Source organism: Pseudomonas sp. NFIX10 (genome assembly GCF_900111955.1).
GTDB classification, from domain to species: Bacteria; Pseudomonadota; Gammaproteobacteria; order Pseudomonadales; family Pseudomonadaceae; genus Aquipseudomonas; species Aquipseudomonas fluorescens_AA.
This window is the reverse complement of record NZ_FOKH01000016.1, coordinates 1-55,874: the sequence shown is the minus strand read 5'-3', so window position 1 is coordinate 55,874 and position 55,874 is coordinate 1. Positions and strand designations below refer to the sequence as shown.

The following is a 55,874-nucleotide window of genomic DNA, read 5'->3' as shown; positions in this document are numbered from 1 at the left end:
GCGCCAATCGGCAGGCCGGCAGCCACTCGCCCCAGCACCGGCACGTCCAGCAGTTCAGGCCGTGGCGGCTGGTTCAACAGCCGGATGCCCCGGGCCTGGTGCGGATTGACTTCGATGAAACCGGCCTCGGTCAACGCCAGCACATGCTTGCGCGCCACGCTACGGGAGGCGAAACCGAACGCCTCGCTGATTTCAGCGAGGCTGGGGGGCTGACCCTGAGCGGCGATGCGTTCGCGGATGAAGGTCAGGATGGCGGTGCGGCGGGGGGTGAGAGTCGTCATGGAGTACATTTGTACTCTTTCGGGATTTTTCTGACAAGCGCCGCCAGTCAGTTCACAGCTTGCCTGTACAAGTCAGTGTGGCGAGGGAGCTTGCTCCCGCTCGGCTGCGCAGCAGCCGTGACACTTACCTCCTATTTACACAATGCACTGTGTTGAATGATTTAGGGCTGCTGCGCAGCCCAGCGGGAGCAAGCTCCCTCGCCACAGGTTTCATCACTTATCCTTAAGTGTGTCAGTGCTCAAGCCCCGCCAGGTAGGCCCACGGGTAAATCCCCCGCTCATGCCCGTCACTGAAAACCAATTGCACCCCGTAGCCCTGTGGGTTGACTGCCACCACCCGGATCCGCGGATCGACCTGGACGGTCAGCCCTTGCAGGCGCAACGCCCGGCACCGCGAGCATGGGCAGTGGCGGCGCAGGGTGACGTGGTCCAGGCGTTGCTCGCGGCCGCCGGGCCAGTTCAGGCGCAATTGACCCTTGCCTTGGGAATTGCCGATCGCCCCCGGGCTCATTGCAGTTGACCCAAGGCAATGCGTACGGCTTTGCGCACTTCGGGGTCACCATCGTCCTGGGCCGCCTGCAACGCCGGGATTGCGCCTGGTTCGTTCAACTCGCCCAAGGCCAGGGCCGCTTCCTTGCGCAAGTTGCTGATGCGATGGCCCAGGGTTTCGATCAAGGCCGACAACGCCGGGGCGTAACGCAAGCGACCGAGGCTGCGAGTGGCCCGCAAGCGCACTTGCCAATAATCGTCACCCAAGGCCTCGACCAGGGCCGGACCGGCATCGGCGTGACCGACCTTGCCCAAGGTGGTGGCGGCTTCTTCGCGCACCGCCCAGGCCGGATCCCGAAGGGCCTGGCGCAGCGCCGGCAAGACCTGCGCATCCGAAGCCAGGCCAAGGGCGCCAGTGGCCGCGCGGCGCACCTCAGTATCCGGATCATCACTGGCCAACCGGGCCAGGGCCGGCAAGGCGTCGAGGTGCTTGAGCCAGCCCAGCACGCCAACCGCCTCGCGGCGCACGCTGGCATCGCCGTCAGCCAGGGCAACGATGGCCGCCGGTGCCGCCTCGAGCAGGCGTAATTCGCGCAAGGCCCTGAATGCCGCGACGCGCACACCGGCCTCGTCATGTGCCGTCCAAGGCAGGATCACCCTCCCCGCCGCCTCGCTCTTGAGCAGGCTCAGGCTCTGGGCGGCAGCGGCCTGCACACTCGGCGACGGATCGGTCAGGGCCTCGCACAAGGCGCCCACCACCGGCGCATCCTCCCAGGCTTCAAGCAAGCGCGCGGCTTCGGCTCGCACGTCGGCACTGGGATCCTCGGCCAGACGGTCCACCAGCCACAGCAGGCCTTCTGGCTCCTCAAGGTCGGCCAGTTCGATCAGGGCGATGCGGCGCACGCCCGGGTCCTGGTCAGTCAAGCGCGGTTGCAGGGCGAGGATGTCGTCGTTGTCGGTGTTTTCGAATAGAGAGGTCATAGGGCAAATCGCGGCAAGGAGGTTTCAGGGGGAAGCCCCAGGGGATTGAGGCGCGGCAACTGTCGGCCGTCTTCATGGCGCAGCAGTTCGAGGCAGTGACGCTTCAAGCGGGAGAATTCAGGGCGGGTGACCAGTTCGGTCGTGCGTGGCCGTGGGAAGTCCAGGCGCAGGTCCTCGATGATCCGCCCCGGACGCGGGCTCATCACCAGCAAGCGATCGGCCAGGAACAGCGCCTCGTCGATGTCGTGAGTGACGAACACCACGGTGGTGCGAATGCGGGTCCAGATGTCCAGCAGCAGCTCCTGCATATTCAACCGGGTCAGGGCATCGAGCGCGCCGAAGGGTTCATCCATCAGCAGCAGCCGTGGACGGTTGACCAGCACCCGAGCGATCTCCACCCGTTGCTGCATGCCTCCGGAGAGTTGATCCGGCCAATGCCCGGCGAAGCCCTCCAGGCCCACCAGCGCAAGGATCTCGTCGGCGGCCCGGTGTCGTTCGGCCTTGCCCAGGCCGCGCATTTTCAGGCCGAAAGCGACGTTGTCGCGCACGCTGCGCCAGGGAAACAGTGTGTGCTGCTGAAACACCATGCCGCGTTGAGGCGACGGACCGGAAACGCTCGAGCCGTCGACATTCAAGCTGCCGGAGCGCGGTTGCAGATGCCCGGCCAAGGCCCCGAGCAAGGTGGACTTGCCGCAGCCGGACGGCCCGAGGACACAGACGAACTGACCCGCTTCGATCTGGCAATCGAGCCCCTGGACCGCTTCAAAGGCCTGGGCTCCCTGGCCAAGGACAATGGACAGCTGACGGATATCGATCCGTCCTTCGGGTGTGTGCATCATGCTCATCAGGCTTTTCCTCGTGGTCGATGCCAAGGCGTGAACAGCCCGCCCAGGCGTTTGATCAGCAGGCTGCTGCCCATGCCCAGCACACCGATCAGCAACATGCCGACGACGATGTCGGCGTAGTTCTGCACGGTGTAGGAGGCCCAGGTGTAGTAGCCGATGCCGTACTGGCCGGCGATCATTTCCGCCGTCACCAGGCAGAACCAGGACGTGCCCATGCCGATGGCCAGGCCGGTGATGATGCTCGGCGCGGCGCCCGGCAGAATCACCTCCAACAGGATCGCCCGGCGTCCGGCCCCGAGGCTTTTCGCCGAGGCGATCAAACGCCGGTCCACGCCTTCGACGCCGTGTACGGTGTTGAGCAGGATCGGGAACAGCGCGCCGGTGAAGGTGATGAACACCATCGACAGTTCCGACGAGGGAAACATCAGGATCGCCAGGGGAATCCAGGCCACCGCCGGGATCGGCCGCAGCACTTCCAGGGGCGGCAGCAACAGGTCTTCGGCCCATTTCGAACGACCGATGGCCAGGCCCAGCGCCACGCCGATCAACAACGCCGCGCCATAACCGGCAAAGACCCGGCCCAGACTGCTGCCCAGGTGCCGGGCGAGATTGCCCGACTCTCCCAGGCCCAGCGCCGCCAGGATCACCGCCAGCGGGGTCGGGACGTTGGCGAAAGTCACCAGGCCGAGGTTCCAGTGGCCGGTTGCGGCGAGTTGCCAGAACAACAGGCAGAGCAACAGTGAAGCGGCTCGCAGGAGCCAGCGTTTGGATAATAGGGACACGAATTGATCCTCTGATGTGTACCCCTGTGGGAGCGAGCTTGCTCGCGATAGCGTCAGACCAGTTGAATGGAGGTGGCTGACACGCCGCTATCGCGAGCAAGCTCGCTCCCACAGGTCGTTGGCCGAAATCAGCGGGCGGCAACGGCCTGGCTGGTGGCCTCGCTGAAGTCGAAGACTTTTCCGCCCTGGGCGGTAGCAAATTGCTGGGCCTGCCCCTTGAGCAGGAACGCACTGAGCTGGCCCTTGGCATCACTGGCGAACCACGCCTGTTCGGCCAGCAGCTTGATTCCGCTGTCGCTGGCCTGGGTATAGACGGCGCGGATGCCCTTGCCTTCCTGCTTGAGACTCGCCAGCGCGGCGAAGGCCGATTGGGCCGAGGCGTAATGGCGCACTTTCGGCTCGCCGCGTACCCAGATCTCGGCCACGTGGCGGGCGTCGGCTATTGCCTGGCCGGTCGACGCATCGCTGCTGCCCAGCGGGGTCTGGGCGTAGTTAGCCAGTTGCGCGTTGTAGTCCAGGTTCGACGCCTTGAAGGCGGCGCGGATGTACTGGTCATCGATGAAGGTATTGAGGTCCAGGCCACGATCAGCCTTTTTCAGCAGCTTGAGGGTGTCGATGGCGGTGCCGACGGCCTGGCGGTATTCCGGTTTCCAGGTCAGGTCGCGGGTCTGCACGCCCAGCGGCCCGTGGAACAGGTAATTGACCTCGGCATCCACCCCAGTGACCTTGGCGATCAGCTCGCTGTACTTCTCCGGCTCGGCGGCCAGCAGTTGATTGGCCTCGATGGTGGCGCGCAGGTAGGCGACGACGATTTCCGGGTATTGCTTGGCATAGGCCTGGTCCACCAGCACGCCGTGGAACGTCGGTGTGTTGGCCTGGGCACCGTCGTAGATCTTGCGGGCGAAACCTCGGCTGGGGAACAGTTCGGCGAACGGCACGAAGTCGGCGTGGGCGTCGATCTTGCCGGCTTGCAGCGCCGAGCCGGCGACTTCCGGCGGCTGGGCAATGATGCTCACATCCTTGAGCGGGTCCCAGCCCTGGGCGGCGACAGCACGCAGCAACATGCCATGGGCAGTAGACGCGAACGGTACGGAAATGGTCTTGCCCTTGAGCTCGGCCAGGGACTGCACGCCCGACGCACTGGGCACCACGATGCCGTTGCCGCTGCCTTGGGTGCTGCCCGACAGCACGCTGATGAACAGGCTGTGCTTGCCGGCGGTTTCGAACGCCACGCCGTTGAATGCGCCGGGGAAATCGGCCATGGCGCCGAAGTCGAGTTTGCCGGCGACCATCTCGTTGGTCAGCGGCGCGCCGCTGGTGAAGTTCTTCCACTGGATATCGTATTGGGCGTCCTTGTAGGCGCCGTCATGGGGCAGGTATTTGTCCAGCAGGCCCAGCTCCCGGATCAACAACCCGCCGGCGGCGCAGTTGATGGTGGTGTCCTGGGTGCCGATGGCGATACGGATGGTTTCTGCCTGGGCAGGCAGGGTCAATGAAGCCAGTACCAGACCGGCGAGTGCTGCGCGCAATAGCATGGGTGTGTCCCCTCGAATCATTTATTGGATGTCGTCTCCGCCACGATCAGGGCGCGGTGGGAAACGAGGGGTGTTCAAATTGGGCGTCCGGGGGTGGCCGGATGGCTTTTTGGGTGTCAGGACTGGCCTCATCGCGGGCAAGCCCGGCTCCCACAGGTTTATCGGTGTACATAAGATCTGCGACTGGCTTCGACCCACTGTGGGAGCGAGCTTGCTCGCGATGGCGTCCTGTCGGTCAACGCAACAGATACGGAATCTCCACTTTCACCGCCCCCGTCGGGCAGTCCTTTTCACAGGGCATGCAGTACCAGCATTCGTCGAACGCCATGTAGGCCTTCTGGGTCGCCGGGTTGATCGCCAGCAAATCCATGGGGCACACATCGACGCAAACCGTGCAGCCCTTGTGAGCGATGCATTTGTCCTCGTCCACGGTGACGGGGGCATTGGAGCGGAAAAAGATTTCCTGGGGTTGATAGGCCATGGGCGTTCTCTCTGGGTGGACGGTTCACGCCGCGTCGGCACCGACCCGCAGCCGGTCGTAGGCCTGCAGTTCGTCGGCATCGAGGGCGATGACGTAGGGTTCGACGGCTTTCTTGAATGAAGTCATCGCGCCGTCATCGCCCTTCTTCAAATGGCAATGGCAGAACCAGTCGCTGTCGTTGCGTTGTGGATGATCGACCCGATAGTGGTACAGGCCCCAACGGCTTTCGGCGCGAAACAGCGAGGCACGGGCGGCCATTTCGGCGCAGTCGCGGATAACGCTGACTTCCATGGCGCGCATCAGCTCGTGAGGGTTGTGGGCCTTGAGCTGGTCCAGGTCGCGCTGGATATCGCTGAAGCGTTGCAGGCCGATCTGCATTTTCTTGGTGACTTTCGGCGGTTGCAGGTAATCGTTGACGAAGCGGCGCAGCTTGTATTCCACCTGGGCCGGCGGCAGGCCGTGCTCGCGGTCCAGCGGCGCGTAGACACGTGCCCTCTCCCGTTCGATCTGCCCGGCATCCAGCGCCGAGAAATCCTTCCCGGCCACGAAATCCGCGGCGTTGTTGCCGGCAAACCAGCCATAGGTGAACGCACCGAGCATGTAGTTGTGCGGCACTGCCGCCATGTCGCCGGCCGAGTACAGGCCCTTGACCGAGGTCTCGGCCCGCTCGTTGACCCACACGCCCGACGCCGAATGGCCGCTGCAAAAACCGATCTCGGAGATGTGCATTTCCACCATCTGCGTGCGGTAGTCGGTGCCGCGGTTGGCATGGAACTGACCGCGACTCGGCCGTTCGTTGCTGTGCAGGATCTCTTCGATGTTCTGGATGGTTTCCTCGGCCAGGTGATCGAGCTTGAGGAACACCGGGCCATTGCCACCTTCGAGTTCCTGGTGGAACTCCCACATCATCTGCCCGCTCCAGTAGTCGCACTCGATGAAGCGCTCGCCCTTGTTGTTCGCGGTATAACCGCCCAGGGGGCCAGTGACATAGGCGCACGCCGGACCGTTGTAATCCTTGATCAGCGGGTTGATCTGGAAGCATTCCAGGTTCGCCAGTTCGGCACCGGCGTGGTAGGCCATGGCATAGCCGTCGCCGGCATTGGTCGGGTTCTCATACGTGCCCATCAGGTAGCCGGAGGCCGGCAACCCCAGGCGCCCCGCCGCGCCGCAGCAGAGGATCACGGCCTTGGCCTTGATCACATGAAAGTCGGCGGTGCGGCAATCGAAGCCCATCACACCGTTCACCGCGCCCGCTTCGTCGGTCAGCAACCGGGTGCAGACCAGCCGATTGGTGATGCTCACTCGCGCCCGTTTCAGTTGGCGATAAAGCACCTTCTTGATGTCGTGCCCTTCCGGCATCGGCAGCACATAAGCGCCCATGTGATGGACTTTTTTCACCGCGTAGTCGCCGGTTTCATCCTTCTCGAACTTCACGCCCCAGCGGTCCAGTTGCTCGATCGTTTCGAAGCTGTGGGTGGCATAGGCGTACACCGCCGCCTGGTTGACGATGCCGTCGTTGGCGATGGTGATTTCCTTGGTGTACTGCTCGGGCGTGGAATGGCCGGGGATGATCGCGTTGTTCAAGCCGTCCATGCCCATGCTGATGGCACCGCTGCGCTTGACGTTGGCCTTGTCCACCAGCAGTACGCGCAAGTCACGGTTGCGTTCCTTGGCCTTGATCGCCGCCATGGGCCCGGCGGTGCCTCCGCCGATGACGACAATGTCGTATTCCTGTTCCAGGGTGCTTCTAGTCATGGAGCTGCGTCCCTTTGTGCCGGTCGATCCGCAAGCGATACTGGAAGGCGTCGCCGCGGTAATAGAGGTGTTCGAAGTCCAGGGGCTGGCCGCTGGCGTCATGGGTCAGGCGCTCGATGCGCATGATGGGCGAGCCTGGTTCGACCTCCAGCGCCTGGGTCAGGTCGCTGTCGGCCAGCACCGCATCAATGGCCAGGTCGGCATGGCCCAAGGTCAAGGCGCAGTCGTTTTCCAGGATCAGGAAAATATCGCGGGTGACCAGGTCGGCCTTTTCCAGGCGTTCACCCAGGGCCTTGGGCAAGTAGGTGATCTCCAGGGAAACCGGCTCGCGGTTGATCAAGCGCACCCGTTTGATCTGCGCCACTGTGTCCCCTTCCGTCAACTTCAGGCGCTCGGCCACCTGTTTGTCGGCCGCGATGAACTTGAAACTGAGCAAGCGGTTGATCACCTCGAAGCCGCGTCCGGTCAAGGACTCGGCCAGGCCTTGGAGAGTGCTGACGTTCTGAAAGGTCTTGGGCTTGGCGACGAACGTGCCCTTGCCATGGATCTTGAAAATCAGCCCTTCCTTTTGCAGGTCGCCCAAGGCCTGGCGCACGGTGATGCGGCTGACGCGAAACAACGCGCCGAGCTCGCTTTCCGAGGGCATCTGCCCGCCCTGGGGGTATTCGCCATCGAGAATGCGTGCGCGCAACACGTCTCGCAGTTGCGTGTGCAGCGGTACGCTGCTGAGGGAAAGAACGTTGTCGGCCATGGCCCCTATCACTTGTCATAACGAGTTGTGACAAGATCTTAGGGAAACCCGCCAAGACTTGAGAAATACCGTTTGGACATAACCTTAGAGCTAGGCGCCTTCGTTGCGAAACGCGCTCGGGCTCATGCCGGTCCAGCGCCGGAACGCCCGGCGGAAACTGCGCACATCGCTGTAGCCGACTTCTTCGGTGATGCGCTCGATGGACAATTCGGGGTTGGCCAGCAGGTTCAGGGTGCGGCTGCGGCGCACTTGTTCGAGCAAGGTCTCGAAGGTCAGGCTGTGTTCGGTCAGGCGCCGACGCAGGGTGCGGCTGCTCATGTTGAGATCGCTGGCGATTTTCTCGATGTGACTGCCACGGCTCAGGTCCCGGGCAATGGCCCGTTCCACGGTCTGGATCAGGTCGATCTTCTGGTGGACCTCGCAGGCCTCCTGCTCCAGCAAGGCCAATGCCTGGCGCAGGGCCAGCGGGTGATGATTGGGCAGGCGCATATCCAGCCAGTGCACATCGATCAACATGCGATTGTGCCGGCAACCGAAGCGCACATCCGGCCCCAATATCCGCTGATATTCCTGGGCATAGGACGGCGCGGCGTGCATGAATTCCACGGCCAGGGGCTTGAAATCGGGACTGGCCAGCGCCCGGCCATAGACCATCAGGCTGGCGAAGAACTCTTCCACGGCAAACACCTGGATCTCGGCAAAAGGCAGTCGACAAGTGGCCTCGACCATGATTCGGTCAGGGGCTTCTTCGACACGGGTCACCGCGATGCCGCCGGTGGTGTGCTGGTAACGAACCCCCAGGGCGAAGGCATCGCGCAGGGTTTCGCACAACGACAAGACGTGGCCCAGCAGGCCGAGGGTGCCAAGCACGTTGCGGTCACCCACCCACAACCCCAGGCCCTGGTCGGGCAACAGCTTGAGCGAACGTTGAATCATGATCACGGCCTGGCGGTAGGAAATGCGCTGGGCCGGATCTTGCAGGTCATCGAGGTCGAACCCCAGGCCGCGACACAGGCTGGCGGCATCGAAGCCCTTGTCCGCCACCACCTCGGCCAGGGTTTGCAGCAGGAATGGCGAGACCAGCGCCAATTCATAGGTGGGGTCGATGACTTTCATCTGCATGGGGCGGATTCCGGAGCACGTTAGGTGGCGTTTTTGTAACCGGTTATTTCATAAAGTTAGCATGAGCCACTGGATAGAGGGGCCTGAAAATCTGGCCGCTCAAGTCCCCTGTATGGCCGCCAATACCCTGCCCTGTCGGCGGCGAACGGCTTACTTGTATGACTCGGCCCTCCGGTGCGTTTCCAACAATAATAATGAGCCCCTCCCATGAACCCGATCCGCACGACATTCGCCTTGCAACTGTCCCTCGGCCTGGCCTGCGGCGGTGCCCTGCCCGCCCTGGCTACCGAATCGGGGGTGGACAACATCGGCCCAGGCACCGACGGTTTTTTTGTGTTGCCACTGGAGGTCGACAGCCTTCCGGACCACATGGTCGCGTTCAACCTCTACTACAACCATTACAAGGCTCGGAAATTCAACATCAGTTCTTTGGGCGGCGAACTGCCGGATGTCGAAATCGAATCCACGGCAGTGGTCCCGCGCATCGATTACCTGAGCCCGTTGCGGGTGGCCGGTGGGCGCGCGGGGATCTACATCGCCCAGCCCTGGATCAAGCAGGAAGTTTCGGTGTTCGGCCTGCATGACACCCGCGAGGGCATGGGCGACACGACCATTTCGCCCATCGTGCTCTGGGACATGGGCAAAAACCTGACCCTGGCCGCGGCGGTGGAAATCACCGTACCGACCGGCGAATACAGCACCGATCGGCTGGCCAACACCAGCAACAATTTCTACACCTACAAGCCGCTGTTTTCCTTCACCTGGTTGCCCACGGAAGACACCGAGGTGTCGATGAAAAGCACCTACAGCTTCAACCGCAAGAACAAGGACACCGACTACCGTTCGGGGCAGATTTTCCACTTCGATTATTCCGTCAGCTACCGCGTGACCGACAACCTGAGGCTGGGGCTCAACGGCTACTACCTCAAGCAGACCACTGACGACAAACAGTACGGCCGCACTGTGCAATTCGCCGGGCAAGACGTGGACGATGGCGTACGCGGCCAGGTCTTTGCCATTGGCCCGGCGCTGCACCTGACCTTCCTCAAGTACGCCAGCGCCGAGATCCGCTGGGCCAAGGAGTTCGACGTGGAGAATCGCCCGGAAGGGGAAATGCTCTGGGCCAAGATTAGTATTCCGTTTGCGTTCTGATCGAGTCGCGGCTTCGCGAGCAGGCTCGCTTCCACAGAAGATGCGCAGGGGAATACAGATCCTTATGAACACCCCAAAACAAATGTGGGAGCGAGCTTGCTCGCGATAGCAATGGCTCAGTTTGCATGAATGTCGACTGATGCACCGCCATCGCGAGCAAGCTCGCTTCCACAGGTGCTTGGCTTCAGCTCAAACCCAGAATCGATGAAAGATGCCCCTTGAGGAACTTGCCGCCAGGGTCCAGTGCCTGGCGCACCTGGGTGAATTCAGTCCAACGCGGGTACAGCGTCTGGAGGGCCTTGGCGTTCAGGGATTTGGGGTCAGGGCAGCAGCAGGGCCTGCTCGCGCTCGCACAACTGCACCACATAATCCCACAACACCCGCAGGCGTACGGACTTGTGCAGTTCGCGACGGGTACTGATCCAATAGCTGCGGCGGATGGTTTCGTCCGGCAGCAACGGCACCAGCGTCGGGTCAGCGCTGGCCATGTAGCACGGCAACACGGCGATCCCCAGGCCCGAGCGCGCGGCCTGTTGCTGGGCGATGACGCTGGTGCTGTGGAACACCACCCGGGGGTTGCGGCAAAAGCTGTTGAGGAACATCAGTTCCTGGCTGAACAAAAGGTCATCGACATAACCGATCCAGGCGTGGCGAGCCAGGTCCTCGCGGCTGCGCAACGCTGGCGAGCGATCCAGGTAGGCCTGGCTGGCATACAGCGCCAGGCTGTAGTCAGTGAGTTTGCGGGTCACCAGCAGGTCGGACGCCGGGCGTTCGAGGTGGATGCTGATTTCCGCCTCACGGTTGAGGATGCTGACAAAGCGCGGCACCGCCACCAGCTCCACCTCCAGCCCCGGATAGCGCTGGAACAACCCGTCCATGCGACTGGCGAGGAACATGATGCCCAGCCCTTCGGTCACCCCCAGGCGAATCTTGCCCAGGGGTGCACTGGACTGGGTGATGTCCTCCTGGGCCAGCAATGCCACGTTTTCCATGGCTTCGGCGTGCTTGAGCAACGTCTCGCCGGCCGGGGTCAGTTCATAGCCCTGGGCATGCTGGACGAACAATGCGGTACCCAGGCTTTTCTCGATGGCCTCGATATGCCGGGCCACCGTGGCGTGGGTGGTGTTCAGGCGCCGTGCAGCCGTCAATAAACGCCCGCTGCGTTGCAGTTCCAGGAAATAGCGCAGGTCATTCCAGTCGAACATGAAGCGATCCTTGAGCACGCCTGAAGGCATGACTGTTTATAAACGCACAGCCACTGCGCAAAAACTAACATTCTTTTGACGAAAACTAACAACTAGGATGGGTCCCACAACAACAAGAATGAGGTCGCGAATGCAACCTGTCGTCGATGAATACGATTACGTGATCGTGGGCGCCGGCCCTGCCGGGTGCTTGCTGGCCAATCGGCTTTCGGCCAACCCGCAGCACCGGGTGCTGCTGCTCGAAGCCGGTGGACGCGACAACTACCCATGGATTCACATCCCGGTCGGCTACCTGTTCTGCATCGGCAACCCACGCACCGACTGGTGCTTCAAGACCGAAGCACAACCGGGCCTGCAAGGGCGGGCCCTGAGCTACCCGCGCGGCAAGGTCCTGGGCGGTTGCTCCTCCATCAACGGCATGATCTACATGCGCGGCCAGGCGGCGGACTACGATGGCTGGGCTGCCGAGGGCAATCCCGGCTGGGCCTGGGAAGACGTGCTGCCGCTGTTCCGCCAGAGCGAAAACCACTTTGCCGGCGCGTCCGCATTTCACGGCGCCGGCGGCGAATGGCGGGTCGAACGCCAGCGCCTGTCATGGCCGATTCTCGATGCCTTCCGCAGTGCCGCCGAACAGAGCGGCATCCCCAATGTCGACGATTTCAACAGCGGCGACAATGAAGGTTGTGGCTACTTCCAGGTCAACCAGAAAGCCGGGGTGCGCTGGAACGCGGCCAAGGCGTTTCTCAAGCCGGTTCGCCAGCGCGGCAACCTCACGGTGTTGACCGACGTCGAGGTCGACCGCGTGTTGCTGCGTGACGATCGCGCCCACGCCGTCAGCGCCCGCTGGCAAGGCAAAGGCATGACCTTCAAGGCCCGCAAGGAAATCGTCCTGTGCGCCGGGGCCGTGGGTTCGCCGGGGATCCTGCAACGTTCCGGGATCGGCCCGCGCAGCCTGCTGCAACGCCTGGGCATCGGCGTGACCCATGAGCTGCCCGGTGTCGGCGGCAACTTGCAGGACCACCTGCAACTGCGGCTGATCTACCAGTTGGAAAACGCCCGCACCCTGAACCAGATCGCCGGCACCCTGTGGGGCAAGATGGGCATGGGCCTGCGCTACCTGTACGACCGCAGCGGCCCGCTGTCCATGGCCCCGAGCCAACTCGGCGCGTTCGCCCGCTCGGGCCCGGAACAGACCTCGGCCAACCTCGAATACCACGTGCAGCCGCTGTCCCTGGAACGCTTCGGCGAACCGCTGCACAGCTTCCCGGCGTTCACCGCGTCGGTCTGCGACCTGCGCCCGCAAAGCCGTGGCCGGGTGGACATTCGTTCGGCCGACCCGCACGAAGCGCCGCTGATCCAGCCCAACTACCTGAGCCACCCCGAGGACTTGCGGGTCGCCGCCGACGCCATCCGCCTGACCCGCCGTATCGTCGCGGCCCCGGCCCTGAGCGCGTTCAAACCGGTGGAATACCTGCCGGGCCCCAGCCTGCAAACCGAAGAGCAACTGCACCAGGCCGCCGCCCGGATCGGCACGACGATTTTCCACCCGGTCGGCACGTGCCGCATGGGCCAGGATCGCGACGCGGTGGTGGATGCGCAACTGCGCGTCCACGGCATCAAGGGCCTGCGCATTGCCGATGCCTCGATCATGCCGCGCATCACCTCGGGCAACACCTGCTCGCCGACGCTGATGATTGCCGAGAAGGCGGCGCAGATGATGCTCAACCCCGCGACGAGGAACACCACCATCGAAAAAACACCTGCTACGGTCTGAAGAACAACTCAGTCTCCTGTGGGAGCGGGCTTGCTCGCGAATGCGATGTGTCAGTCGCCATAATCGTTGACGGTCAGATCGCATTCGCGAGCAAGCCCGCTCCCACAGTAAATAAAGTGTGTCGACTCAAGGAACGCATCAAATCAGGAGACGCCACCCCGGCGTCGCAGTGGAACAACAAAAACAATCACTGTGAGGGATACCGCTATGTCCGAGCATGTTCAGCCCCTGGAAGCCACGCGCAACGCCGGCACCAGCCAGGAAACCCAGAAAGTCATCTTCGCCTCGTCCCTGGGGACGGTGTTCGAGTGGTACGATTTTTTCCTCTATGGTGCCCTCGCGGCGGTGATCAGCAAGCAGTTCTTCGCCGGGGTCAACGACACCACCGCGTTCATCTTCGCCCTGATGGCCTTCGCCGCCGGCTTCATCGTGCGGCCGTTCGGGGCACTGGTGTTCGGTCGGTTGGGGGACATGATCGGGCGCAAGTACACGTTCCTGGCCACCATCATCCTCATGGGCCTGGCGACGTTCTGCGTCGGCCTGCTGCCCAACTACGCCAGCATCGGCATCGCCGCGCCGATCATCCTGGTGGTGTTGCGCATGCTCCAGGGCCTGGCCCTGGGCGGTGAGTACGGCGGCGCCGCCACCTACGTCGCCGAGCATGCGCCGATGGGCAAGCGCGGTTTCCATACCAGTTGGATTCAGTCCACCGCCACGTTGGGGCTGTTGCTCTCGCTGCTGGTGGTGCTGGGCTGCCGCTACTTCACCGGCGATCAGTTCGAAGTCTGGGGCTGGCGTATTCCGTTCCTGCTGTCGATCCTGCTGCTGGGCATCTCCACCTGGATTCGCCTGAGCCTGCACGAGTCGCCGGCCTTCCTGAAAATGAAAGAAGAAGGCAAGTGCTGCAAGGCGCCGATCCGCGAATCCTTCGGCAAATGGGAAAACCTGAAGGTGGTGCTGATCGCCCTGTTCAGCATCAATGCCGGCCAAGCGGTGACCTTCTACGCCGCGCAGTTCTACGTGCTGTTTTTCCTCACCCAGTTCCTGAAGATGGACCCGGCCCTGGCCAACAGCCTGCTGATTGTCAGCGTGGTGATTGGCGCGCCGTTCTTCATCTTTTTCGGCTGGCTATCGGACAAGGTCGGGCGCAAACCGGTGCTGATGATCGGCCTGCTGCTGGCGACTGCCCTCTACTTTCCGATCTTCAAGACACTGGCCCACTACGCCAACCCGGCCATCGACCAGGCCAGCCGCCAGGCGCCGATCACCGTGGTCGCCGACCCGGCCACCTGTACCTTCCAGTTCGACCCGGTGGGCAAGGCGCGTTTCGACAGCCCGTGCGACAAGGTCAAGACCTTCCTGGTCAAGCAAGGCCTGCCCTACAGCAGCGTCGCGGCCCCGGCCGGCAGCGCGGTACAGGTCAGCGTCGGTGACGTGAAACTTGAAGGTTACGACGAAGCCGCCCTGCGCGGCGCGGTGACCTTGGCCGGCTACCCGCAGCAGGCCGATGCCCAGCAGATCAACCGGCCGATGATCGTGGCCTTGATCGTCGCGCTGATCATCATCTCGGCGATGTGCTACGGACCGCTGGCGGCGCTGATGGTCGAATTGTTCCCGACCCGGATCCGCTACACCTCCATGTCCCTGCCCTATCACATCGGCAACGGCTGGTTCGGCGGCTTCCTGCCCACCGTGTCGTTTGCCCTGGTGGTCTACACCGGGGATATTTTCTACGGGCTGTGGTACCCGGTGGTGATCACCGGGGTCAGCCTGGTGGTGGGCATGATCTGCCTGCGGGAAACCCGCAACGTGGACCTGGATACCAACTGAGGGCAAAAACCGTGGCGAGGGCATGGGCGCCCTCGCCACCGGCTCAGAAGCGCCCCTTCAGGGTCATGGTGAAGTTGCGCGGCTCACCGTAATAGTTGCCGAAGCTCTCGGTGCCGATGGTGGTGTAGTAGCGCTTGTCGAACAGGTTGTTGCCATTGAGGGCCACCGTCCAGGTGTCATCGATGCGGTAGCCAACGCGACCGTTCCACACGGCATAACCGGCCTGGGTAATCTTCTCGCCCGTCGCCGGCGATACGCGGAAATTGTCGCTTTGGGCATTGACTCCGGCGCCGACACTGAACCGTTCCAACGCCCCGCCGAGGGCATAATCGCCCCACAGGCGCAGCACATGGCGCGGCACGTAGCTGTTGAACGAGCCGCCGTTGAGGCTGGTATCAATGTCGTCGAGGGTCTTGGTCTGGGTGTAGGTGTAGCCGGCCAGCAGTTGCAGGCGCTCGATGACTTCACCGCTGATCTCGGCTTCGAAGCCTTGGGCGCGCACCTTGCCAGCGTTCTCGTAGCAGTACCCGTCCGAAGACGCACAACTGGAGTTGTAGTCAGTCTGGGCCTGGTCTTTCTGCAGCGTGCGGAACAGGTTGAAGGCGCTGTTCAGGCGTCCCTCGAACCACTCGCCCTTGATCCCCAGCTCATAACTCTCGCCCACCAGAGGCTTGAGTGCCGAGCCGCTTTCGGAGCGGTAGTTGCCCTGGGGCGTGAAGATATCCGAATAGCTGGCATAGGCCGTCAGGTGCTCATTGAGGTCCAGCAACACGGCGGCAAATGGCGTGACTTGCCCCGTCTCCGTGCTCTTGGCGTGTTCCGAGCCGCCGGTGAGGAACACCGAGTCGGTCTTGGAGCTGTACCAGCTCACCCGGCTGCCCACCACGAACGTCAAGGGCTCCGCCAGCTTCAGGCGCAGGGTCGAATACATCCCTTGCTGCTCGGTAACGGTCTTGACCGGACCGCCACGCGTCGAGTTTTCGATGAAGTAACTGTCGTCCGGTTCGGGGATATGGCGATCCGGATCGAATACGTTCTGCTTCTGTGGCAGCAACGCGACGGAGAAGAAGTCGTCCTTGTCCGAACGACTGGCGTTGAAACCGACGATCAACTCATGTTGCTGCCCCAGGGCGTCGAACTTGCCGTCCAGGTAGGCGTCGAGGCCGTAATCGACCTGGTCATAGTCATACATGCTGCCCAGCATGTTGGTGGTCGAGGTGCCTGGCGCCACCGAGCCCGATGCAAACGCGTATTTGATGTCCTGGGTATTTTTCGTATAGACACCGGCCACCTTCACGGCCCAGTCGTCATTGAGCTGGTGCTTGAGATCGCCGAACACCGTGGTCCGCTGGCTGCGCCAGGTATTCCATGAGGGGTCCAGGCAAGTGGAACGGCTGAGCTTCAGATCGCTGCCGTCCCGGTAGCGCGGCAGCCCGCCCCAGCACGGGCTTGCATCGACGTCCTCATAGGCAACGCCCAGGCCGAGCGTCGTGTCGGGCGACAGGTCGAAGTCCAGGGCGCCGTAGTAGATCTGGTCCTTGCGCCGGGCATCATCGTAGAAATAGTGCCGGCTCTGCTCGGCGATCACCGCCCTGCCCCGCACGGTGCCGGCGTCATTCAACGGGCCACCGGTATCGACCTGCACACGGTAATTGTCCCAGGTCCCCCCGGACAGGCTGAGCTCGGTCTGCGCCGTGGCCTGGCCGCGCTTACGAACGAAGTTGACGCCGCCGGACGTGCCGCCCGCCCCCTTCATCATCCCGGCGGCGCCGCGCAGCACTTCGACACGGTCGTAATAGGCCATGTCACTGCTGAAACTGTCGGCCTGGACATAACTGTTGCCCATGTCCAGCGGAACGCCGTCGTATTGATATTGGCCAGACATGCGGAACCCGCGGGAATAGAAATACTTGCCGCCCATGGTCGAGTCGTAGACGGTAATGCCAGGGGTCTTTTCCATGACTTGTTCGATGGTATTGAGGTTCTGGTCATCGAGCATCTTGCGAGTAATGACCGTCACCGATTGCGGTGTTTCACGCAGGGAGTGCTCGCCCTTGCCGATCGTGACCGCCCCCGTCGTGTAGGAGTTGCTCTGCTCGGTGATCGCCCCGAGCCGCTGAGCCTCGATGGTGGTTGCGTCCAGTTCCAGTGCCGAACCGCTGACGGGTACCCGGCGCAGCACGTAGGTGCCGTTGGCCTGCAGGGCGGCCTGCAGGCCGCTCCCAGCCAGAATACGGGCGAACCCGTCGCCCACGCCGAAAGAACCGCTCAGGCCGGGCGATTGCAAGCCCTCGAGCTGCCGGGCATCAAACGAAAGGGCGACACCAGCGGCACTGGAGAAACGGGTCAGTACATCCACCAGGCGACCGGCGCCGATATCGTAGGCCTGCACCGCGCGCTGCTGCGCCGCAGCCGCTGGAACCGGGCTGGCATTCACGACTGTGGCGCTGACGGTCGTGACCGCCAGCAAGCCGATTTTCACTGCAAACACCAGACGGCCTGGCGCGCTCACCCAAGTCATATTTCCCCTCCCCAAAACGGTCGATAAAAACTCACTGAGGAAGAGCCGAACGGTGGGGACAAAAAGTGCAGGGGCTGATTTTTTATTGCGTAGCATTACCGCCGATCGCCAGCGGAGACCTGGACCCAGAATCGGCTGTAGCGGGTCACTCGCAACGAAAAGCCGCTTTCCAGCGCGGCCAGGGCGAGATCGGTGTTATCGACAGGAAACACACCGGAAACCTTCAAGTCGCCAATCGCCGGATCCCAACGCAGCACACCGGGTCGATAGCGCGACAGTTCATCCAGTAGCGCCGCCAGGGGACGGTCAATGGCGATGATGCTTCCCTTCTGCCAGGCACCGACCGACACATCGTTGCCGCGCAGCGTCCCCAATGACCGCTCGTTGAAATCCAGGCGCTGGCCGGCTTCGACCCGCATCCTCGATCCACTAGCCAACAGGCTCACTTCGACCGCTTTCTCAAGCACCGCCACTTCGCCGCCCCGCGCCTGGCTACGGACGATAAACCGCGTGCCCAACGCCAGCACCTCGGCCGGCCCCGTGACCACCTTGAACGGACGTCGCAAGGGATCGACCGCCGTCGTCACGAGCACCTCGCCCCGCAACAGCTCCAGGCGCCGCTGCTGCCCATCGAAACGAACATTGATCGAGGTGTCGGTGTTGAGCAGGACCGTACTGCCGTCGGCCAGCTGGAACGCGCGACGCTCGCCCACCGCGGTGCGGTAATCACAAAACAGGTTCTGGGTTGCCTGGCTGCGCCAACCCAGCCAGCCCAGGCCGCCGGCGGACGTCAGCAGCAAGGCGCTGCGCAACACCTGGCGCCGGGATCGCCGGTGGGTGTCGCTCAGGGTCGGTGCCGCCAGGGCGCCCGGCACACTCGCCATCTGCTCGGCCACCGCCGCCATGCGCTGCCAGGCCTGGCTGTGCAACGGATCGGCGGACAGCCAGGCGCGCCAATCGGCCCGGTCCGCGTCGGTCGCGATACCGGAATGCAGCCGGGCGTACCACCGCGCCGCCACGCGGATGGCTTGCAACTCGTCGGGGGCCAGGTTCATGAAAGCTGCAATTGAATTTGCATCAGGCAGCAATGTTCCATGGCCTTGGCCATGTGGTTGTTGACGGTGCGGACGCTGACACCCAGGCGCTCGGCAATTTGCGGGTACGTCAGGCCATCGAACTGCGACAGGATGAACGCCTGTCTTACGCGCGGCCCAAGCCCCAGGAGCAGACGGTCGATCTCCATCAGGGCCTGGAGCAGGATCGCCTGCTCTTCCAGCGAGGGGTGCTGCTCTTGCGGCATGGCGGCCAAGGCTTCGAGGTAGGATTGTTCCAACGAGCGCCGGCGAAACAGGTCGATCAACAGCCCTTTGGCGATCATCGACAGGTACGGTCGCGGCTCGCGGATGTCCAGCGCGGTGCGCGCTTTGATGACTCGCACAAACGTATCCTGGGTCAGGTCGGCGGCATCGAACGCGTTGCCCAAGCGCTTGCGCAACCAGCCCTGGAGCCAATTGTGATGATCACTGTACAGAACGTCGACAGCACTGCGTAGGGACAGATCGTTGGCGGGCATGGCTATGGAATAATTCGCGACTGATAATGACTCGCATTGTCATGGAGCCCATCGCCGCTTGCAACCCAAACGTGCCTGACCGCCGCCATCCACCGGGATCACTCAATGCATGGGGTGATTTTTCACCGTGCTCTCCACCAGATCCAGCATCTGGCCCAGAGCCCAAGGCTTGGCGATGAACGACGCGTGGTGCTTGATCCCGGCGCTTTCCGGCGTTTCGAAGCCGGACATGATCAGCAGCGGGATCTGCGGCCAGCGGTCTCCGGTCAGATTGGCCAGGTCAGCACCGTCGATCTTGCCGGGCATGGTGATGTCGGTGAGCAACAGATCGACGAAATGGGCGCTCTGTTCGAGGAACTCCAAGGCATCGTCAGCGCTTTTCTGAGGCTCCACGACAAATCCTTCTTCCTCGAGGATTTCACAGAGAAACTCCAGGATAGTTGGATCATCTTCCACCACGAGAATCAAACGTGTAGTCGCCTGGCCGTTGCCATTTGGCATCGAATTCATGAAAGTGACTCTCCTTGACCTCATAAACCTACTTTGCGGGTTTCAACCGCCTTGAAGTTATGAGCAATACCCCTGCGAGAAATTCATTCTGCGTGCCGACAGGCCGCCGAATGTCACGCCAGACACCCCTTGGCAACGCAGCGCAACGCTTTTATCTGTATATCCATACAGATAAAACTTGCCCTTGCGCGCATCCATGACCATGCTACAGCCCCATGAAATCTGCTCAGGAAAAGGGCGCTATGCAGCTGTACCTGTGTGAAAAGCCATCCCAGGCCAAGGACATCGCCGCGGTGCTCGGTGCAACGCGCCGTGGCGACGGCTGCTGGCTGGGTCCTGGCGTCACGGTCACCTGGTGCATCGGCCATCTGCTGGAAACCGCCCCACCCGACGCCTACGACGCGCGCTACAAGCGCTGGGTCCTGGCCGACCTGCCCATCGTGCCCGCGCAATGGAAGATGACCGTCAAGCCGAAAACCGCCAGCCAGTACAAGGCGGTCAAGCGCCTGTTGGGGGAAGCGAAGGAGCTGGTGATCGCCACCGACGCCGACCGCGAAGGCGAAATGATCGCCCGGGAGCTGGTGGAACATTGCCGGTATCGCGGACCGATCCGGCGGCTATGGCTGTCCGCCCTGGACGAAGCGTCGATTCGCAAGGCCCTGGCCGCCCTCAAGCCGGGCGTCGAAACCGTCAACCTGTATCACTCGGCCCTGGGCCGCTCCCGGGCCGACTGGCTGATCGGCATGAACATGAGTCGCCTGTTCACCCTGCTGGGGCGCCAGTCCGGCTACCAGGGCGTGTTGCCGGTAGGCCGCGTGCAGACACCGACGCTGCGACTGGTGGTGGACCGCGACCGCAGCATCGCCAACTTCGTGCCGGTCGCCTATTGGGCCATCGACGTGCAGCTCAGCCATGAAGGCACGGCGTTCACCGCCCAGTGGCGTGCCGACCCGAATGCCTGCGACGACCAGGAACGCTGCCTGAACCAGGCCCTGGCCCGAGACGCGGCCCAGGCCATGAGCAACGCCACCACCGCCCGGACACTGAAGGTGCGTACCGAGCGCCTGCGCGAAGCGGCACCGTTGCCCTTCGACCTGGGCACCCTGCAAGAAGTCTGCTCGAAGAAACTCGGCCTCGGTGCCCAGGAAACCCTGGACATTGCCCAGTCGCTCTACGAGACCTACAAGCTCATCACCTACCCCCGCAGCGATTGCGGTTTCCTGCCCTTGAGCCAGCACAGCGAAGCACCGGCCATCCTGGCCGCCCTCGCCCAGGCCGACCCGAGCCTCGCGCCGCTGCGCGAGCATTTGCAGCCGCAGCGCAAATCCCGGGCCTGGAACGACGCCAAGGTCAGTGCCCACCACGGCATCATTCCCACCGCCGCCGCCAGGAACCTCGACAAACTCGCCGGCAAGCAGCGTGCGGTCTATACGTTGATTCGCGCGCGCTACCTGGCGCAGTTCCTGCCCAACCATGAATACGACCGCACCCAGGCCGACTTCGACTGTGCCGGCCAGGCATTGCGTGCCGTGGGCAAGCAGATCGTCGAACCCGGCTGGAAACGCGCCCTGCCCGAAGCGCTGGCGCCGGCAAAGGGCCGTGAAGCGTCGGCACCGCAAACCTTGCCGGCACTGGCCGAAGGTCGCGATTGCACGGTGGACGAGGTGACCCCCAAGGACCTATGGACCCAGCCGCCCAAGCCCTTCACTGAAGGCGACCTGATCAAGGCGATGAAAAACGTCGCCAAACTGGTGGAAGATCCATTGCTCAAACAGAAGCTCAAGGACACCACCGGCATCGGCACCGAAGCGACCCGAGCCTCGATCATCCAGGGGCTACTCGACCGTGGTTACCTGGTGAAAAACGGCAAGGCCCTGTCCGCCACACCCGCGGCCTTCAGCCTCATCGACGCCGTGCCCCGGGCCATCGCCGACCCGGGCACCACCGCCATCTGGGAGCAGGCCCTGGACATGGTGCAAAGCGGAGAAATGAGCCTGGAAGAATTCGTGACCCGGCAAGCCGCCTGGATGAGCAAGCACGTCGCCCGCTGCCAGGGCATGAGCCTGACCATCAGCGGCCCGGCCAGCCCCGCCGGGCGAGGCGCGACCCCGTGGAAGAACAAGCGCAAGCCGGCCAAGCGCAAGGCAGCCGGTGCACCGCGCAAGGCGAGCAAAGCCAAGGCAACCTGAGCCTATTGATCGTTCCCACGCTCTGCGTGGGAATGCATCTCGTGACGCTCTGCGTCACCTTCCAGAACGGAACGCGGAGCGTCCCTGGTGGCGTTCCCACGCAGAGCGTGGGAACGATCAACCTGAACAAGTGACACCTCCCTCACCACAATGACTCGGCTCAAGCCCAATTTTCATACCCAAACCATTTTGTCAGACAATATGTAGTGAGCAAAAATAATCACTACAAAACCGTTGACGCCTCCGATTTGCCCTTGCATGATGCAGACGTCTCCCCGATCGGGAGTACAGGCAACTGTTTGAGCAAGCTCGTCTGACCGCCGAGCTGTTTTTTGGATAAGGGACTGCCCACAAGGCAGATTGAAGGTGCTGACCTGGCATGACCGTCCGGTAACAAGGACGAGAAACGTCGGCGAAGATCCTCATGACGCGCGTGGTCGACCCTCGAAAGTTGACACTGCCTGATGATTCTTCGCTGTTTCTCTTCGTTGTAGCGCATTTGCGTAGCAGCCCTTCGATAACACTACACAATCAACGCTGGACTCCTTCGAAGTTCGACGGACGAACGCTGACGGCCTGGTTTCGGTAGCAGGCAGGCACTTACCGAGAAGCGAAGTTTTTGCGAACCACCAGACAGATCAACCAAATGGTCAAGGGGCTTACACATGAATCTGAACAATCAACCATCTATTGATGAACTGGCTCGCATGTTCGCCGCACACAAAGACACACTCGACAGCCATATCCTGTGGATCAGCAAGACTGGCCAGGTCCATATGGACTGCCTGTCGCCCTACACCCAAGAAGACGAGTTCGAAAAGAACACGCAAGAACTGTGTGCCCGGCTGAAGATGTACCGCCGTGGCCAGGGCTACGTCGGCAAGAAGGCCGCGGCTGACAAGGACTTCATGGGCCGCGTGCTGCAAACGCTGACCCAGGCCTGGCAGTCGATGCAGAATACTTCCGAGGTCCGGGTCATCGACCGCCTCTGCTGATATCCCCTAACGAAAAGGCCCGCTCCTGGATCAGGAGCGGGCCTTTTTTATGCGGCAGGAAACTAGAACACCGACCAGCCGATCCGCTGGCTCATCAACTCCAGTGCCGCCATGCCGGCCAGGGAGTTGCCGGCGGCGTTGAGTTCCGGCGACCAGACGCAGACGGTGAACCGCCCCGGCACCACGGCGACAATCCCGCCACCGACACCGCTCTTGCCCGGCAGGCCGACGCGATAAGCGAAGTTGCCGGCCTCATCGTACAGGCCGCTGGTGGCCATGATGGAATTGACCTGCTGGGTCTGCCGGGCGCTGAGGATCTGTTCGCCGCTGTGTTTGCAGAACCCGTCGTTGGCCAGGAAGCAGAATGCTCGCGCCAGGTCGATGCAGCTCATCCGCAAGGCACAATGGCTGAAATAACTGCGCAGCACCGCTTCCACGTCGTTATGGAAGTTGCCGAACGATTGCATCAGGTACGCCATCGCTGCGTTGCGGGCGCGGTGCTGGTATTCCGACTCGGCGACCTTGCCGTCCACCATCACCTGCGGGTTACCCGACAGGCGGCGCACAAAATCGCGCATCGACAGCGCCGGCGCGGCGAAACGCGACTGGTTGATATCGCAAATCACCAACGCGCCGGCATTGATGAACGGATTGCGCGGCCGGCCACGCTCGAATTCCAGTTGTACCAGGGAATTGAAGGGCTGACCGGATGGCTCATGGCCCAGGCGTTCCCAGATCGCTTCGCCGGAATGCCCGATGGCCTGCACCAGGCTGAACACCTTGGAAATACTCTGCACCGAAAACGCTGTTTCGGCGTCGCCGGCACAGTACAACTCGCCATCATTGCCATACACGGCAATACCCAACTGGTTTGGCACCACGGTGCCCAAGGCAGGAATGTAATCGGCGACCTTGCCCTGACCGATCAGGGGGCGAACCGCATCGAGGATCTCGTTCAACAGTGCTTGCATATGCGCGGGGTCCAGTCATTCCCCGTTCGAGTGCGGGGATACAGACGCTAGACGCTGGTGGGCGGGGTCAGAGCACACTGATTATCAAGCTTCAGGCATACAACCCATGCAAGCGTCTTCATCGAGCGGTCTATAGTTCAAAGGATCAATCGGCAGGAGTAGACGATGCGTCAGATCATGCAAAAAGAACCCTGGTGGGCCTCGCCGCCCCAGCCCGGGCAGGATGAAAGTGAACTGGAATGGGGCTGGCTGGTGATCTACAGCGAAGGCGAGCCGCGCTTCGAGTTCATCAAGGAACGCCCATCGGACGAGCAGATCCGCCATCGCAAGGGGTGTCGCGTCACCCTCGGCTCAGAATGAAGTGGCCCGTCACGGCTTGATGTCCGGCAGTGCCACCGCTCGATTGGCCAGGTCCGCCTCCACCAGGTTGCCTTCTATTTCCTCGTCCAGATAGTACACCGGTGCCATCACCCCGCTGAGGGGATGCTTGAGTGACTTGAACCACGCTTCGTCGAACGCAGCGCTCAGGCTTTTGCGGATCTGCGCCTCCATTTCCGGCCGCTCGCCCTCGTGGATGATCGCGCGGATGCCCGCCACGCCCACTGAGATCAACGCCCCCGCCGCCTTCCCGGCCACGGCCGCCGCCGCACCGGTTGCCCCACGCGTGGCGAACTGGGCCTCGATTTTTTCGCTGGTGCGTTGCGCCACCGTGGCGATCACCGCCTCCGAGGGTCCGGCCCCTGTGGTTGCAGCCTTGTTCACGTGATCGATCAGGGCCGCATAGGCCGGCAGGGTGTTCAACGGTTCGGTGTGGACCATCTCGTACAACGAAGCGTCACGCGCCGCTGGCGGGCCGAGGCGAATGGCCGGGATGCCATGCAGGCGTCGGTTCATCAGTTCGTTCGGGATGCGATGCCGCAGAGCGATGACCTGGACCTGCTGATCGAGTTGGCGCAGGTAGTAGCCTATGGCGTTGGCCCTGATCGCCTCGGGATCGACTTCCACCGCCACCGGTTCCAGCACCTGCTCGCGATATTGTTCCTGCAGGTAAACCGCCAGGCGCCTGGCCGAGGAATCCGTCTTGCCCTCGGCGCTGGCGGCGTACCAACTGACCTTCACCGCCAGCCACTCCTGGGTCCAATAGCTGCTGAACCAGGGGATGAATTCAACCTCGGTACGCTCATAGACCAACGTGCGCCAATGCTCCATCGACCCACGGGCGTAGAGTGCTGCCTGTTCGACGGCGCTTTTCGAGGCTGCGATGAGCTGCTGGTCCACCTGTCGCCAAGTGTCCTGGGAAATCGCCACCGGGGTGGCCTGTTGACCGCGCTGAGGCGTGGCGCACCCCGCCAGAACGAGCACAACGGCCAACATCAGCGAACGCAGCACGATCGCGCCACCCCGGATTCATGTCATCCACGGGATTGAGTATAGGTGGCGAGCAGCGAAACCTGCGTGCCTGCGGGGAGAACGCAGACAATGGAGCCATGAGATACCGGCATCGGGGCTTTGGCTACTGTCAGAGTCGACAGGCGCTTGGCGCAGGCATTGTCGATCCTGCGCCAGCCCCCCGATAGGTCGTCAAGAGTCCATCGTCGCGGCCTGGTTACCGCCTTGCTCAGCGATCTTGGAAAGTTTCTCGTCGGTGGCTTTTTCTTCCTTGAGCGTTGCCAGCAACAACCCGACCACTTCATCGCCCAGGTTCAAGTGCTTGGCCATGGCAATCAGAGTCCCGTAACTGGCGATCTCGTAATGCTCGACTTTTTGCGCCGCACCGATCAACCCGGCATCGAGCACTGCCCCCTTCTCGATTTCCTCGAGCAGTTCCTTGGACTCTTCCACCAAACCTTCCATGGCCACGCACTTCATGCGCTTGAGCTTGATGCCGGCCACTTCGATGAGGGTGTCGATACGCTCGATCTGACCCTGGGTTTCTTCAAGGTGATCGTTGAAGGCTTGCGCCAGCAAAGGGTTGGTCGCGGCCCTGGCCATGCGGGGCAATGCGCGGGTGATCTGCTTCTCGGCGCTGTAGATATCGGACAGTTCGTGAATGAACAGGTCGGTCACTGTTTTCCTGGCCATTTCAATCATCCTCCGGTCAAGAAAAGGCACCGCACTGGGCGGGCCTCAAAGGGTAGATGAGGTGAAGCCGGCCTACGCCGCTTCACCTGTCATCAACACTGACTCGAGGAAAATTTCAGATGTTCAAGAAATTTTTCGAAGCGTGGACGAAGGGTATCGAGACAGTCGAGCGGCGTTCAACCGAGCGCCGTGTCGAGAAACATCATCACCGCAAACCCCATCATCAGGCCCAGCGTCGCCGGCGTTTCATGGCCGTTGCGGTGGGTCTCGGGAATCACTTCGTGGGACACCACGAAGATCATCGCCCCCGCCGCCAACCCGAGGCTGATGGGGTACGCGACGGCGACACCCGACGACATACCCAGGCCAATCACCGATCCCAACGGTTCCATCAGCCCGGAGCCCACCGCAATCAGCGCAGCACGCAAGGTGCTGATGCCCGTCACCCGCAGCGCCATGGCAATGGCCAGGCCTTCGGGGATGTCCTGGATGGCAATTGCGGTGGTCAGGGGCAAGCCGACCTTGAAATCGCCGTCGGCAAAACTGACGCCGATGGCCATGCCTTCCGGCAGGTTGTGCAAGGTGATGGCGAGCACGAACAGCCACACACGGTTAATGCGCTCGACCTCAGGACCGCGCCGCCCACTCAACTCGTGTTCGTGGGGCACGAAACGGTCGAGGCCGATCATCAGGGCCACACCCAAGCCCAGGCCGACCACTACGACAAACGCGGCCAGCAACTGATTGCCACAAATCACCTGCGCGGCTTCGATGCCCGGCAGGATCAGCGAGAAAGAGCTGGCGGCGAGCATCATACCGGCGGCGAAACCCAGCATGATGTCCTGGGTGCGTGACGAGATATCCCGCAGCACCACCGCCATCAATGCGCCCAAGGCCGTGGCGGCGAAACCGGACGTTCCGCCCAGGACCGCGTAGCCCAGATTGTGCCGATCAGCACCGACCAAGGCGTTGTAGCCGCTGTAGAGCAACAACGCGGTGATCACTGCCAGCCCAAGCCAGAAACTCACCCCGAGCAGCAGGTTGTTTTGCACAGGACCCAGCCAGGTACGCCAGGGGGATCGGATCCGGGAAGTGGGCTGGTCCATCGTAGGTCCTTAATGCTCTGCGGGCATGGCTAGTCTGATCGTTGCATGGCGGGAACAATCTGACGGAAAGTTCAGGCGAGGGAGTTACCCCCCTCGCCGTTGTTTACAGTTTGTCACCTTGCATCCCCGAACCCAAGTCGGCACCCGTAGTGGGGTTGCTTTCCGGGTTGGACATCGTCCGTGCCTTCATGTCCATCAGCAGCGCTTCGTCTTTTTCACTGAGCTGGACGCTGGCCAGGCCATCGCCGCCATCCACCGCCGGCGCTGGATTTTCGACGAACGCCCAATCGTCGCCCTGATTCCATGGGCCGCGCACAGTAGGTTCGCCCTGGGACATATTGAAGTACACGTTGGTGAACTCCGGCATGCCCGGCAATTTGCCTTGGGGGAAATTGGGCTGGATCGAGTGCAGGGCTTTTTCGAACGACAGCTGGTGGGCGATTTCGCGGGTCATCAAAAAGCCCAGCGCTTCCTTCACACCGGGATCGTCAGTGACATTCATCAAGCGCTCATAGACGATTTTCGCCCGCGCCTCGGCCGCGATATTGGAACGCATGTCCGCTGTCGGCTCGCCGATGGTGTCCACATAGGCGGCGGTCCAGGGCACACCGGCGGAGTTGGTCAATGGCGAGCCGGCGCCATACAGGAGGCTGGTGATGTGGGAATCATTGCCGGCACCGTTGATGTCCCGGTACAACTGGCCCTCCTTTTCCACGCCCTCGGCCATCTTGCCCTTGGCACCTTTGTTCAGCATCACGATGATCGAACCGATGACTTCCAGATGGCTGAGTTCCTCGGTGGCAATGTCCATCAGCAAATCCTTACGGCCTGGATCGTCCTCGGACAAGGCCTGGGTGAAGTAGCGCGACGCCGCCGCCAGCTCACCCTGGGCACCACCGAACTGTTCAAGCAGCAAGTTGGCGAGCCCGGGATTGGGTTCGGCGACACGCACGGTGTATTGCAGTCTTTTATTATGTAAAAACATGATCAAAGCCCTCGATCAGACATAAACCATGGAGACACTGCCAGCAATAACAGGGCCCACAAGGCATCAGAAAAAGTTAAGGGAACGTGATTTATTTTTTATTCGATAAATGAGACGAACGGTAATGACAAAGACAATACCGAACATCTCATCTCGAATAAAAAGGGAAAGATTGTAAAGCCAGGCGAAACTTTATATCCGCATTCAATTATTGCCGCCCATGGGGCCCCATGCCATGGGCACGGGGCCTGTCTGGTCAGCGGGCATTACGAGTCACGACCGCCGCCACGGCTGTTTTCGCCGCCCTTCCTACCGGCTTCGGAGGCCTTTTCCCGGTCATTGGCAAAATTGCCGCCCGAAGCCTGGCCACCTTTGCGGCCCGCTTCCGAGGCGCGCTCAGGATCGTTGGCGAAATTACCGCCCGATGCCTGCCCGCCTTTGCGGCCGGCCTCTGCAGCGCGTCCAGGGTCGTTGGCAAAGTTGCCGCCCGATGCCTGTCCGCCCTTACGCCCAGCCTCGGATGCGCGCCCAGGGTCGTTGGCAAAATTGCCGCCGGACGCCTGTCCGCCTTTTTTCCCGGCTTCCGATGCCTTCTCACGATCGTTAGCGAAATTGCCAGGATTGTTATTTCCTGTATTAGCCATTTCATTCACCTCGTTAGTTAGTGTTTAACGAGCCTCGCTGGCCCGTATTTACTATGAGAATTGGACTTCGCCAAGGTTTGAAAGAAATTCAGCGAGCGGCGACGAACGGTCAGAACCAGACAATTCAAATCCATTCAACGCCTGAACATTACAACTCGCTATCAATTAAGCGGCGAGCCATAAATTATCTTAAACACCTTAGCAATTACTTATTACATTCAATTGAAAGCAGTGCGTGTCTTTCCACGCTGTCCGCCAAAGGTCGGGCGGCGCCGGCACCCCATTGCACCGGTCTCGTCACCCTGGCCTCGCGCCGTTCCAGGAAGCCAAAACTCGCGGGCTGCCGGTGTTTTCCTGCACCACCGCACTGACCGGCTTGCGGCGTCCGGATGCCCTGTCGCCGGCACCCGGATAAGAGATCGATCAAGGTGAAATCGGATCACTGGCCGGAAACGTTTCCTCCAGCGCATCATCCAGCTGCTTACTGGTGACGCCCCGCTCACCCACCTTGCCACTGCGTTCGCAATGGCAGTCTGGCGCCGGACACGGCTCCCCGTTGGGGTGTTGTTCGGCGCAGGCTTGGCTGCAGTAAGCTTCACCGTCGTGATTGAAAACCCGTTGCGGATCTACCTCGCACTGACAATCGGGGCAACCGCACTTTAATTCGCTCATGCTCTTTCTCCCGAGATAAGGGGTCGAAGACGCCGTCAGGAAGAGCCGACCATCAGCTGAACCTCGAGATTCGCCGCCGCAACGCCGTGGTTGGCCACATACACATCGGCAGTCCAGCCTTTGGTCAGGTTGTGATAGGACTGCGTGCCCAAGGCCGTGCCGCTGTTCCACTCGAGGATGTCGCCAATATCGATGTCGTTGGCCGAACCCAGCTCGAGCACGGTATGGCCGTCCTCCTGCGCCACATACACCCCTACCATTGCGCTCTGTCGATTGATGGCCCGTACTTCACCCTTGGTCTGCTTCATACGTTTCCTCTCTCGGCAGCTTCAAGGAGCGACCGGCACGCTCGCCTGTCGCTCTTCCACACTTGGCCGTACTCAGCGCTTGGCTTCGGTGTGCGGATTGGCCGAACGCTCCAGAAACGCCTGGGTGATTTCCGGCAAGTGCTCGCGCAACCACTCGGCCATGGCGATTTCCTGGGGCAGGATCTGTTCGCACGCCCGTTGCGTTTCCACATCCCCGGCGACTTTCGCCGCCTCGATCAATACGGTGTACGAGGCGATTTCAAGGTTCTCGAACACATAGCCGCTCATGGCCCCCTTGACCACTTCATCGCTCATCGTCATGCCGCCCACCGCCTGACCAAAGGCCATGAGCTTGCCGGCCAGGTCCTTGAGCGTCGACGTACTGCCGCCCAGCCGCTGGATGCATTGTTCGACCAATTTTTGTTGTCCAAGGGTCTCCTGCAAATGCTCCTCGATGCGGGCCTTGAGCACCGGATAATGTTCCAGGCGTTCGGCCTGGGCCTTGAGCATTTTTTCCGCTTGCTGCTCCATGGCATGGGCATCGTTGAGCCAGTCCAGCAGGTTCTCTTTAGGCGTTGCCATTTCCTTCTCCTTAGCCGTGGTCGCCACTGCAACGCAGCGCGACGGTTCTGAAGTACCGCACATAAAAGTGGATAGCGCGGCACTGGGGAAAGTTTGAACAAACCAACCCCCAGGGCGACGAAAGGCGTCGGCTCGATCCAAGTGCTAACCTCAACGGCTCAAGACCAGCGCAGACACCTCCCATGCCCGAAGATCTTCACCAGGCACCCATCGATCAGTTACTGGCGTACACCGCCGGACGCCGCTTCCTGGTGCTCACCGGCGCCGGCATCAGTACCCCGTCGGGCATCCCCGATTACCGCGACAGCGACGGAGTCCGTCGGGGTCGACAACCGATGATGTACCAGGAGTTCCTCGCCCAGCCCGAGGCACGACGGCGCTATTGGGCAAGGGCGATGCTGGGCTGGCCCCGGGTCAGGCAGGCCAGGCCGAACGTGGCTCACGAAGCCTTGGCCGAGTTGCAGGCGCAGCAACGCATCACCGGCCTGATTACCCAGAATGTCGACACCCTGCATGACCAGGCCGGCAGCCAGGACGTCATCGAACTGCACGGCAGCCTGCATCGCGTGCGGTGCCTGGATTGCGGCCAGCTCAGCGAGCGACAGCAGATTCAACGGTTGATGGAAGCCGAAAACCCTTACCTGGCGGGTGTCGATGCGGTGCAGGCCCCCGATGGCGACACCCTGCTCGACCCCGCGTTCGAGGCGCGCTTCCAAGTGCCCCATTGCCCCCATTGCGGCGGCGAGCGGTTGAAACCCGACGTGGTGTTTTTCGGCGAGAACGTCGCCCCCCTCACCGCGGCCCGCGCCATGCAAGCCGTCGAGCAAGCGGACGGCCTGCTGGTGGTGGGTTCGTCGCTGATGGCGTATTCGGCGTTTCGCCTGTGCCGGGCCATCAAGGACCAGGGCAAGCCGCTGCTGGCAATCAACCGCGGCAAGACCCGGGCCGATGAGCTGCTGGACCTCAAGCTTGAAGAGCCGTGTGAGCAATTACTGCCATTGCTGGCACAACACCTGCTCTAACCACACCCCCCACCCCCTGTGGGAGCGAGCTTGCTCGCGATGGCGGTGAGTCAGTCAATATCATTACTGGCTGATCCGGCGCCATCGCGAGCAAGCTCGCTCCCACAGGGTCAGTGTTGGCCTGCGGTCAACGTGCCCAACTCCTGATCCCTGAGCGTATCGAACAGCGCCTGCGCCGCCGCCGACAATTCATGCCCCGGCTTGGTCAGCACGCCGATGGCTCGCTCGATCACCGGATCGCTCAAGGTGATGCAGCGGGCCCCCAGCTCATGCATCTGCCCGACGCACAGCGCCGGCACGGCACTGACCCCCAGCCCACTGGCGACCATCCGTCCGACGGTCGCCAACTGGTGGCTCTCGAACTCCACAGGCAGTTTCATGCCCCGGGCTCGCAGATGCTCTTCCAGCATCACCCGTACGGTGGAAGGTCGTTGCAGCGTGATGAACGGCTGCTCCAGAAGGGTTTCCCAGTGGATTTCGTCGCGCTGGGCAAAGGCTGAATCCAACGGCACCACCGCGACGAAGCGATCGAGGTACAAGGGCGTGAACGCCAGGGACGAACCCTGCGTCGGCTCGAACGCCACGCCCAGTTCGACATGACGATCACGAACCATTTCCAGCACCTGTTCGTTGATCACATCGTTGACCGTGACGTTGACATTCGGATAGCGGGCGCGGAAGGTCTTGAGGATCGGCGGTAGCAGGTTGCCGGCAAACGAAGGCATCGCCGCCAGCGTCACGCGACCGCGCTGCAAGGTGAAGCGCTGGCGCATCTCGTCCTCGGCGTTGTCCCAGTCGGCCACCAGCCGTCGAGCCAGTGGCAGCAAGGATTCACCTTCGGGGGTCAACGCCACGTTACGGGTATTACGGCTGAACAAACGACCGCCGAGGCCTTCTTCCAGGGCCTTGATGGTCAGGCTCAAGGCCGATTGGGACAGGTGCAGCCGCTCGCAGGCCACGGCGAAGCTCAGGCTCTGGGCCACCGCGAGGAAGGCACGGATTTGCTTGAGGGTCATGGTCGCTGTGCTCCGAGGGCAATTGTTGAGTTTTATCAATCAATCCAATCTAAAAATCAACTTAACAAATATATGACTTGGCGCAACACTGCATCTCATTGCGACCCCATCAAGAATAAAAGAGGTGTCTATGGCAGGTTTCGACAAACGCGTGAGCTCTTATGAACAAGCGCTGGAAGGCTTGAAGGACGGCATGACCGTCATCGCCGGCGGCTTCGGCCTGTGCGGTATTCCGGAAAACCTGATCGCCGAGATCAAGCGCAAGGGCATCCGCGACCTCACCGTGGTGTCCAACAACTGCGGCGTCGACGGTTTCGGCCTCGGCGTGCTGTTGGAAGACCGGCAGATCCGCAAGGTGATCGCCTCCTACGTAGGCGAGAACGCCCTGTTCGAGCAGCAACTGCTGAGCGGCGAAATCGAAGTCGTGCTCACCCCCCAAGGCACCCTCGCCGAAAAAATGCGCGCCGGCGGTGCCGGCATCCCAGCGTTCTTCACCGCCACGGGCGTCGGCACGCCGGTGGCCGAAGGCAAGGAAGTGCGTGAATTCCATGGCCGCCAGTACCTGATGGAAGAGTCCATCACCGGCGACTTCGCCATCGTCAAAGGCTGGAAGGCCGACCATTTCGGCAATGTGATCTATCGCCATACCGCCCAGAACTTCAACCCGCTGGCCGCCACGGCGGGCAAGATCACCGTGGTGGAAGTCGAAGAAATCGTCGAACCCGGCGAGCTGGACCCGACGCAGATCCACACCCCTGGCATCTACGTCGACCGGGTCATTTGCGGCACGTTCGAAAAACGCATCGAACAGCGCACCGTGCGTAAGTGATCCCCAGCCCCCGGCCCGAATGAAGGAATAAGAACATGGCACTTTCCCGCGAACAAATGGCTCAACGCGTCGCCCGCGAAATGCAGGACGGCTACTACGTGAACCTGGGCATCGGTATCCCGACCCTGGTCGCCAACTACATTCCCGAAGGCATGGAAGTCATGCTGCAGTCGGAAAACGGCCTGCTCGGCATGGGCGCGTTTCCCACCGAAGCCGAAGTCGATGCCGACATGATCAACGCCGGCAAACAGACGGTTACCGCGCGCATCGGCGCCTCGATCTTCTCTTCCGCCGAATCGTTTGCCATGATCCGCGGCGGCCACATCGACCTGACCGTGCTCGGCGCATTCGAGGTGGATGTCGAAGGCAACATTGCCTCGTGGATGATCCCCGGCAAGCTGGTCAAGGGCATGGGCGGCGCGATGGACCTGGTGGCCGGCGCCGAGAACATCATCGTCACCATGACCCACGCGTCCAAGGACGGTGAGTCGAAACTGCTGCCGCGCTGCAGCCTGCCGCTGACCGGCGCCGGTTGCATCAAGCGCGTGCTGACCGACCTGGCCTACCTGGAAATCCAGGACGGCGCCTTCATCCTGAAAGAACGCGCACCAGGCGTCAGCGTCGAGGAAATCGTCGCCAAGACCGCCGGCAAGTTGATCGTGCCGGACCACGTGCCTGAAATGCAGTTCGCTGCCCAGTGAGGAGAGATTCGATGCAAGAAGTCGTGATTGTCGCCGCTACCCGTACCGCCATCGGCAGCTTCCAGGGTTCGCTGGCTGCCATTCCCGCGCCGGAACTCGGTGCCGCGGTGATTCGTCGTCTGCTGGAGCAGACCGGTTTGTCCGGCGAACAGGTCGATGAAGTGATTCTCGGCCAGGTGCTGACCGCAGGTTCCGGGCAAAACCCGGCGCGCCAGGCGTCGATCCTCGCCGGCCTGCCCCATGCGGTGCCAGCGCTGACCCTGAACAAGGTCTGCGGTTCGGGCCTCAAGGCGTTGCACCTGGGCGCCCAGGCGATCCGCTGTGGCGACGCCGAGGTCATCATCGCCGGCGGCATGGAAAACATGAGCCTGGCGCCCTACGTCCTGCCGGCCGCCCGCACCGGCCTGCGCATGGGTCACGCGAAGATGATCGACAGCATGATCACCGACGGCCTGTGGGATGCCTTCAACGATTACCACATGGGCATCACCGCCGAGAACCTGGTGGACAAGTACGGCATCAGCCGCGAGGAGCAGGACGCCTTCGCCGCCGCTTCCCAGCAGAAGGCCGTCGCCGCCATCGAGGGCGGTCGGTTTGCCGATGAGATCACGCCGATCCTCATTCCCCAGCGCAAAGGCGATCCCGTGGCGTTCGCCACGGATGAACAACCGCGCGCCGGTACCACCGCCGAATCCCTGGGCAAGCTCAAGCCTGCCTTCAAGAAGGACGGCAGCGTCACCGCGGGCAATGCGTCCTCGCTCAACGATGGTGCCGCCGCCGTGATCCTGATGAGCTCGGAAAAAGCCAAGGCCTTGGGCCTGCCGGTGCTGGCGAAAATCACTGCCTACGCCAATGCCGGCGTCGACCCGGCCATCATGGGCATTGGCCCGGTCTCGGCCACCCGTCGCTGCCTGGACAAGGCCGGCTGGTCGCTGGAGCAACTGGACCTGATCGAAGCCAACGAAGCCTTCGCCGCCCAGTCGCTGGCCGTGGCCCGGGAACTGAAATGGGACATAGACAAGGTCAACGTCAATGGCGGCGCCATCGCCCTGGGTCACCCGATCGGTGCGTCGGGTTGCCGGGTCCTGGTGTCGCTGCTGCATGAAATGATCAAGCGCGACGCCAAGAAAGGCCTCGCGACCCTGTGCATCGGCGGCGGCCAAGGCGTGGCCCTGGCGCTGGAACGGGCATAACCGACACGGGTTCAACGGTGGCGGCACGGACCCACGACTATTCGTGCAGCCACTGGCACCACCACCGGCGCGACCTCGGTTGCGCCGTTTTTTTGCCTGCCGGTTTATGTGGATGTCTTGCCGGCCTCATCGCGAGCAAGCTCGCTCCCACAGGGGAACTGTGGTGTATGCAGCATTCATGGACACCGCCAAATCCTGTGGGAGCAGCGCCCACAATGGATTTTGGGTGTACGCAATATCTACGTTCACTACAAAACCCTGTGGGAGCCGAGCTTGCTCGCGATGGCGGCGGGTCTGCCTGCTGCGGTGAGCCCAGGCCCCAAAAAAAACGGCACCTTTCGGTGCCGTTCGTTTTCACATCCGGGGCTTTACTTGCGTGCCGCCTCCCATGATTTCAGCAGCTCGGTGTAGCTCACGGTTTCGCCCTTAGGCTTCTCGTTCGCCAGTTTCGGCTTCGGTGCGCCCGGTTGGTCGAACCAGTATTGCGCATCGCGCTCAGGGTTCATCTTAGGTGCGCAGGTGGCTTGGGCCTTGGAGCGTTCCAGGCGGGTCATGATCGCATCCTGGTCCTTGGCCAACCCGTCGAGGGCCTGCTGCGGCGTTTTCTCGCCGCTGGCAGCTTCGGCGATGTGGCTCCACCACAATTGCGCCAGGCGTGGGTAGTCCGGCACGTTGGTCCCGGTCGGGGTCCATTGCACACGGGCCGGGCTGCGGTAGAACTCCACCAGGCCACCGAGTTTCGGCGCCAGGTCGGTCATCGCCTGGGAGTTGATGTCCGATTCACGAATCGGCGTCAGGCCCACGATGGTTTTCTTCAGCGACACCGTCTTGGACGTCACGAACTGCGCATAGAGCCAGGCCGCGAGTTTCTGTTTCTCAGGCGTGGACTTCATGAACGTCCAGGAACCCACGTCCTGGTACCCCAGCTTCATGCCCTGTTCCCAGTAAGGTCCGCGCGGCGAAGGTGCCATGCGCCATTTCGGCGTGCCATCGGCGTTCACCACCGGCAGGCCCGGTTTGGTCATGTCGGCAGTGAAGGCGGTGTACCAGAAGATCTGCTGGGCGATGTTGCCTTGGGACGGCACCGGTCCGGATTCGGAGAAGGTCATGCCCGCCGCTTCCGGCGGCGCATATTTCTTCAACCAGTCCACGTACTTGGTAGTGGCGAACACGGCTGCGGGACCGTTGGTGTCGCCGCCACGGGTCACGCTGGAACCGACCGGATGGCAGTCTTCGACGCGAATGCCCCATTCGTCCACCGGCAAGCCGTTGGGCAGGCCCTTGTCGCCGCCACCGGCCATGGAGAACCAGGCATCGGTGAAGCGCCAGCCCAGGGACGGGTCTTTCTTGCCGTAGTCCATGTGCCCGTAGACGCGCTTGCCGTCGATTTCCTTGACGTCTTCGGAGAAGAACTTGGCGATGTCTTCATAGGCCGACCAGTTCACCGGGACACCCAGCTCGTAGCCGTACTTTTCCTTGAACTTGGCCTTCAAGTCCGCACGCTCGAACCAGTCGGCGCGGAACCAGTACAGGTTGGCGAACTGCTGGTCGGGCAGTTGATAGATCTTGCCATCCGGCGCAGTGGTGAAGGAGATGCCGATGAAGTCCTTGATGTCCAGGGTTGGCGAAGTGTAAGCCTTGCCTTCGTTGGCCATCAGGTCGGTGATCGATTCGGTCTTACCGTAGCGAAAGTGCGTACCGATCAGGTCCGAATCGTTGACCCAGCCATCATAGATGTTCTTGTCCGACTGCATCACCGTCTGCATCTTCTCCACCACATCGCCTTCTTGCAGCAGGTCGTGGGTCAACTGGATCCCGGTGATTTCGGTGAAGGCCTTGGCCAGTACCTTGGACTCGTATTCGTGAGTGGTGAGGGTTTCCGACACCACGTTGATCTTCATACCGCGAAACGGCTCGGATGCCTTGATGAACCATTTGAGTTCTTCAAACTGCTGGGCGTCCGTCAAGGTCGACGGTTTGAATTCACTGCCGATCCATTTTTTAGCGGCGTCTTCATAGGCGTCGGCCCAGGCCGCAGCACTCAGCCCACTGAGTGCCAGCATGGCTGCCAATGAAACGCTATGTCGCAGCTTATTGTTTTTATTGAACATAGAGACCTCCTGTTTGGGTTTAAGAGCCTGATCGGCGAACCTTCGCGACTAGCCCCACCGCATCACTGCCAACAGCCACACCCAAGACAACGCGAACGCTATCCAGATGCTCCAGTCGGTGGCGCCGATCACCAGCAGGTGCAGGTAGGCGCTACCGAGAAGACCGATAAACAACCGATCGCCACGGGTGGTGGCAATCGGCAGGAAACCACGCCGAGGGATGCTCGGCGAACGCAATTCCCAGGTCGTCATGCCCACCAGAAACAAGGCGATAACCCCGAAAAATACCGCCGTGGGGACGGTCCAGTTCATCCATTCCATCATCGACTCCTCAGACCCGGCCCAGGGCGAAGCCCTTGGCCACGTGGTTGCGAACGAACCAGATCACCAGCATGCCCGGCAGGATGGTCAACACCCCCGCCGCCGCCAGCACGCCCCAGTCGATACCGGATGCCGACACGGTGCGGGTCATGACCGCCGCAATCGGCTTGGCATTCACCGAGGTGAGCGTGCGCGCCAGCAACAGTTCGACCCAGGAAAACATGAAGCAGAAAAATGCCGTGACACCGATGCCGGAGCCAATCAACGGAATGAAGATCTTGACGAAGAACTTGGGGAAACTGTAGCCGTCAATGTAGGCGGTCTCGTCAATTTCTTTCGGCACCCCGGACATGAAGCCTTCGAGGATCCACACCGCCAACGGCACGTTGAACAGGCAATGAGCCAGGGCCACGGCGATGTGGGTGTCGAACAACCCGATGGACGAATACAGCTGGAAGAACGGCAACAGGAACACCGCCGGCGGGGCCATGCGGTTGGTCAACAGCCAGAAAAACAGGTGCTTGTCCCCCAGGAACCGATAGCGGGAAAACGCATAGGCCGCCGGCAGCGCCACGCCCAAGGAAATCACCGTGTTCAGGCTTACGTAGTACAGCGAGTTCAAGTACCCGGTGTACCAACTCGGGTCCGTGAAGATCACCTTGTAGTTGTGAAAGGTAAAGTCCGCCGGCCACAGCGTCAGGCTGCCGAGAATTTCAGTGTTGCTCTTGAACGACATGTTCAGCAGCCAGTAGATGGGCACCAGCAGGAACAGGATGTAGATCAACAGCGGTATCAGCTTTTTCTTGCTCATTGTGCGGGCCTCAACGGTTGGCGTCGGAGTGCGTCATGGCGGTGTAGAACAGCCAGGACACCAACAGAATGATCAGGAAATACACCAGGGAAAACGCCGCCGCCGGGCCCAGGTCGAACTGGCCGATGGCCATTTGCGTCAGGGTCTGGCTGAGAAACGTGGTGGCGTTGCCCGGCCCGCCGCCGGTGAGTACGAACGGCTCGGTGTAGATCATGAAGCTGTCCATGAAACGCAGCATCACGGCGATCAGCAGCACGCTCTTCATCTTCGGCAACTGGATGTGACGGAACACTGCCCAGTTCGACGCCCGGTCGATCCGCGCGGCCTGGTAGTACACGTCGGGAATCGCTCGCAGCCCCGAATAGCACAGCAGCGCCACCAACGAAGTCCAGTGCCAGACATCCATCACCAAAACGGTGACCCAGGCGTCCATGGTGTTGGCCGCATAGTTGTAGTTGATGCCCAGGCCGTTAAGGGTCGAGCCCAGCAAACCGATGTCGGCGCGGCCGAAAATCTGCCAGATGGTGCCCACCACGTTCCACGGGATCAGCAGCGGAATCGCCAGGATGATCAGCACCAGGGACGACCATTTGCCCTTGGTCGGCATGGTCAGGGCGATGGCGATGCCGAGGGGAATTTCAATCAGCAGCACGCACGCCGAGTAGATGAACTGGCGCAACAGCGAGTCATGCAGCCGCGGATCGAGCAACACCTGCTTGTACCAGTCGGCGCCGACGAAGTAACGGCTGGATTGGTCGAAGATGTCCTGCACCGAATAGTTGACCACGGTCATCATCGGAATCACGGCGCTGAAGGCCACCAGCAGGAATACCGGCAATACCAGCCACCAGGCCTTGTTGTTCTGCACCTTGTTCATGGCTGCACCTCGCTCAATGGTTCCAGCAGGTATTCATCGGCATAGACCATCAGCCATTGGACCGGAAAACTGATGTACGCCGTGCCTTCCGGCACCGGCTTGTCTTCGGCCAGGCGGACCTTCAGCGGTGCGCCATCGAGGTTGAGGGTCAGGATCTTGTAGGTGCCCAGGTCTTCGACGTGCACCACATCAGCCCGCATCGCGTCGTCGTAGGGGCCATCCCAGACATGCACGAACTCGGGTCGGATACCGACCTTCAGGCTTTTGCCTTCGGCTTCGGCGACACGACGTTGCAAGGTTTCCGATAGCGGCAAGTGGGTCGAGGCGAAACCGACACCGCCGGGCTGCGCCGTGACCTCGATCAGGTTCATCCCCGGGCTGCCGATGAAGTAGCCGACAAAGGTGTGGCTCGGACGCTCGAACAAGTCCCGGGGCGTGCCGAACTGCACGATCTGGCCGCCGTACATCACCGCGATCTTGTCGGCGAACGTCGAAGCTTCCAACTGGTCGTGGGTGACGTAGACCATGGTGATGTTGAACTGCTCATGGATCTGCTTGAGCTTGCGCCGCAGTTTCCATTTCAGGTGCGGGTCGATCACCGTCAGTGGCTCGTCGAACAGGATCGCCGACACATCGTCGCGCACCAGCCCGCGGCCCATGGAGACTTTCTGCTTCTCATCGGCGGTGAGGTTGCGGGCCTTTTTGTCCAGCAGGTTCTGCAGGTCCAGGACCTCGGCGATTTCCTGCACCTTGGTGTGGATCCGCGCTTCGGCCATGCCCTGGTTGCGCAACGGAAACGCCAGGTTGTCGAACACCGTCATGGTGTCGTACACCACCGGGAACTGGAACACCTGGGCGATGTTGCGGTGCTCCGGGGTCAGGTCGTTGACGACTTTGCTGTCGAACATCACCTGCCCTTCGGAAGGGCTGAGCAAGCCGGAAATGATGTTGAGCAAGGTGGACTTGCCGCAGCCCGAAGGTCCGAGCAGCGCATAGGCGCCGCCCTGCTCCCAGATGTGGTTCATCTCGCGGATCGCGTAATCCTCGGGGCCCACCGGAGTGCTGGTGTAGCTGTGGGCGAGGTTCTGCAAACGAATTTCAGCCATCAGGCAACCCTCGCGATACGCTGCCCTGGGGCTTGGACCAGCTTGCCCTGGGCGTCGAAAACAAACAGTTTATGGGTCGGAATGTAGATGCGAATCGGCGCATCCACGTCGTACTCATGTACCCCTGGCAAGTGCAGCACCAGCAGGAAATGTTCGTTGCGCACGTGCAGGAACGTCTCCGAGCCGCTGATCTCGGCCACTTCGACGGTCACCGCCAGTTCGAGGTCGTCGTCGTTGCTCGGCACCAGGGAAATATGGCTGGGGCGCACGCCGAAACGGAACTCGCCCTCGCCCACCGGGCGCAGGTCGACGTTCAGCGGGAAGTGCACGAAATTGGCGAAGCTGACTTCATTGCCGGCGATACGACCCGGCATGAGGTTGATCGGCGGTTCGGAAAACAACTCGGCGGCCAGCACGGTTTGTGGCTGGTGATAGACAGAAGACGACTTGCCACTCTGAATCACCCGGCCCTCATGCAGGATCGTGGTGGTGCCGCCCAGGGCCAGCGCTTCGTTAGGTTCGGTGGTGGCGTAGACAGCGATGGTGTGGCGGGCCTGGAACAGCTCGCGCATTTCCTGGCGCAGCTCTTCACGCAGCTTGTAGTCCAGGTTCACCAGGGGCTCGTCGAACAGGATCAGTTCGGCGTCCTTGACCAGCGCCCGGGCCATGGCCGTGCGCTGCTGCTGGCCGCCGGACAGCTCCAATGGATGACGTTTGAGGAATTTCTCGATCCGCAGCATCCTGGCGGTTTCCAGCACCTTGCTCTGGATGACTTCGTCGGACACACCGGCCTGGCGCAACGGCGAGGCGATGTTTTCGAAAACGGTCATGGTCGGGTAGTTGATGAACTGCTGGTAAACCATCGACACGTTGCGCAGCCGCACCGGGCGGTGGGTGACGTCGACGCCGTTCATCAGGATGCGGCCGCTGTCGGGCTTGTCCAGACCGGCCATCAGCCGCATGAGGCTGGTCTTGCCGGACAGCGTGCGGCCCAACAGGACGTTGAAGGATCCGGGTTCGAAACTCAGATTGGCATCGTCGATCCAGGTCTGGCCTTCGACGGTGCGACAGATGTGCTCAAGCTTTAATGACATGGCTCGGCCTTTTTATTATTTGGAGTCAAGCGACCCGAGTTGCAAAGCGAAAGCCGTGCCAGAAATCACAAGCCATTGACCTGGCTTATTTTTTTAAAAAAACCTGAGCACAACACGTTCGCAGATGAACACAAGTGAACAGCCACGACTGAACAACTGAACAATTCAAGGGTTGACAATGAACAATTTTGAACAACACTGAATGAACGTTTTCGGTTAGCCTGGCCATGCCCTTTGTGGGAGCGAGCTTGCTCGCGATAGCGGTGTGTCAGTCACATCAATGCTGCTGATCCACCGCTATCGCGAGCAAGCTCGCTCCCACAATGGCCTGTGTTATTACGTGCTATTCAGGCTTGCCCCAGCACAAGGAGTCTGTGCGAGACTTGCCACAACAATAAAAACAGCACCTGCGAGAGTGCCCCATGGCCGCACCTGCACCAGCCTTGTCCCACGAGGCCATCATCCAGGCCTCCTGGTCCCGTTGCCGCGCCTTTGGCCTGAATCACCAGAGCGTGCCGACCTTCGATCAGTTGCCCGCCCAAGGCATCGCCCAGTTGCTGGAGAGCCAGCATTCGCTGGTGCAGACCACCCATCAGGAAGTCTTGCCGTATTACGAGAACATCCTGAGCAACTCCAATTGCCTGATCATGCTGGCCGACAACCAGGGCCAGGTGTTGACCTCCTGGGGCACCCAGCGCTTCATCGAGCCGAAACTGGCCCATGGCTTCAGCGCCGGGGCGAGCTGGATGGAGCGTTGCACCGGCACCAACGCCATCGGCACCGCGCTGGCCTGCGAACAGGCAGTGCACATCGAGCACGATGAACACTTCCTCAAGGCCAACCGCTTCATGACCGGCTCCGCCGCGCCGATCTTCGACGCCGAGCGCAAGGTCATCGCCGTGCTGGACGTCTCCAGCGACAGCTACCTGCCGCCATCCCACACCCTGGGCATGGTCAAGATGATGAGCCAGACCGTGGAGAACCGGCTGATCCTCAACCTGTTTCGCGGTGAACACTTCCAGCTGACCTTCAACACCGGCTTGAACAACCTCGACAGCCAATGGGCCGGGCTGCTGATCTTCGACGAGAGCGGTCAGGTGCTTTCCGCCAACCGCCGGGCCGACAACCTGCTGGGCCTGAGCCTGTCACGGGTGAGCATTGAAAGCCTGTTCAAGGTTTCGCTGCTGGAACTGCTGAACCAACCCGACGGCCTGCCGTTCGCCCTGCAAGCGTCTGGCAGCAATCGATTCCAGTGCTTGCTCAGGCGCCCGAGCCAAGTGTCGATCAGAGCACGGGTGTTCACCGAGGCGACGCCTGCGCCAGCCCCCGCTAGCAACGCCATCAGCCTCAATACCCTGCACTTCGGTGACAGCCGTGTGGAAAAAGCCGTGCGCCAGGCCGAGCGCTTGCTGGAGAAGGATATTCCGCTGCTGATCCATGGCGAGACCGGCGTCGGCAAGGAAGTGTTCGTCAAAGCCCTGCATCAGGCCAGCTCGCGCTGCAAACAGCCGTTCATTGCCGTCAACTGCGCGGCGATCCCCGCCGAGCTGGTGGAATCTGAATTGTTCGGTTACGAAAAAGGCGCGTTCACCGGCGCCAACCAGAAAGGCAGCATCGGCCTGATCCGCAAGGCCGACCGCGGTACGCTGTTCCTCGACGAAATCGGCGACATGCCCCTGCCGACCCAGGCCCGACTGTTGCGGGTCTTGCAGGAGCGTTGCGTGCAGCCGGTGGGCAGCGCCGAGTTGTTCCCGGTAGACATCCGTATCATCTCCGCCACCAACCGCTCGCTGCGCGAACAGGTGCAACTGGGCCGGTTTCGCGAAGACTTGTACTACCGCATCGGCGGCCTGACCCTGGAACTGCCGCCCCTGCGCGAACGCAGCGACAAGCAGGCGCTGTTCAAACGCCTCTGGGAACACCACCGCGAACCGACCCAATGGGCCGGCCTGAGCCGTGAGGTCCTGGACCTGTTCGAACGCCATCCCTGGCCGGGCAACCTGCGACAGGTCAGCAGCGTGCTGCAAGTGGCCCTGGCGATGGCCGAGGAACAGCCGATCCGGCCGGAGCACCTGCCCGACGACTTTTTTGTCGACTTGGAAATGGAGCCGGTGGAAACACCGGAGCCGCTGAGGGTGGACCTCAACGATGCCGAAGACCTGAACCGCCAATTGCAGGCCGTGGGCGGAAACATTTCACACCTGGCGCGACGGTTGGGCGTCAGCCGCAATACCCTGTACAAGCGCCTGCGACAACTTGAAAGCTGATACACCCCCTGTCCCACAAGGGCTTTGTGGTGAATGCCAGTTGCGTGAACACCCGCGACAACTGTGGGAGCGAGCTTGCTCGCGATGGCGTCCGTTCAGCCAATGATGAAGTGACTGACACGACGCCATCGCGAGCAAGCTCGCTCCCACAGGAGGTTCAGTTGGAACACCGGGTCAGTCGAACGCGCCATTGAGCACTTCGTAGATGATACCGCTGGCGATCGCCACCAGGATCAGGTCCGTGCCGGCCTGCTGCCATTCATAACCGTCATAGTGCGGCAACCGCCCCAGCAGCCGGCCATCAAGCTTCTTGGCGATGCCGGGGGGCAACGGCTTGCCTCGGGCCAGGTTTTTCTGGATACCGGGCGGCAGTGCCGGGCCGGGGCTCCAATAATCGCGATAGCCGCCAATCACACCCAGAATGCCGCCACGGTCAATGCTCGGGCCGTTGTGCCAATCTCCGCCGCCACCGCCTTGGTTACCCTTGCCGCCTTGGTTGCCCTTGTTGCCGGGATTGCCCTGCCCCCCCTTGTTGCCCTGCCCACCTTTACCTCCTTGCCCGTGGCCCTGGCCTTGATCGAATTGGGCGTTGCCCTTGCCGTTACCCGGGTCCGCCACGACAACCTCGGAAGCCGCCACCAGGGCGAGGCAGGTTAAAGCTGCAATCAACGAGCGTGATGTGAACATGGTAATGCTCTCAAGAAAGGGGATATCCCCCTGTCAATGTAGACGATCGGCACGGTCATCGTTCGTGCAGCCGCAACCGTGGATACAAGCCCCCTACAACCGAGGCAACATTCCGTTTTTATCAGTACGCGGGCCTACTGGGTTTCAAGAATATTCTTACTTAGGTTGAAAACTGATACTTAGGCAATTTCCCACACTTTCTGCGGACATCTAATATTGTCACGACACCGTGACAAAAACCTTGCGCCAGCTCGGCCCGGCAAGCTTGACAGTCAAACTTCTCAATGGAACTATCAGGCCGACTTCAAGCTACAGCTTCATCATGGATGGCAATAAAAACAACAAGGAGATCACGCTTATGCCGCCTCTCGGCGCCCCACTGCCTATTGCCTCTGAATACTCTTCTCGACCCTGCACTGGCGTGTATTTCTTCTCGCCGATAAGTATCGCCGTCCTGGTGAATCTTCGATTCAATTGAAACGACAGGCAGTTAATGCAAAGGGATCGCTGATGCCTCTTTTTCATCATTTCTTCGAAAACAATGCCCGTCTTACGCCTGGTAAATCAGCACTGGTCATCGACGGTGTCCACACTCGGTATGACACCCTGGAAAAGCGCGCCACATCGATCGCCGCTTTGCTGATCAAGTGCGGCGTCAAGCGTGGCGACCGCGTGGCCCTGTACTCGCGGATCAGCGCAGACTTGATCGCGGCTTTTCTGGGCGTATTGAAGATCGGCGCAATCACTGCCGCGACACACCCCACCTACAGCCGCAGCAAACTGCTCTACCAACTGGAGCACACCGATGCCCGGGTATTGCTCACTGATCGCTACGAGGATCCAGGGGTGCTGGCCTCGGCGGCGAAGCTGGAGACGATCCTTGTGTTCGGTGCGCCCCAGGACCTCCCGGCAGACGCCCCCAGCCTTGCAAAAGCCCTGGAAGCACTGACGCCGGAGGACCTGGAAAAACCGCTTCCCGCTATCGACGAACGCCTGCCGACCTCGATCTTCTACACCTCCGGATCCACCTTCAACCCCAAGGGTGTGGTGGTCAACCACCCCATCATGATCGCGGCCGCGACCAGCGTCATCGATTACCTGGGCAATACCGCCAGCGATGTCATCCTCAGTTACTCGACCCTGGCTTCCGACTATGGCGTCTATAACATCATGATGCCGTTGTTCTTTGGCGGCACGGCCGTGATCGAAAGCCAACCCGCGAACTGTGCCGACGACGTGCTCGAAGTGATCAGGCGAGAACAGGTGACCGGCCTGCATGTCTTCCCACCGGTGTTTTTCCTGCTGGCCAGCATGGGCAAGCATTGGCAACGGCAATTACCCTCGCTTCGTTATATATCCAGCAGTGGCCAACCGCTTTATCCACGGCACATTCAACAAATAAGACAGGCACTGCCCAACGTCGATATCTTTTCCAACTACGGTCTTACCGAATGCAAGCGAGTCAGTTATCTGCCACCAACCGATATCGCACAGTACCCCGGCTCGGTAGGCAAGCCGCTTAAAGGCGTGCAGGCCGTGATCGTCGACGAACATGACGAGCCGATTATAGAACCGGACGTGGTCGGCGAACTTCTGGTGAGCAGCGATTATTTGATGCTGGAATATTGGAAGATGCCTGAAGAGACAGCCAGGGCATTCAAATACAACTGTTTCGGCCGGGACAGGTATTACCGTACCGGCGACTTCTTCCGGAGGGATGCGCACGGTTATCTGTATTACGTCTGCCGGAAAGACGACCTGTTCGCGCGCAATCTGTGGAAAGTGAACCCACGGGAAATCGAACAATGCCTGGCGTCCCACTCTTCGGTCGCACAGGTCGTGGTGGTCCCCGTCGCCGACGAGTCCGCCGGGTTCGTCCCCAAGGCCTGCGTCGTGTTGGAAGCCGATTGCCAGGACACAACGGAGCAGGCGCTGCTGGAACACTGCCAGGCGTTACTGGACTGGCACATGGTACCGACCCAGTGCGTATTCATGGATACGTTGCCAAAAACCGACTCGGGAAAGGTCACCGCCAAAGGACTGATCTGATATCAGGGAGCGATAAAAAATGGACACCACCCCACCCGCCATTCCTTTCAGCCCGGACGAAGACCTGAAAAGCAGCTCGATGCTGCATCTGGCCGATCACTTCCATCGCTTGGCCACCGGTGCGACCCAGGTTCCGGCGCAGTCGTTGACCAGCCATCTGCGGCACGCCATGGCCGATGCCGACGTCGTGGCCTACCACGACCGACTGGTGGCGGACGCCGGCCCGCTGTTCCTGCACTTCCTGGCGAGCGTTCCGTACATTCTCGAAGAGATGGCGAGAATCGGCGTCGCCCTCACGCGGCTCTCCCAGGCCCGGCAGACTGATGGGCCTCGAACCTTCAGTTTTTTCGAGATCGATGCGTTTGATGGCAGCAACGGGCGCGCACTCGCTGCGCATTCCCAAGGCTTGATCAACACCTTCACCACCTCGCCCAACACAGCCAACCAAGCTCACTTCGACCGGTACGCCGACCCGACGCGTTCCCTGTTCTATCCCCAGTCGTTCCTGACCCTGCAACCCCGACTGTTCGCGGAAGCGCCTTACGGGCGATTCCGAGAAGGGTTCGATTACGTCTATGAAACCGCGGCCTTCCAGTTCTATAGCCGCGACCGCAAAGCCCAGGTCAATCACATCAAGCCCTTGCTGAAACCCGGTGCCCTGGTGTTTTTTCTGGAAAAGCTCAACCACGAGGATGTCGGGCAGTACCTGGAGCGCGAGCGGATGAAGGACAACGGTTTCAAGACGCGTTATTTCACCCAGGAAGAAATCGACTGGAAACGCCAGCAGATGCTGGAGCAGATGCAAAACGGCCAAGTGCTGATGCCCGAGCTCGTCGAAGCGCTGTCCAGTCATTTCAAATACGTCTACCTGCTGTGGAACAGTACGAATTTCTATGAGTTCGTTGCCACGGACGATGGGGCCCGACTCGAGCAATTCCTCAACGTACTGGGCCCGATCCACCAGCCTGAAGGGTTTTGCTTCGAGCCTTCGGCCATTGGCTATGTGACTCGCGCCCCGCTGCCGCGCGAAGAGGAGCGCGCCGATGCGTGACGAAAGCATGCACCGCCTCGGCGAGGCGAGCCGGCCAACGCCGGTGGAGCGAGTCCGACAACGCCTGGCGCACTGGCAGCAACGCGCGACCGAGGCCGAGCGGAATCGAACATTGAGCCAGGCGACGTTCGACGAATTGTTCGACGATGGCTTGCTTGAACTGGTCTCCCCTCGCCGTGAGCCCCTGGACGCGCCCGGCTGGCCCATGCTGATGGAAGCTTCGCGGCTGGCTGCCCGCGCCTGCGCCTCGACAGCCTGGATGATCAGCCTGGTGGGTGGACATGCCGCCATTGCCGGTCGCCTGAGCCAGGCATGCCAGCACCGCTTGTTCGAGAATGGTCGGCCGCAGCTATTCGCCTCCGCATCGGTCGGCCCTCACAGCCGGTTGTCGGCGGACGCGGACGGTATTCGGGTCAACGGCACCTGGCGCTTCAGCTCGGGGATCGGGCACGCCACCTGGCTGTTGCTCAACGCCCCCGTGACCGATCACGACGGCACACCCGGTCCGGAGCGGATGCTGGTGGTGGTGTCGACCCGCGATGTGGAGATACTGGACACGTGGGACACCTGCGGCATGGCGGCCACGGGCTCGCACGATGTGTTGTTGCGGGACGTCCTGGTGCCCGCCGAACAGGTGTTCCGCCTCGAGGAGATCTTCGCCCATCGCATGAGCGAATTAGCTGGCGACTACCTGTACAGCGTGCCGATCGTGCCTTTTATCACCACGTCCCTTCTCGGGCCCGTGCTGGGCTGTGCCGAAGGGGCTTATGCCAGTCATCTCGAATCACTGAGACAGCAGAAAACCCCGGCCTCGGCCCCTACCAGGGAACGGCTGGCCCACAGCGCCGCGCAATTGTCGGCCGCAACGGCCTTGTACACCACGCTGGTGTCCATGCTGCATGAGTCCGGCCTGGCGCGACGGCCGCTGTCCATGGACGAACTGCTGCGGCTCAAGCGCGATCGCAGCTACGTGGCGCGGCTTTGCCTTCAAGCCATCCAGCGCCTGGTGGAACATGCGGGTGCCTCGTCCATGACCCGTGACAACTCGCTGCATCGTCATTGGCGCGACCTGCAGGCCATGGTGGCGCACCGCGATGTCCATTGGGACAGCGCCATGCTGGGCTACGCCGACTTTGTCGTCGATGCGCCGGCCTGCCCGACACTGATCACGCCGTAATATCACCCAGGAGACAGGTATGTTTGTTCGCAACAAATCCGACATCGAAAAAACCGCCCACTTCGTCGAGTGGGGAGCCGGCACCAGCCATCGGTTGCTGACCGAAAAAGGCGGGATGGGCTACACCGTGTGCCATACCGTAGTGCGCGCCGGCACAGAGTCATTGCTGCACTATCGCAACCACCTCGAAGCCTGCTACTGCATTGCCGGTGAGGGTGAAGTCGAAGACATGGAGGGCAACGTGTACCCGATTCGCCCCGGCGATATCTACGTACTCGACCAGCATGACCGTCATTACCTGCGCGGCGGGAAAGACCAGGACCTGATCCTGGTCAGCGTCTTCAATCCACCCCTCAAGGGCGACGAGCGACACAACCTGAATGACGCGTCCGGCTCTGCCTATTGAGCTTCAACCGGCTCCCCGCTCCTCGACACGAGAACACCATGCGCAAGGATTACCTGGCTTTTTTCACCTCAATGTTCCTCTCCCGGCTGGCCGACCAGATACTGTTGTTCATCGTCCCGCTGATTGTGTTCCAGACCACCAATAGCGTTTCCTGGGCGGGCCTGGCCTTCTTCGTCGAGTCCCTGCCGCGCTACTTGTCGTTCCCGATTTGCGGCGCCCTGTGCGACAAGTTCTCGCCCATCCGCATCCTGCACATCAGCCAGGTCTATCGCGCCGCGGCGTGTGTCGCGGCAGTGGTCCTGTACGCGATCTTTGGCGGCATCTACTGGATCGTGGCCCTCTCGGCGTTGTGTGGCGTACTGACCACCCAGGGCATCATGGCCCGCGAAGTGGTGATGCCTTACATATTCAAGCACTACACCTACACCAAGACCCTGTCGTACTCGCAAATCGCCGACCAGACCGGCCTGGTGCTGGGCCCGTTGCTCGCCGCGCTGATGCTTGAGGTGTGGGCGTGGCACTGGGTGGTGCTGGCGATAGCCGGGCTGTTCCTGCTGGCGGACCTGGCGATGCTGTACTGGCAGCGCACCAGTTCGGTCACCCTGGAAACGTTCGAGCAACATCACGACCTCTGGCTCAACCCGTTGCGCATCGCTTTCGGCCATATCCGCAACCTGGCGGAACTGAAGAAGGTCATCAGCCTGGCGGTGGGCGTCAACTTGATTATCGGTGTCACACTCGCCACCTCGGCGGCCATGGTCATCGGTCAATACAGCGCCGGCAAGGATTATTACGCCGGGGTGCAGGCGGCCGGTGCCGTGACCACCATCGTCATCCTGTTCTTCCTGGCGCGGGTCACGCTGCCCTTGAAATTGCTGGGTGCCCTGTCATACACGTTGATTGCCGCCGGCGCGTTCATCACCGCGTTCAGCCCCCATGCCTGGGGCTATGTGGTCGGTTTCCTGCTGGTCGTCGGCTTCGACAAGATGTTCAACGTGTACATGCGCAGCATCCGCCAACAAGTCATTCCGCCCCAGGATTTTGGCAAGACCGTTGGCGTCATTACACTGCTCAACAACTTGTCCCAACCGCTGGCAGGCCTGTTGGTCGCAGTGCTGGCCGCGCCGATCGGCACGCAACAGGTGATCCTGCTGCTGGCATTCGCCACCAGCCTGATCGGCATCGCAGTGATCGTGGCATTTAAAAAAGCGACACCCGCGCCGGCAGCCTATGGCGTCGATTCAGAGTGATCGAGGTTGACATCGAAGACGTGGACCGGCCCGGCACACACAATCGTTTCGAATGGGTCGGTTTGTATTATCAGTGACTTATTGTTGAGGCATGGTTGCAACGTTGCGGCGTCGAACGCGTCTGCCTGGGTGCTTTCCCCGCCATTCGTCGCTTGTCGAACGTTACGGCCAACCGACGACAAAGTCTGGCTTAGGGTTTGCACCGGCTTGCTCCAGCGGCCAAGAACGACGTAATTCTGACGCGGCGGCAAATCAATCAATGCTTGGTCAGCAAACGGAGATGTACCGTGTCAACTCTCAACGAAATCGCAGCGAACCACGCGAGAATGGCAAAGGCAAAGGAAGAAGAGTCGATACGGCTGAGTGCGCTTCAGGGACAGGTGGTAGGGAGTTTCGAGATTGCGTCCAACGAGACGAAACCAGACATCCCCCTGCACCTCCTGGCGGGTGTGCAAGAGCACTCGTTCGGGGAGGCCGCTGCACTCAACTACTGACCTGCGCATCGATTGGATTCATCGCCCGCCGGCGGGCGACTCCCGGCGTCACAATTGCCTGGCTAAGGCAGCGGCCAGGATGCCGGCGGCAATCGCCGGCAAGGGCTTTTTCAGTATCAGCATGATGACCGCTGTGGTCAGCAGGGCCAGCCGCGCACCGTTGTCACCTTTAACCGCCAGTGGCGCCAGCACCGCCACCAGCACCGAGCCCGACATGGCCGTGATGAACTGCTGCACCCGATAGTTGATCGGCACGAAGGACATCACAAAAACACCGCCCCACCGAGTCGCCAATGTCACGGCGGCCATTATCAATACGACCAGCAAGGTGCCATACCCCGCCGTTTCAATATTCATTGTTTTTTCTCCATCCACAGTGCTCCCAGAATGCCCCCCGCCAAAGCCCCCACCACGACATGACTGTTAGCCGGTAAATACCAATAGGCCAACAGCGATGAGCAGGCCGCCACGGTCCAGATGATGAGCATGCGCAGGTTCTTTTTCCCGCCCACGACCATCGCCAACAAGAAACAGCCCATCACCATATCGAGCCCGAAACTGACCGGGTTCTCGATAGCGCTGCCAAAATGAAGCCCCAGCCAACTCCCCAGGATCCAAGTGACCCACAGTGCAATGCCACCACCAAATAAAATCCCCAGCCCCGGCTTGCCCTGACTGAACGCCTGCATCGCCATGGCCCAGTTGGCATCCGAGACAACCAGCATCACGCCGTAGCGTTTGGCAACCGGTAACTCCCGCAACCACGGGTAAAGCGTCGCGCCCATCAACAAGTGCCGGGCGTTGATGGCGAAGACGGTGATCATCAGCGGAACCACCGGCACTTGCTGCCCCCACAGATCCAACGCGGCAAATTGAGAAGCGCCGGCAAAAACCAAGGTGCTCATGAGCACGGCTGACGTATCGCTCAAGCCCGTTTGCGCAGCCGCCAGGCCGAAAGCAACGCCGAACACGACGACAAAAAGAGCGAGGGGGATCAATTGCTTGAAACCGTCGTAAATGTGCTTCAGCTTTAACTCATGCAAATGGGGTTGTTCGCTCGACAAAACATCGCCTCTTCTGGTTATTCACTGTGAAAAAGCCGGGAGTATGAAGCTGAATCTTCATGGCGAAAACTTCTTGGCGGACCTATATCCGTCAACTCGGCGAATCCTATCCGTCGTAAAGCCCGCGATGAGCGCGTACCGTGCCCCATTTCCCGATTCAAAATGGGCGTCATTCAAACTGCCACTACGTCATAGGTGAATACCATGAGCACCCTTGAAAAAGCGATATCGATTGCCGCGCTGGCCCATGAAGGGCAAGTGGATAAGGGCGGCGCTCCTTACATTTTGCACCCCCTGAAGGTCATGCTGCGCCTGGCCCATGACGAAGAGCGCATCGTGGCGGTGCTGCACGACGTGGTCGAAGACACCGCGACAACCCTCGCCGACCTGCGTAATGAAGGCTTCAGCGAAGCAATCCTGGGCGCCATCGACGCGCTCACCAAACGCGAAGGCGAGACTTACCAGGCCTTTATCGAGCGGGCTGCACGCGACCCGATCGCGCGCCGAGTGAAGCTGGCTGACCTTGCGGAAAACAGCGATTTATCCCGCATAAGCGAGCCAAGCCAGAAAGACCTGGATCGAATTGAAAAGTACCGCAAGGCGACTGACTACCTGACGGCCTTGCAGCAGTAGGTGCCATTGAAACAAATAGAGTGAAGCGCGTCACAGACCAAGCGACCGCTCAAGCTGCCAATGCGGAATGTTCCACATCAACGGTCATAAAGCGGCAAAATAAATACCCCGGACGACTCGCCCGAATCTTCGACAAAACCAACGTAACCAATGCTCTAGACCAGAGCACAGGATTTCTTGGAAGAAAGACAACTATTATGGAAAACAGGAGCCTTGGAAATGAGTACGACTGAACAGGTACAAAGCACTGGCAAATACAGCGCCAAGTGGCAGGAACGCTTCGACTTCTTTGACACCTACGGTGCGCCAAACGACCCGCGCTACAAGGAAGCCGTCAAGACGCTGCCTGGCGTCAAGAAGAAAATCCTCATCAACGCCAACGTGATTGCGTTTTTCTTCGGCCCTATCTATTTGTTTGTCCTGGGCCTCTGGAAGAAAAACCTGGCCCTGCTGGGTATTTTCCTGGCGATCAATATCGCATTGAGCGTGATTTTCGCACTCATCGGCATGGAGTTTCCCCGTCCCTTGAGTACAGGCTTGAGCATCGCCATGTCGATGATGTACGCACTCATGGCCAACTACGCGTACTACCTCAAAGAAGTGAAAGGCGAGCAAGGCTGGAACCCGTTCAAAGGCATGCGTCTCTGATTGCAGGCTTGGGTCTCGAGAGCCCGCGCCTCATCATGAGTGTGCGGGCTTGTTGTTTCTGAGGATTAAAAATTCTTGGGAAGCAGCATCAGCCGATGCTTAACTGCCCCGATGAGCTGAATGTTGTTTTTTTACACCATTTTTAGTCTTTCGCTCAAAATAGGCATGAGCAAACCACAGTGCCAGGGCAAAGCCGGCAAAGCCAAAAATAAATAGCAACACCTCTATTGCAGAACCTTCATGAGAAAACATTGTATTCACCTCATCCTTAAGTCGGTTGACCGAAAATTGCCACGCTTGAATTTTCTCGTAACAATCCAAACATTTTCAGGGTAGTCGCCGACAACCTGAGTGGCAACCCTTGACACGGCATAACCCCCCGATCTAGACAAGTCGCCGACCAATGACACCCTGCCCCGGCGCGCCACTGTGTGGTTTCATAGCGGTCGATCTACGCGCCGAAGCGACAAGGGCATTGTCAAGCCCGAGCCCGAATGGAAGCCGGGCTTGTCGATCAGGAAGAATTGGACGCAGAGCACCAGGGAGTTGCCCCCGCCTTACTCTTTGAAAAATTGCTAAACCGCCAACCAGCCGAACAACACCTCGTCGTGACCCACGATCAGCAAAACCGCCCCCCCTTTCAGGAACGCGTCAGCACAGCACTAGAATCCATTCCCTTTTATTTCCGGTCTACGCATTCGATTGGAATCGGTTAATGACCATCGGGACCGCTAGTGCTGACGCTAGAGACAACCCACGCCAGACGCAATGCAGAGGTTTATAAACTCTTCTGATCAATCCCAGCCCATCCGAGCGATTGAGAGAACGACTCATCCAATACTACTTTCTGTATCGGAGACACGTTTTTATCGATACCAATCGTCCTGAATCTTAAAACGTTGCCCCTGAGCATCTGTTTAAGAATTGCCTTGGCTTTGTCCCCTCCAGTCACTGCGCAACCACCCAATATTTTGTAAATATTCAAACCCTGCGCCTGGGCTTGTCTTGTTAGCTCCGAACGTGGTCCCAATTCATATTCCAGAGATGGCTTCCCCAAGATCATAGGGGTCTCCTGAGACGAGATTGTCCATACCTCGTTCTGATCAATCCATATTTGAGCCGTTACGATCGGAATCCGAACATCTCCATTGGACATCAGTCCGACATAGATCTCCTCGCCCTCTTTACGTACAACTGGAGATATGTTCGAAATATTAAGAAACGAGTTACCCGCTGTGTAGTTTCCAGTCGTGACGATCAAACTGGTTCTTTTGGGGAATACTTCACTCTCACTGGATATCTTCCAGGCGGGCCCCGTCGTGCACCCGCTCAGAATCGCGATCGCGATCGCGACGACCATAGTCCGCTTCATACGGTCTCCTAAATCCAATTGTCGTAACGATTAAGCAGAATATTATCCATCTGCCTAAGGCTGATTTCCCGGCCAAGTTCTTCTTCAAACAGGCTACGAACGTGTATGTAGAAGCTTACGTAGGTTGCGTAATTTTTTGACATGCCCGCCGTGGTCGGAGCGAAAACCAGCCCCTCCTCATCCGCGATCCACTTCAACGCTTCCCTGGCTCGCGAATCAACCATTGGAAACAAAGTCGGATAGTGGAAGTGCAGATACTTCGAAGCGAAGCTGCTTGCGTCCTTGTTAGTGACGGTACTGATGGCCTCGCAGAGCCGAGAATGCACCTTATTCACGGCGGTACAGACAGATCCGGCAAGCCTTTCCCCGACTGGAAGAAGGGACGCTTCCAAACCTACGTCTGAGCTGCAAATAGATTTAGCCAACCGCGAATAGAAGCCTCCTGTGGAGCCCTCATAGCCATCCTCCTCATCCTTGGTGCGACGCTCGACCGATGCCGCCAGGCTGCGACCAATGATCAGCGCCTTTGAAGCCACCTGCGCATGATCGGTATGACTGGGATTTTCTCGCACGAAGTTGTAGAGCGCTTTGTTGGCCGGTATGAATATGCCACACCCTTGCTCCGTACCGATAAACTCGTCAGTCAGATAATGGCGTTTTTCTTTTTGTAAAAATTGCATGCGTCTCTCCTTAGGTGAGCGCTAATCATGCCACCTAATCGCCACTATCTGGAGGGCTGCTGCCTTTCGAACGTAACCGCCCGGTCCCCAACTTGCGCCGAGAGGCTAACCCTTTCTTGGTGTAGCCTTTGCCGGACGATACTTTTCTACAGCAGGGAGAGCTGATGAAATTCCACCCACTTCGATTAGAAGCTCGAGACTTAAGCTTGGCCCTTTTTGCCGTCAGCCTCATGTTGCCAGCCATCAACACCCGAAACGAAGTATGGGAATTTGAGAGCGTCACCTACGGCTACGAAGCTCTTTGCTTCGGGTTTCTAGCACTATTGGGTGATAGTGCTGCTTGGTTGGCCAATCCCTTCTTCATCGTGGCATTTTTCTCACATAAGAGAGCGAGACGGCGCCTGATTAGCGCCTTGTGCGCCACGCTCCTCGGTCTATCGTCGTACCTGTACACGAGCATGTGGAATGATGGCGACGGACGAGTAACGGTCACTGGCTACAGCTATGGATTCTATGTATGGCTGTCCTCTTTTTTATGGCTGTGTCCCGTCCTGAATAAGGTTTACACCTTCTGATCCGTTTTCAGGAGGGCGTAATGAAATCAGCAAAAAGGCGTAGTCAGCGCGACTACACGCTGACCTTTAAATTATCGGTTGTTGATCAGGTCGAAAAAGGCGAGCTGAGTTATAAAGAGGCTCAGGAGCGCTACGGGATTCAAGGCAAAACGACCGTTCTGACGTGGTTACGCAAGCACGGTCGACAGGATTGGAGCCCAGGCACATACATTGGCTCGCCGAGGATGGGGTCTATGCCCGACAAAAACCGACCATTAACGCCAGAGCAACGTATCAAAGAGCTTGAAGAGCAGTTAGCTCTGTCCAATCAGAAAGCGCA

General features: G+C 60.6%; 57 protein-coding genes and 2 pseudogenes (1 of these 59 running past the window's edge). 21 read left to right on the top strand and 38 right to left on the bottom strand.

The genetic code is table 11. The annotated features are described in order from the left end of the window. The 10 genes from lexA to BM321_RS16175 form a co-directional block, all read right to left on the bottom strand. Positions 1–290, bottom strand: the beginning of a protein-coding gene (lexA, locus tag BM321_RS16220) for a transcriptional repressor LexA (RefSeq protein WP_092443272.1). Its footprint begins 328 nt before the window's first position; the window shows 290 of its 618 coding nt (coding positions 1–290); the start codon lies at positions 288–290; the stop codon falls past the left edge of the window. A 223-nt stretch (positions 291–513) separates the two neighbouring features. Continuing rightward, the gene (locus BM321_RS16215) at positions 514–792 is read right to left on the bottom strand and encodes a DUF971 domain-containing protein (protein ID WP_092443270.1); all 279 of its coding nucleotides are present in this window, start codon (positions 790–792) and stop codon (positions 514–516) included. Further along, the gene (locus BM321_RS16210) at positions 789–1,751 is read right to left on the bottom strand and encodes a HEAT repeat domain-containing protein (protein ID WP_092443268.1); all 963 of its coding nucleotides are present in this window, start codon (positions 1,749–1,751) and stop codon (positions 789–791) included. Before BM321_RS16210 ends, BM321_RS16215 begins: the two co-directional genes overlap by 4 nt. Next, the gene (locus tag BM321_RS16205) at positions 1,748–2,596 is read right to left on the bottom strand and encodes an ABC transporter ATP-binding protein (protein ID WP_092443266.1); all 849 of its coding nucleotides are present in this window, start codon (positions 2,594–2,596) and stop codon (positions 1,748–1,750) included. Before BM321_RS16205 ends, BM321_RS16210 begins: the two co-directional genes overlap by 4 nt. Further along, a complete protein-coding gene (locus BM321_RS16200; protein ID WP_092443264.1) occupies positions 2,596–3,378 on the bottom strand; it encodes an ABC transporter permease in 783 nt (260 codons plus the stop codon). Before BM321_RS16200 ends, BM321_RS16205 begins: the two co-directional genes overlap by 1 nt. Positions 3,379–3,506: 128 nt before the next feature. Then, the gene (locus BM321_RS16195) at positions 3,507–4,913 is read right to left on the bottom strand and encodes an ABC transporter substrate-binding protein (protein WP_092443262.1); all 1,407 of its coding nucleotides are present in this window, start codon (positions 4,911–4,913) and stop codon (positions 3,507–3,509) included. Between the two features lie 235 nt (positions 4,914–5,148). After that, positions 5,149–5,394, bottom strand: coding sequence for a 4Fe-4S dicluster domain-containing protein (locus BM321_RS16190; protein WP_003180418.1), 246 nt, complete (start codon positions 5,392–5,394; stop codon positions 5,149–5,151). Positions 5,395–5,418: 24 nt separating this feature from the next. Then, a complete protein-coding gene (locus BM321_RS16185; RefSeq protein WP_060741498.1) occupies positions 5,419–7,149 on the bottom strand; it encodes a fumarate reductase/succinate dehydrogenase flavoprotein subunit in 1,731 nt (576 codons plus the stop codon). Further along, a complete protein-coding gene (locus tag BM321_RS16180; protein WP_092443260.1) occupies positions 7,142–7,900 on the bottom strand; it encodes a GntR family transcriptional regulator in 759 nt (252 codons plus the stop codon). Before BM321_RS16180 ends, BM321_RS16185 begins: the two co-directional genes overlap by 8 nt. A gap of 90 nt (positions 7,901–7,990) precedes the next feature. Next, the gene (locus BM321_RS16175; RefSeq protein ID WP_092443257.1) at positions 7,991–9,022 is read right to left on the bottom strand and encodes an AraC family transcriptional regulator; all 1,032 of its coding nucleotides are present in this window, start codon (positions 9,020–9,022) and stop codon (positions 7,991–7,993) included. 207 nt (positions 9,023–9,229) lie between these two features. On the opposite strand from BM321_RS16175, the gene BM321_RS16170 reads away from it, so the two are divergent. Continuing rightward, positions 9,230–10,174 carry a SphA family protein gene (locus tag BM321_RS16170; RefSeq protein WP_092327273.1) on the top strand — a complete coding sequence of 315 codons (945 nt, stop codon included), beginning with the start codon at positions 9,230–9,232 and terminating at the stop codon, positions 10,172–10,174. A gap of 184 nt (positions 10,175–10,358) precedes the next feature. Here BM321_RS16170 and BM321_RS16165 read toward each other — a convergent pair. Both BM321_RS16165 and BM321_RS16160 read right to left on the bottom strand, forming a co-directional pair. Next, positions 10,359–10,487, bottom strand: a pseudogene (locus tag BM321_RS16165) (D-arabinono-1,4-lactone oxidase); the annotation flags it as partial. 7 nt (positions 10,488–10,494) lie between these two features. Next, positions 10,495–11,379: a LysR family transcriptional regulator gene (locus BM321_RS16160; RefSeq protein ID WP_092443253.1), complete on the bottom strand. Its 885-nt coding sequence runs from the start codon at positions 11,377–11,379 to the stop codon at positions 10,495–10,497. 130 nt (positions 11,380–11,509) lie between these two features. On the opposite strand from BM321_RS16160, the gene BM321_RS16155 reads away from it, so the two are divergent. Both BM321_RS16155 and BM321_RS16150 read left to right on the top strand, forming a co-directional pair. After that, a complete protein-coding gene (locus tag BM321_RS16155; RefSeq protein ID WP_092443252.1) occupies positions 11,510–13,153 on the top strand; it encodes a GMC family oxidoreductase in 1,644 nt (547 codons plus the stop codon). Between the two features lie 207 nt (positions 13,154–13,360). Continuing rightward, on the top strand, positions 13,361–14,983 hold the full coding sequence (locus tag BM321_RS16150; RefSeq protein WP_092443250.1) for an MFS transporter: 1,623 nt from the start codon (positions 13,361–13,363) through the stop codon (positions 14,981–14,983). A 43-nt stretch (positions 14,984–15,026) separates the two neighbouring features. Here BM321_RS16150 and BM321_RS16145 read toward each other — a convergent pair whose 3' ends face one another. The 4 genes from BM321_RS16145 to BM321_RS16130 form a co-directional block, all read right to left on the bottom strand. Beyond that, positions 15,027–17,504, bottom strand: a complete 2,478-nt coding sequence (locus tag BM321_RS16145) for a TonB-dependent siderophore receptor (protein ID WP_092443248.1) — start codon at positions 17,502–17,504, stop codon at positions 15,027–15,029. Between the two features lie 95 nt (positions 17,505–17,599). Next, entirely contained in the window at positions 17,600–18,559 is a 960-nt protein-coding gene (locus tag BM321_RS16140; protein ID WP_092443246.1) for a FecR domain-containing protein, read from the bottom strand. Continuing rightward, complete coding sequence (locus BM321_RS16135; protein ID WP_092327264.1) at positions 18,556–19,077, bottom strand: sigma-70 family RNA polymerase sigma factor; 522 nt, start codon at positions 19,075–19,077, stop codon at positions 18,556–18,558. The genes BM321_RS16140 and BM321_RS16135 overlap by 4 nt, the downstream gene beginning before the upstream one ends. A 102-nt stretch (positions 19,078–19,179) precedes the next feature. Beyond that, positions 19,180–19,587 (bottom strand): response regulator, encoded by a 408-nt coding sequence (locus tag BM321_RS16130; RefSeq protein WP_092327262.1) that lies wholly within the window; start codon positions 19,585–19,587, stop codon positions 19,180–19,182. A 242-nt stretch (positions 19,588–19,829) separates the two neighbouring features. Here BM321_RS16130 and BM321_RS16125 point away from each other — a divergent pair, with 242 nt between their 5' ends. After that, positions 19,830–21,776, top strand: coding sequence for a DNA topoisomerase III (locus tag BM321_RS16125; protein ID WP_092443244.1), 1,947 nt, complete (start codon positions 19,830–19,832; stop codon positions 21,774–21,776). Between the two features lie 665 nt (positions 21,777–22,441). Then, a complete protein-coding gene (locus BM321_RS16120; protein WP_060741484.1) occupies positions 22,442–22,771 on the top strand; it encodes a hypothetical protein in 330 nt (109 codons plus the stop codon). Between the two features lie 62 nt (positions 22,772–22,833). Here the strand turns inward: BM321_RS16120 and glsB are convergent, their stop codons facing one another. Further along, the gene (gene glsB, locus BM321_RS16115) at positions 22,834–23,742 is read right to left on the bottom strand and encodes a glutaminase B (protein ID WP_060741483.1); all 909 of its coding nucleotides are present in this window, start codon (positions 23,740–23,742) and stop codon (positions 22,834–22,836) included. A 165-nt stretch (positions 23,743–23,907) separates the two neighbouring features. On the opposite strand from glsB, the gene BM321_RS16110 reads away from it, so the two are divergent. Further along, positions 23,908–24,102, top strand: coding sequence for a hypothetical protein (locus BM321_RS16110; protein ID WP_053123348.1), 195 nt, complete (start codon positions 23,908–23,910; stop codon positions 24,100–24,102). Between the two features lie 9 nt (positions 24,103–24,111). Here the strand turns inward: BM321_RS16110 and BM321_RS16105 are convergent, their stop codons facing one another. From BM321_RS16105 to BM321_RS16070, 8 genes are all read right to left on the bottom strand, one after another. Continuing rightward, positions 24,112–25,131 carry a hypothetical protein gene (locus tag BM321_RS16105; RefSeq protein ID WP_092443242.1) on the bottom strand — a complete coding sequence of 340 codons (1,020 nt, stop codon included), beginning with the start codon at positions 25,129–25,131 and terminating at the stop codon, positions 24,112–24,114. A gap of 192 nt (positions 25,132–25,323) precedes the next feature. Beyond that, positions 25,324–25,824 (bottom strand): YciE/YciF ferroxidase family protein, encoded by a 501-nt coding sequence (locus BM321_RS16100; RefSeq protein WP_072407072.1) that lies wholly within the window; start codon positions 25,822–25,824, stop codon positions 25,324–25,326. A 176-nt stretch (positions 25,825–26,000) separates the two neighbouring features. After that, positions 26,001–26,930: a ZIP family metal transporter gene (locus BM321_RS16095; protein ID WP_072406953.1), complete on the bottom strand. Its 930-nt coding sequence runs from the start codon at positions 26,928–26,930 to the stop codon at positions 26,001–26,003. Between the two features lie 103 nt (positions 26,931–27,033). Next, on the bottom strand, positions 27,034–27,915 hold the full coding sequence (locus BM321_RS16090) for a manganese catalase family protein (RefSeq protein ID WP_092443240.1): 882 nt from the start codon (positions 27,913–27,915) through the stop codon (positions 27,034–27,036). 266 nt (positions 27,916–28,181) lie between these two features. Next, positions 28,182–28,559, bottom strand: coding sequence for a con-10 family general stress protein (locus BM321_RS16085; protein ID WP_092203736.1), 378 nt, complete (start codon positions 28,557–28,559; stop codon positions 28,182–28,184). A 423-nt stretch (positions 28,560–28,982) separates the two neighbouring features. Continuing rightward, entirely contained in the window at positions 28,983–29,231 is a 249-nt protein-coding gene (locus tag BM321_RS16080) for a metallothionein (protein WP_092443238.1), read from the bottom strand. A gap of 35 nt (positions 29,232–29,266) precedes the next feature. Then, positions 29,267–29,539 carry a hypothetical protein gene (locus BM321_RS16075; RefSeq protein WP_092443236.1) on the bottom strand — a complete coding sequence of 91 codons (273 nt, stop codon included), beginning with the start codon at positions 29,537–29,539 and terminating at the stop codon, positions 29,267–29,269. A gap of 72 nt (positions 29,540–29,611) precedes the next feature. Then, positions 29,612–30,121 (bottom strand): ferritin-like domain-containing protein, encoded by a 510-nt coding sequence (locus tag BM321_RS16070; RefSeq protein WP_092443234.1) that lies wholly within the window; start codon positions 30,119–30,121, stop codon positions 29,612–29,614. Between the two features lie 182 nt (positions 30,122–30,303). Here BM321_RS16070 and BM321_RS16065 point away from each other — a divergent pair, with 182 nt between their 5' ends. Next, positions 30,304–31,143, top strand: a complete 840-nt coding sequence (locus BM321_RS16065) for an NAD-dependent protein deacetylase (protein ID WP_092443232.1) — start codon at positions 30,304–30,306, stop codon at positions 31,141–31,143. 110 nt (positions 31,144–31,253) lie between these two features. Here the strand turns inward: BM321_RS16065 and BM321_RS16060 are convergent, their stop codons facing one another. Beyond that, positions 31,254–32,159 carry a LysR family transcriptional regulator gene (locus tag BM321_RS16060; RefSeq protein WP_092443231.1) on the bottom strand — a complete coding sequence of 302 codons (906 nt, stop codon included), beginning with the start codon at positions 32,157–32,159 and terminating at the stop codon, positions 31,254–31,256. A 130-nt stretch (positions 32,160–32,289) separates the two neighbouring features. Here BM321_RS16060 and BM321_RS16055 point away from each other — a divergent pair, with 130 nt between their 5' ends. The 3 genes from BM321_RS16055 to BM321_RS16045 are packed head-to-tail and all read left to right on the top strand — an operon-like array spanning position 32,290 to position 34,882. Next, positions 32,290–32,988, top strand: a complete 699-nt coding sequence (locus BM321_RS16055; protein ID WP_060741476.1) for a CoA transferase subunit A — start codon at positions 32,290–32,292, stop codon at positions 32,986–32,988. 35 nt (positions 32,989–33,023) lie between these two features. Further along, the gene (locus BM321_RS16050) at positions 33,024–33,689 is read left to right on the top strand and encodes a CoA transferase subunit B (RefSeq protein ID WP_003180355.1); all 666 of its coding nucleotides are present in this window, start codon (positions 33,024–33,026) and stop codon (positions 33,687–33,689) included. Between the two features lie 11 nt (positions 33,690–33,700). Further along, positions 33,701–34,882, top strand: a complete 1,182-nt coding sequence (locus BM321_RS16045) for an acetyl-CoA C-acetyltransferase (protein WP_092443229.1) — start codon at positions 33,701–33,703, stop codon at positions 34,880–34,882. 368 nt (positions 34,883–35,250) lie between these two features. On the opposite strand, the gene BM321_RS16040 is transcribed toward BM321_RS16045, so the two are convergent. From BM321_RS16040 to BM321_RS16015, 6 genes are read right to left on the bottom strand one after another with little or no spacing between them, the layout of a single operon-like run. After that, positions 35,251–36,993 carry an ABC transporter substrate-binding protein gene (locus BM321_RS16040; protein ID WP_092443227.1) on the bottom strand — a complete coding sequence of 581 codons (1,743 nt, stop codon included), beginning with the start codon at positions 36,991–36,993 and terminating at the stop codon, positions 35,251–35,253. A gap of 48 nt (positions 36,994–37,041) precedes the next feature. After that, on the bottom strand, positions 37,042–37,314 hold the full coding sequence (locus BM321_RS16035) for a DUF2160 domain-containing protein (RefSeq protein ID WP_024776455.1): 273 nt from the start codon (positions 37,312–37,314) through the stop codon (positions 37,042–37,044). Positions 37,315–37,324: 10 nt separating this feature from the next. Further along, positions 37,325–38,125 carry a carbohydrate ABC transporter permease gene (locus BM321_RS16030; protein WP_092203748.1) on the bottom strand — a complete coding sequence of 267 codons (801 nt, stop codon included), beginning with the start codon at positions 38,123–38,125 and terminating at the stop codon, positions 37,325–37,327. A 10-nt stretch (positions 38,126–38,135) separates the two neighbouring features. Beyond that, complete coding sequence (locus tag BM321_RS16025) at positions 38,136–39,002, bottom strand: carbohydrate ABC transporter permease (RefSeq protein ID WP_030142069.1); 867 nt, start codon at positions 39,000–39,002, stop codon at positions 38,136–38,138. Beyond that, entirely contained in the window at positions 38,999–40,108 is a 1,110-nt protein-coding gene (locus BM321_RS16020) for an ABC transporter ATP-binding protein (protein WP_092443225.1), read from the bottom strand. The genes BM321_RS16025 and BM321_RS16020 overlap by 4 nt, the downstream gene beginning before the upstream one ends. Next, positions 40,108–41,202 (bottom strand): ABC transporter ATP-binding protein, encoded by a 1,095-nt coding sequence (locus BM321_RS16015; protein ID WP_092443223.1) that lies wholly within the window; start codon positions 41,200–41,202, stop codon positions 40,108–40,110. The genes BM321_RS16020 and BM321_RS16015 overlap by 1 nt, the downstream gene beginning before the upstream one ends. 422 nt (positions 41,203–41,624) lie before the next feature. Here BM321_RS16015 and BM321_RS16010 point away from each other — a divergent pair, with 422 nt between their 5' ends. Then, positions 41,625–43,469 carry a sigma-54-dependent Fis family transcriptional regulator gene (locus tag BM321_RS16010; RefSeq protein ID WP_092443221.1) on the top strand — a complete coding sequence of 615 codons (1,845 nt, stop codon included), beginning with the start codon at positions 41,625–41,627 and terminating at the stop codon, positions 43,467–43,469. A gap of 174 nt (positions 43,470–43,643) precedes the next feature. On the opposite strand, the gene BM321_RS16005 is transcribed toward BM321_RS16010, so the two are convergent. Next, on the bottom strand, positions 43,644–44,156 hold the full coding sequence (locus BM321_RS16005; RefSeq protein WP_092443219.1) for an anti-virulence regulator CigR family protein: 513 nt from the start codon (positions 44,154–44,156) through the stop codon (positions 43,644–43,646). 510 nt (positions 44,157–44,666) lie between these two features. On the opposite strand from BM321_RS16005, the gene BM321_RS16000 reads away from it, so the two are divergent. From BM321_RS16000 to BM321_RS15975, 6 genes are all read left to right on the top strand, one after another. Continuing rightward, positions 44,667–46,205: a class I adenylate-forming enzyme family protein gene (locus BM321_RS16000; protein WP_092443217.1), complete on the top strand. Its 1,539-nt coding sequence runs from the start codon at positions 44,667–44,669 to the stop codon at positions 46,203–46,205. A 19-nt stretch (positions 46,206–46,224) separates the two neighbouring features. Then, the gene (locus tag BM321_RS15995) at positions 46,225–47,256 is read left to right on the top strand and encodes a hypothetical protein (protein WP_092443216.1); all 1,032 of its coding nucleotides are present in this window, start codon (positions 46,225–46,227) and stop codon (positions 47,254–47,256) included. After that, the gene (locus BM321_RS15990) at positions 47,249–48,433 is read left to right on the top strand and encodes an acyl-CoA dehydrogenase family protein (protein ID WP_092443214.1); all 1,185 of its coding nucleotides are present in this window, start codon (positions 47,249–47,251) and stop codon (positions 48,431–48,433) included. Before BM321_RS15995 ends, BM321_RS15990 begins: the two co-directional genes overlap by 8 nt. 19 nt (positions 48,434–48,452) lie before the next feature. Further along, positions 48,453–48,839, top strand: coding sequence for an ectoine synthase (locus BM321_RS15985; protein ID WP_092443212.1), 387 nt, complete (start codon positions 48,453–48,455; stop codon positions 48,837–48,839). Between the two features lie 38 nt (positions 48,840–48,877). Further along, positions 48,878–50,089, top strand: a complete 1,212-nt coding sequence (locus BM321_RS15980) for an MFS transporter (RefSeq protein ID WP_092443211.1) — start codon at positions 48,878–48,880, stop codon at positions 50,087–50,089. Between the two features lie 287 nt (positions 50,090–50,376). Next, on the top strand, positions 50,377–50,583 hold the full coding sequence (locus BM321_RS15975) for a hypothetical protein (protein ID WP_092443209.1): 207 nt from the start codon (positions 50,377–50,379) through the stop codon (positions 50,581–50,583). Between the two features lie 48 nt (positions 50,584–50,631). Here BM321_RS15975 and BM321_RS15970 read toward each other — a convergent pair whose 3' ends face one another. Beyond that, the gene (locus BM321_RS15970) at positions 50,632–50,940 is read right to left on the bottom strand and encodes an AzlD family protein (protein WP_092443208.1); all 309 of its coding nucleotides are present in this window, start codon (positions 50,938–50,940) and stop codon (positions 50,632–50,634) included. Beyond that, positions 50,937–51,647: an AzlC family ABC transporter permease gene (locus BM321_RS15965; RefSeq protein WP_092166989.1), complete on the bottom strand. Its 711-nt coding sequence runs from the start codon at positions 51,645–51,647 to the stop codon at positions 50,937–50,939. The genes BM321_RS15970 and BM321_RS15965 overlap by 4 nt, the downstream gene beginning before the upstream one ends. A 204-nt stretch (positions 51,648–51,851) precedes the next feature. Here BM321_RS15965 and BM321_RS15960 point away from each other — a divergent pair, with 204 nt between their 5' ends. Next, positions 51,852–52,280 (top strand): HD domain-containing protein, encoded by a 429-nt coding sequence (locus tag BM321_RS15960; protein ID WP_092327223.1) that lies wholly within the window; start codon positions 51,852–51,854, stop codon positions 52,278–52,280. Between the two features lie 219 nt (positions 52,281–52,499). After that, positions 52,500–52,928 carry a DUF2628 domain-containing protein gene (locus BM321_RS15955; RefSeq protein ID WP_072406990.1) on the top strand — a complete coding sequence of 143 codons (429 nt, stop codon included), beginning with the start codon at positions 52,500–52,502 and terminating at the stop codon, positions 52,926–52,928. 99 nt (positions 52,929–53,027) lie between these two features. Here the strand turns inward: BM321_RS15955 and BM321_RS30535 are convergent, their stop codons facing one another. The 3 genes from BM321_RS30535 to BM321_RS15940 all read right to left on the bottom strand — a co-directional run bounded on the left by BM321_RS30535 (position 53,028) and on the right by BM321_RS15940 (position 54,980). Further along, entirely contained in the window at positions 53,028–53,180 is a 153-nt protein-coding gene (locus BM321_RS30535; protein WP_175534931.1) for a hypothetical protein, read from the bottom strand. A 526-nt stretch (positions 53,181–53,706) separates the two neighbouring features. Beyond that, positions 53,707–54,300: a hypothetical protein gene (locus BM321_RS15945; protein ID WP_092443205.1), complete on the bottom strand. Its 594-nt coding sequence runs from the start codon at positions 54,298–54,300 to the stop codon at positions 53,707–53,709. An 8-nt stretch (positions 54,301–54,308) separates the two neighbouring features. Continuing rightward, a complete protein-coding gene (locus tag BM321_RS15940; RefSeq protein ID WP_092443203.1) occupies positions 54,309–54,980 on the bottom strand; it encodes a hypothetical protein in 672 nt (223 codons plus the stop codon). Between the two features lie 164 nt (positions 54,981–55,144). On the opposite strand from BM321_RS15940, the gene BM321_RS15935 reads away from it, so the two are divergent. After that, positions 55,145–55,555: a hypothetical protein gene (locus BM321_RS15935; protein ID WP_092443202.1), complete on the top strand. Its 411-nt coding sequence runs from the start codon at positions 55,145–55,147 to the stop codon at positions 55,553–55,555. A 20-nt stretch (positions 55,556–55,575) separates the two neighbouring features. Next, a pseudogene (locus BM321_RS15930) lies at positions 55,576–55,874 on the top strand (IS3 family transposase); the annotation flags it as partial.

Bases quoted from the DNA above. Each gene is read 5' to 3' on its own strand.
- BM321_RS15940 (WP_092443203.1), bottom strand. From the start codon at position 54,980: ATGCAATTTTTACAAAAAGAAAAACGCCATTATCTGACTGACGAGTTT.
- BM321_RS16135 (WP_092327264.1), bottom strand. From the start codon at position 19,077: ATGCCCGCCAACGATCTGTCCCTACGCAGTGCTGTCGACGTTCTGTAC.
- BM321_RS16060 (WP_092443231.1), bottom strand. From the start codon at position 32,159: ATGACCCTCAAGCAAATCCGTGCCTTCCTCGCGGTGGCCCAGAGCCTG.
- BM321_RS15980 (WP_092443211.1), top strand. From the start codon at position 48,878: ATGCGCAAGGATTACCTGGCTTTTTTCACCTCAATGTTCCTCTCCCGG.
- BM321_RS15985 (WP_092443212.1), top strand. From the start codon at position 48,453: ATGTTTGTTCGCAACAAATCCGACATCGAAAAAACCGCCCACTTCGTC.
- BM321_RS16100 (WP_072407072.1), bottom strand. From the start codon at position 25,824: ATGGCCAGGAAAACAGTGACCGACCTGTTCATTCACGAACTGTCCGAT.
- BM321_RS16080 (WP_092443238.1), bottom strand. From the start codon at position 29,231: ATGAGCGAATTAAAGTGCGGTTGCCCCGATTGTCAGTGCGAGGTAGAT.
- BM321_RS16145 (WP_092443248.1), bottom strand. From the start codon at position 17,504: ATGACTTGGGTGAGCGCGCCAGGCCGTCTGGTGTTTGCAGTGAAAATC.
- BM321_RS16030 (WP_092203748.1), bottom strand. From the start codon at position 38,125: ATGAGCAAGAAAAAGCTGATACCGCTGTTGATCTACATCCTGTTCCTG.
- BM321_RS16185 (WP_060741498.1), bottom strand. From the start codon at position 7,149: ATGACTAGAAGCACCCTGGAACAGGAATACGACATTGTCGTCATCGGC.
- BM321_RS16035 (WP_024776455.1), bottom strand. From the start codon at position 37,314: ATGGAATGGATGAACTGGACCGTCCCCACGGCGGTATTTTTCGGGGTT.
- BM321_RS16055 (WP_060741476.1), top strand. From the start codon at position 32,290: ATGGCAGGTTTCGACAAACGCGTGAGCTCTTATGAACAAGCGCTGGAA.
- BM321_RS15995 (WP_092443216.1), top strand. From the start codon at position 46,225: ATGGACACCACCCCACCCGCCATTCCTTTCAGCCCGGACGAAGACCTG.
- BM321_RS16005 (WP_092443219.1), bottom strand. From the start codon at position 44,156: ATGTTCACATCACGCTCGTTGATTGCAGCTTTAACCTGCCTCGCCCTG.
- BM321_RS30535 (WP_175534931.1), bottom strand. From the start codon at position 53,180: ATGTTTTCTCATGAAGGTTCTGCAATAGAGGTGTTGCTATTTATTTTT.
- BM321_RS16110 (WP_053123348.1), top strand. From the start codon at position 23,908: ATGCGTCAGATCATGCAAAAAGAACCCTGGTGGGCCTCGCCGCCCCAG.
- BM321_RS16075 (WP_092443236.1), bottom strand. From the start codon at position 29,539: ATGAAGCAGACCAAGGGTGAAGTACGGGCCATCAATCGACAGAGCGCA.
- BM321_RS16180 (WP_092443260.1), bottom strand. From the start codon at position 7,900: ATGGCCGACAACGTTCTTTCCCTCAGCAGCGTACCGCTGCACACGCAA.
- BM321_RS16215 (WP_092443270.1), bottom strand. From the start codon at position 792: ATGAGCCCGGGGGCGATCGGCAATTCCCAAGGCAAGGGTCAATTGCGC.
- BM321_RS15990 (WP_092443214.1), top strand. From the start codon at position 47,249: ATGCGTGACGAAAGCATGCACCGCCTCGGCGAGGCGAGCCGGCCAACG.
- glsB (WP_060741483.1), bottom strand. From the start codon at position 23,742: ATGCAAGCACTGTTGAACGAGATCCTCGATGCGGTTCGCCCCCTGATC.
- BM321_RS16010 (WP_092443221.1), top strand. From the start codon at position 41,625: ATGGCCGCACCTGCACCAGCCTTGTCCCACGAGGCCATCATCCAGGCC.
- BM321_RS16045 (WP_092443229.1), top strand. From the start codon at position 33,701: ATGCAAGAAGTCGTGATTGTCGCCGCTACCCGTACCGCCATCGGCAGC.
- BM321_RS16120 (WP_060741484.1), top strand. From the start codon at position 22,442: ATGAATCTGAACAATCAACCATCTATTGATGAACTGGCTCGCATGTTC.
- BM321_RS15945 (WP_092443205.1), bottom strand. From the start codon at position 54,300: ATGAAGCGGACTATGGTCGTCGCGATCGCGATCGCGATTCTGAGCGGG.
- BM321_RS16210 (WP_092443268.1), bottom strand. From the start codon at position 1,751: ATGACCTCTCTATTCGAAAACACCGACAACGACGACATCCTCGCCCTG.
- BM321_RS16040 (WP_092443227.1), bottom strand. From the start codon at position 36,993: ATGTTCAATAAAAACAATAAGCTGCGACATAGCGTTTCATTGGCAGCC.
- BM321_RS16205 (WP_092443266.1), bottom strand. From the start codon at position 2,596: ATGAGCATGATGCACACACCCGAAGGACGGATCGATATCCGTCAGCTG.
- BM321_RS15960 (WP_092327223.1), top strand. From the start codon at position 51,852: ATGAGCACCCTTGAAAAAGCGATATCGATTGCCGCGCTGGCCCATGAA.
- BM321_RS16150 (WP_092443250.1), top strand. From the start codon at position 13,361: ATGTCCGAGCATGTTCAGCCCCTGGAAGCCACGCGCAACGCCGGCACC.
- BM321_RS16090 (WP_092443240.1), bottom strand. From the start codon at position 27,915: ATGTTTTTACATAATAAAAGACTGCAATACACCGTGCGTGTCGCCGAA.
- BM321_RS16130 (WP_092327262.1), bottom strand. From the start codon at position 19,587: ATGAATTCGATGCCAAATGGCAACGGCCAGGCGACTACACGTTTGATT.
- BM321_RS15955 (WP_072406990.1), top strand. From the start codon at position 52,500: ATGAGTACGACTGAACAGGTACAAAGCACTGGCAAATACAGCGCCAAG.
- BM321_RS16085 (WP_092203736.1), bottom strand. From the start codon at position 28,559: ATGGCTAATACAGGAAATAACAATCCTGGCAATTTCGCTAACGATCGT.
- BM321_RS16190 (WP_003180418.1), bottom strand. From the start codon at position 5,394: ATGGCCTATCAACCCCAGGAAATCTTTTTCCGCTCCAATGCCCCCGTC.
- BM321_RS16175 (WP_092443257.1), bottom strand. From the start codon at position 9,022: ATGCAGATGAAAGTCATCGACCCCACCTATGAATTGGCGCTGGTCTCG.
- BM321_RS16065 (WP_092443232.1), top strand. From the start codon at position 30,304: ATGCCCGAAGATCTTCACCAGGCACCCATCGATCAGTTACTGGCGTAC.
- BM321_RS16000 (WP_092443217.1), top strand. From the start codon at position 44,667: ATGCCTCTTTTTCATCATTTCTTCGAAAACAATGCCCGTCTTACGCCT.
- BM321_RS16195 (WP_092443262.1), bottom strand. From the start codon at position 4,913: ATGCTATTGCGCGCAGCACTCGCCGGTCTGGTACTGGCTTCATTGACC.
- BM321_RS16155 (WP_092443252.1), top strand. From the start codon at position 11,510: ATGCAACCTGTCGTCGATGAATACGATTACGTGATCGTGGGCGCCGGC.
- BM321_RS15970 (WP_092443208.1), bottom strand. From the start codon at position 50,940: ATGAATATTGAAACGGCGGGGTATGGCACCTTGCTGGTCGTATTGATA.
- BM321_RS16125 (WP_092443244.1), top strand. From the start codon at position 19,830: ATGCAGCTGTACCTGTGTGAAAAGCCATCCCAGGCCAAGGACATCGCC.
- BM321_RS16050 (WP_003180355.1), top strand. From the start codon at position 33,024: ATGGCACTTTCCCGCGAACAAATGGCTCAACGCGTCGCCCGCGAAATG.
- BM321_RS16070 (WP_092443234.1), bottom strand. From the start codon at position 30,121: ATGGCAACGCCTAAAGAGAACCTGCTGGACTGGCTCAACGATGCCCAT.
- BM321_RS15935 (WP_092443202.1), top strand. From the start codon at position 55,145: ATGAAATTCCACCCACTTCGATTAGAAGCTCGAGACTTAAGCTTGGCC.
- BM321_RS16160 (WP_092443253.1), bottom strand. From the start codon at position 11,379: ATGTTCGACTGGAATGACCTGCGCTATTTCCTGGAACTGCAACGCAGC.
- BM321_RS16140 (WP_092443246.1), bottom strand. From the start codon at position 18,559: ATGAACCTGGCCCCCGACGAGTTGCAAGCCATCCGCGTGGCGGCGCGG.
- BM321_RS16170 (WP_092327273.1), top strand. From the start codon at position 9,230: ATGAACCCGATCCGCACGACATTCGCCTTGCAACTGTCCCTCGGCCTG.
- BM321_RS16015 (WP_092443223.1), bottom strand. From the start codon at position 41,202: ATGTCATTAAAGCTTGAGCACATCTGTCGCACCGTCGAAGGCCAGACC.
- BM321_RS16095 (WP_072406953.1), bottom strand. From the start codon at position 26,930: ATGGACCAGCCCACTTCCCGGATCCGATCCCCCTGGCGTACCTGGCTG.
- BM321_RS16025 (WP_030142069.1), bottom strand. From the start codon at position 39,002: ATGAACAAGGTGCAGAACAACAAGGCCTGGTGGCTGGTATTGCCGGTA.
- BM321_RS16020 (WP_092443225.1), bottom strand. From the start codon at position 40,108: ATGGCTGAAATTCGTTTGCAGAACCTCGCCCACAGCTACACCAGCACT.